This window comes from Paraburkholderia rhizosphaerae (assembly GCF_004366595.1).
GTDB lineage: Bacteria > Pseudomonadota > Gammaproteobacteria > Burkholderiales > Burkholderiaceae > Paraburkholderia > Paraburkholderia rhizosphaerae.
Genome location: NZ_SORE01000007.1, coordinates 230,686 through 288,356 on the forward strand (window position 1 = coordinate 230,686; position 57,671 = coordinate 288,356).

Below are 57,671 nucleotides of genomic sequence, written 5' to 3' on the forward strand. Positions count from 1 at the left end.
GCGGTGCCCGACTTCCAGTATCACCACCAGCCGTTCAACTACTTCGCGAACTACGCGCCGGGCACCGCGGCACGCACGCGGCATCTGCGCGATGCGGGCGTCGGCGACGACGCATCGACGAACCGGCTGATCGCCGATATCGACGCGGGCAAGCTGCCGCCGGTCGTGTTCTACAAGCCGCAAGGCAATCTGAACATGCACGCGGGCTACGCGGACGTCGAATCCGGCGACCGCCATATCGCGGCGGTGATCGACCATCTGCAGCGCGGGCCGCAATGGCGCAACACAGTGGTGATCGTAACGGTCGACGAAAACGGCGGCTGGTGGGACCCGGTCGCGCCGCCCAAAGGCGACCGCTGGGGTCCGGGTTCGCGCATTCCCGCGCTGGTCGTATCGCCGCTCGCGAAGAAGGGCTATGTCGACCACACGATCTACGACACGAACTCGATTCTGCGTTTCATCAGCCGCGTGCACGGGCTCGAGCCGCTGCCCGGCGTGGCCGCGCGCGACCGCGCATTCGCGCAAAACGGGCTTGCGCCGCTCGGCGATATGACCGGCACACTCGAGCTTGCCTGATTGACGCAAGGCCGCTGGCCGCGAGTGGCCGGCGGCTCGTGAATGAGCCGTGACCCACTAAGCCTCGACGACGCCCGGGCTGCGCTCGGTGCGCCGCTCGCGCATCCAGTCGTCGAGTTGCGCCGACGACAGCGGCCGCGCGATCCAGAATCCCTGCAACTCGTCGCAACCAATGCTTCTCAGCAGATTCGCCTCGCGTTCATTTTCGACGCCCTCCGCGACCACGCGCAAGCCGAGCATATGCCCCAGGCCCGCGATTGCCTCGACGATCGCGAGATCGGTCGGCTTGTCGAGCTTGTTATGCACGAAGGTGCGATCGATCTTCAGCCGGTCGAGCGGGAAGCGGTTCAGATAGCTGAGACTCGAATAACCGGTACCGAAGTCATCGAGCGAGATGCGCACCCCGAGCGCGCGAATCTCGCCGATCGTCGCGATGTTGTGCTGCGCGCCGTCCAGCAGCACCGATTCGGTTATCTCGAGTTCGAGGCGCTCCGGCGCGACGCCGTGTTTCGCGAGGCTGGCCTTCAGCGTATCGACGAGCGTGTCGTCGCGCAGTTGCACTGCCGACAGGTTGATCGACAGCGTGAGGCCGTCAAGCGGTCCATCGCGCCAGCTGGCCAGTTGCCGGCAAGCCTCGTCGATCACCCACGCGCCGATCGGCACGATCAGGCGCGTCTCTTCAGCGAGCGGAATGAACTGCGCGGGCGACATGCGGCCCAGTTCGGCGCTGTCCCAGCGCAGCAACGCCTCGACGGCGATCACGTCGCCGCTTTTCGTATCGATGCACGGCTGATACGCGAGCCACAACTCGTTGCGCTCGATCGCGGTACGCAGGCACGCCTCGAGCGCGAGCCGCATCCGGCTATGCTCGATCATGTCCGGCGAGAAGAACTTCGCGAGATTGCGCCCCGCTGCTTTCGCCTGATACATCGCGAGATCGGCGTTCTGCATCAGCGTATCGATATCGTGCCCGTCTTCCGGATACATCGCGATACCAACGCTGCACGATACCTGCATCGCAATGCCGTTCACATCGTGCGTCTCGCCGATCAGCGGAATCATCCGCTCTTCGATGGTCTGAGCGACGTCGGCCGCGCTCTGCGCGTGGTTCAGGATCACCGTGAACTCGTCGCCGCCCAGACGGCTCACGGTGTCGTCGTGCCGCACCGAGCGCACGAGGCGCGTGGCGACCGAGCGCAGCAGACCGTCGCCGATATGATGGCCAAGCGAATCGTTGATGTCCTTGAAGCGGTCGAGGTCGATAAACAGCACCGCGACTCGCCGGCCCGTGCGCTTCGCGGTATCGAGCGCGACCGCGAGACGTTTCTTGTAGAGCGCCCGGTTCGGCAGTTCGGTGAGAAAGTCGTGCTCGGCGAGAAACTGGATGCGCGCTTCGCTCTTCTTGCGATCGCTGATGTCGATCAACGTGCAGATGTAATGCGTGACCTGTCCCTCCGTGTCACGCACCACACTGACCATCAACCACGCCGGATAGTCGCCGCCCTGCCGGCGGCGCACCTGCGCTTCGCCGTTCCACGTGCTCGACCGCTCGACCCGGCGCGCCAGCATCGCAAAGCCGCCGTCGCCGGGCAGGCCGTCGACGATAAAGCCGGGCAGGCGGCCGACCACATCGTCGGACCGATAGCCGGTCGTTTTATAGAACGCCGCATTCGCAGTCAGCAGACGGCATGCGTCGTCGAGAATCAGGATCGACTCCGACGACGCCTCGAACACGCGCGCCCATAACTCGAGCCGCTGCTCCATCAGCTTGATCTGGTTGATCGGTGTGAACGCGGTCAGAATCGCGTCCTGGCCCTGGAAGCTCAGGCGCCGCGCGGACAGCATCGCCCATGTCGATTCGTCGGTCGCCTTCCAGTGCACCTCGAATTCGTCGACCGCCTCGCGATCGGACAGTTGCTGGAAAAAGCGCGCGCGCGTGCCTGAGTCGAGTCCGCGCGCCCATGGGTCGATCGCGCAGCCGTTCAGCCAGACCAGCGCGGGACGGTTCGCGTGCAGCACTTCGTGACCCGGCACCGCGGTCACGACCATCGGTACTGGCGTCGCCTCGACGAGCGCATGCTGCGCAGCCGACGCGCGCGCGGTCGCGGCCAGCTCCTTTTGCACGTCGCGCTCGCGATCGAGCTGCTCGAGCATCTCGTTGAAGCCGTTCACCAGCACGCCGATTTCATCCTGACTGTGCCAGCGCGCGCGTAACGAATGATCGCCGGTGCGGCGAACGGTATCCATCACACGCGCGAGCTGACGCAGCGGACGCGAGATCTGCTGCGCAACGGTGTACACCATCGTCAGAATGCCGAACAACAGGAACAGCGCGGTGCCCAGATGCAGCCACATGCGCGCGTATAGTGCGCGCACGCGCTGATGCAACAGATGATCGAGTTCGATGCCGGTCTGGTGCCACGTTTGGCCAACGTCGGCAATCACCCGCTGCTGCGCGGCATCCAGCGCGGCGAGCCGCGCCGCATCGGCGCCGCCGCTATTGACGATCGCGCGCGCCGTGCTCCGGTATTGCTCGACCGAACGGCTGATCTGTCCGATCGAGGGGCCGAGCGCGCTTTCGAGTTCGTGGTTCGCGGCGACCGCCTCCGCAAAGTCGGTGCGCAAGCCTTGCAGCACCGCATCGAGCTGACCCTCGCGTACCAGATAGCGCGTGCGCATCAGGTCGGCGCTCACCGGCTGCCGGTCGTCGTGCAGACCGCTGCCGATCTGGTTCATCGCGTCGAGCAGCGCCGGGTAGCGCAAGATCGACAGCGACATCGAATAGTAACTGTCGAGGTCCGGGTCGAGAATCAGGTTCGATTGATTGCCGATGCGCGTCACGAGTTCACGGGATGCGAGCAGCGCGTCGTTCACGTCGGCGGCGTTCGGCGTTTTGTCGCGCGACAGCATCGTCAGTGCATCGCGCACGCGCCGGTTCAGCGCATCGGTTTGCATCGCCGCGCCGAACTGCACTTGCGCATCGTCGAGCGCAACGACGGTATCGTGCAGCGCCTGTGCCGGCGGACGCGCGCCCGCCCCCACCGACGCAACCTTCACCAACGCGTCGCGCACGGTGCGCAAATAAGCGTTGCCAACGATCTCCTTGTTCGAGAAATCGATCGCGATGTATTTTTCGTGAATCAGAATGCCGCTGATATAAAGGACCGCGCTCAAATCCAGGAGATAGATCAGCAGCAGCTTCCGGCCGACGCGCAACCGCGCGAGCAAACGGAAGAAAAGATTGCGTTTCATCGAGTGCGGACCTTTGCGCCAATAAGAGTGGAAAACACCTTGCTGCTGCGCGTATTCCGCAGAAACGAAAGCCTAGGTGAATCTACTTATCAGCGCATCATAGGCGCACTTTCGGCGTGTTTTAGATATTCCCCAGCACGGTGCGCGTGCGCGCTAAACCGGCGCACGAGAAAACGTTTGCCGCAATAAGCTGGTGCTTCTCCGCTCATGGTGTGTCGATCGACGGAGCACGCTGCGCGTCGAGTTCCGCGAGGATCGCCGACGTATGTTCACCCACCGCGGGCACCGGTTTCATCACCGGTTCGACGCCCGAATCGAGCCACGTGCGAATCTTCGCGGCGAGATATTGACGCGATGCTCGGCGCCGCTCGGGACATTGAATACCCAGCGGTCGCCCAACGATGCAGGCATCAAGCGACAGACAACGTCGTTGACTGCGAATACGGGTGTATTCCCCTTATGCAAGATCCGGCACGTCCGTTGCGCCCTCATCGACTTCCTTTTTGATCCATTGGCTGAACGCGCGCATCGCGGCCGTCGCCGGCTTCGCTTTTTGCGAGGTCAGCCAGTAGCTGCCCGCATGCACGTCGATCTCGAACGGACGCACGAGGCGGCCCATCGCGAGATCGCGTTCGAACATCGACACCGGCACGAGCGCCACGCCCGCGCCTTGCATCGCGGCTTCCACCATCAGGCGCGATGAATCGAACACCGGCCCACGCACCGGACGCGGCGCCAGCCCCGCCGCGCCGAACCAGTTCGCCCAATCGTCGGCCCGGTACGAACGCAGTAGCGTTTCGTTCGCAAGATCGGCCGGCGCGTGCAGACGTTGCGCGATGTCCGGCGTGCACAGCACCGACAGCGGGGCGTCGAACAGCTTCAGTGCGCGCGAGCCCGGCCACGTGCCATCGCCGAAACGGATCGCGAAATCGAGGCCCTCGCCGGCCAGATCGACAAGATTGTTGTTCGTCATCAAACGGAGTTCGACGAACGGCTGTGCATCGCGAAACGACTTTAAGCGCGGCATCAGCCAGCCGACCGCAAAGGTCCCGACTGAACCCACCGTCAGCACCTCGTGCAAGTGACCGCCTTCGAACTGACGCAACACAGCTTCGATGCGATCAAACGCGTCGCTCAGCACCGGGCGCAGCGCAAGCCCTTCATCGGTAATTGCGAGGCCGCGCGGCAAGCGCTTGAAGAGCGTCGCGCCGAGCCGTTCTTCGAGCTGTCTGACCTGCTGGCTGACGGCCGCTTGCGTGACGTTCAGTTCAAGCGCGGCGCGCGTGAAGCTCAGATGCCGGGCCGATGATTCGAACGCTCGCAACGCGTTTAGCGGCAGGTAGGGTCGCATGATCGAGGTATAAGTTTTTCCTGGGCAACGGCCAATTTATCATCGTTTGCCAGCGCGCTGCGAAACCGCAATAGTGGCGGCACTTCAAGCAGGAGCAATAGTTTGCGGCGCATACGCGCGTCGAAGACCTGCCGTTGTGGGTTAGCTGAGGTTGCGGCTCACGTCTTCTGACCGCGAACACGGCGGCACCACATGCGGTTCGCTCAAAGCGTGACCCGTTCCTGTTCGACATCCAAAAACCTGATAGCTCGGGAGGGACTTCGACATGCAGTTCCGGCATTCAAAGACGCTGGCGGCGACAATCAGCATGCTCTACACGCTATGCATCGCGCCACTCGCCGCTCACGCACAAACCCCGGCGCGCGATCGCATCCAGCACGCAGTGGACGACGCGATACGCCCGATGATGGCGAAAGACCGGATTCCCGGCGTCGCGGTCGGCATCATCGTCGACGGCAAGCCCGCGGTGTACAACTTCGGTGTCGCGTCGACCCAAACACGCAAGCCGATCACGAACGACACGCTGTTCGAGCTCGGCTCGGTGACGAAAACCTTCACGGCAACGCTCGCCGCGTGGGCGCAAGTGAACGACCAGCTATCGCTGTCCGATAGCGTCGGCAAGCATTTGCCGTCGCTGCGCGGCAGTCCTTTCGGCAACGTGAGTCTGCTCAACCTCGGCACGCACACGCCCGGCGGACTTCCGTTGCAGGTACCCGACGAGATCACGACCGACGCGCAGTTGATGCGCTATTTCAAGGCCTGGCGTCCGGCCTATGCGCCCGGCACCCGGCGTACCTACAGCAATCCCGGCATCGGCACACTGGGGCTGATCACCGCAACGAGCATCGGGCAAGATTTCGATTCGCTGATCGACCAGCGCCTGTTTCCCGCGCTCGGCCTGAAAAGCAGCTTTATCGACATTCCGATGGACCGGGCGGCCGACTACGCGCAAGGCTATACAAAGAATGGCAAGCCGATTCGCATGGGCGGCGGCGTGCTCGCGTCCGAAGCGTACGGCGTCAAGTCGACGGCCGCCGATATGCTGCGCTTCGTCGAAGCCAACATGAAACTGATCACGCTTGAAGACCCGCGCCTGCAGCGCGCGATTACGGCTACGCACACCGGTTATTTCAGCGCGGGGCCGATGACGCAGGACCTGATCTGGGAGCAGTATCCGTATCCCGTCACATTGAAGTCTTTGCTTGAAGGCAACTCGCCGGCGATGGCGCTCGACGCGACGCCCGTCACGGCAATCGAGCCGCCGCTGCCGCCGTTAGACAACGTGTGGATCAACAAGACCGGGTCGACTAATGGCTTCGGCGCGTATGTCGCATTCGTTCCGGCCAGGCGCATCGGTATCGTGATTCTGGGCAACCGGAATTTCCCGATCGAAGACCGGGTCGCAGCGGCGTACCAGATTCTCTCGTCGCTCGACGGCGCGGCGCAATGAAAACGGCCCTCGCCATGATGATCTCGCGTTGTGCCGCCGCGTGTATCGTCGCAACCGCCGCGTGTGTGCCGCCCGCACATGCGGCCGGTCCAGCGTTTGCTGCGAAAGAGACTGTCGTTCTGCAAAGAGCAGCGGTGCCACAAACCGATCGGGAATTGGGAATGGGCATTGCCGAATTTCCACCGAACGCGGCCAAGCCGCGACACAAGGCGACGGGGCCCGAGCTCTGCTATGTGCTCGAGGGCGAAGTGTATGTGACGATCGAAGGACAGCAGACGCAGGTGTTTCATGCCGGCGACACGTTTCAGCTGCCCGCCAACGTCGTGCATCTGACGTCAGCGGGACCGTCCGGCGCGACAGTGCTCGCGGCGTGGGTTCACACGCCGGGTAAGGCGTTTAACGTGCCGGCACGATAGCCCTACACCTCTAGAACCCCCGGCGCTGACCGGACGACAACGACCAGTGATCCGGCTGTTCCTCGATGCGGATGCCAAGCGACTCGATCAACGAATCGAATGCCCCCGCGACAATCATTTGCAGCAGTTGACGCGAATTCATCATGCAACCGGGCTCAATCAGAATGCCCCGTTGCCCCCGGAAAATGATCACCGGTACGCGCGCCGCGACGCTGGTCGGCTGACCGCCGACGTCGACCGTTCTTCGGCCGGACAGGAACACATCGATATCCTCGCCGAGCACGTAAAAGCCCGACGCGACTGACACCCTTACTCTGGCGTCCCATCGCCGGTTCCGGGCCGGTAGATCCGGACCGGGGATCGCCGGGATGTATTGACCCAGCGCCGCCATGATCTGCGCGATTCGGTCGGCGACCTCGCGCCTGAAATTGGTCAACCGCAACTTCTGCCCGCCGCTCAATGCGAGCACGATATCGGAGAGCTCACCCGTCAGGTCGACGTCGCGGGTCACGCGGACGTTTTGCGGCGCATCCTGATGCGACGTGTGACGATGCAGCAGCAGACGAAGGCACAGGTTGTCGTACCGGCTCAACAGATAGCCGAGCCCCATCAGCAGACCGTTGGTGGATCCGCCGCCGACGACCGTTTCGGTGACGATCAGGTTGAGCGAACGGTGCGGCGCGCTCAGAAGCATCTGTTCGACCGTATGGACGAGCATCAGCACGTGCGAGGTCTTCTTGTCGAACTCCTTGAAAATATTGGAACTGCCGACGACGCGATGGTATTCCGAATGGATAGTCGCGAGTTGTCCGCTGGTCGGCTTCGGAATTCGCAGATGTGGAATCGGCCGTCCGCCGTAGCGGATCAATACCGCGCAAATCTGATCCGCGACATACGACCCGCCGCGTTCCAGACTGACGATCAGATCCGCGCCATCCGTTTCGGCTGCGAGCCGGCGGATCGCATCGCGATTCATTGAAATGAACGGGCTATAGACGAGCCCCTGCGTGCGGCGAAACTGCTTGTCCGAGCCTCGAATGACCGCTTGCGTGCGCAGCCGGCGATCCTTCGACGGGCTGTCCAGTTCCGATGACAGGTGCGAGAAGAACGCAGGCACGGACACGCGGCGGGTGTTATGACGCCCCGGCGAGTAAACCAGCCTTGGAACCGGCTTCATACTGACCAGCGACGGAGCATACGCGCGCATGCCGCTGACTGTCTTCAACGAATCATCGTAGGTGTGCGGAGAAATCGCTATTGCACGCACACCTGTGGAGAATCCCGGCGGCAGGCGGCCCAAACGTGACGCACAGGTCATCAGCGCATATGCGAACGTGCCGATCGCGCGCGGGTCCCGCGGATTCGGCAAAACGGCCGCTTCCGGTATCGCACGCAGTGCCTTCAGAAAACGCAGCAGCGCGCGCCACTCTTCGTCGCTGAGGTCGTCGAGCGTGCGGTGCCCGACCGAGGCCTGCATGCCGAGCAACCAGGTCTGCACATTCCGCGGCAAAGTCGCCACCAGTTTCGAGATCTTTTGTTCGCGTCCCATTCATCCCCCGGGCAGAGTGACATGCAACGCGGTCATCCGGCAGCCGTGTCAATCGTTGGCGTTCGATTACACCGTTGGCGTACCGAAGCGGTCAATCCCTGGAACCTGGTAACTGGACGCTTCCCGAGACTCCGATGATGTGAAGCCGCGGAACTGCAAAAAAACGGCCGGCTGCAATTGCGGCAGCCGGCCACCGACTTCACACTCATGCAATCACCGCACCAGCGCTATGAATTCGCCGCCTCCGGTGGCGACGCATCGTCACGCCGCCCGCCATCGAGCGGCTCGAGCGACAGCTTCAGGCCCGGCGGCTTTTCAGCCACCGCGGGCTGCGCGTCCTTCGCGGACGCCTGTGTCGTCGTGAACTTCACGTGTTGCGCATCCGCGTCGTACGTACACAGAATGTGCGAGCCTTCGCCGATATCGCCCTTCAGCATTTCCTTCGCCAATTCATTCTCGATCAACTGACGGATCTGCCGCCGCAACTCGCGCGCGCCGAACTCCGGCCGATACCCTTCGGTCGCGAGGAAATCGACAATCGAATCGTCGAACTCGAGATCGATATCCTGGCTTCTCGCGAGACGCTTCACCTGTTCGAGCTGCAGCCGCACGACATGCCGCGTCTCGTCGCGCGTCAATGCCTTGAACAGAATGATGTCGTCGATGCGGTTCAGAAACTCCGGCCTGAAATGCTGCCGCAATACGTTCATCACGCCGCTTTGCACGGTCGTCACCGCATCGCTAGTCAGGAAACCCGGGCCCGAGCGCACATGCCCGCCGATCACTTCCGAGCCGAGGTTGCTGGTCGCGATGATCAGCGTGTTGCTGAAGTCGACCACCCGCCCTTTGCCATCGGTCAGCCGACCGTCGTCGAACACCTGCAGCAGCACGTTGTACACGTCCGCGTGCGCCTTTTCGATCTCGTCGAACAGAATCACGCTATACGGACGGCGTCGCACGCGCTCGGTCAGCTGGCCGCCTTCATCGTGACCGATGTAACCCGGCGGCGAACCGATCAGCCGCGACACCGCGTGCCGTTCCATGTATTCGCTCATGTCGATGCGCAGCATCGCTTCTTCGTCGCCGAACACCGCTTCGGCGAGCGCCTTCGCAAGCTCGGTCTTGCCGACGCCCGTCGGGCCGAGGAACAGGAACACCGCGGTCGGCCGGTGACGCGCCTGCAAGCCCGTGCGCGCGCGGCGCACCGCATCGCTGACCGCCTGCACCGCCTGGTCCTGGCCGATCACGCGCTCATGCAAGCGTTCTTCCATATTCAGCAGACGCTCGCGCTCCTCGGTGGTCAGCTGCGCGACCGGAATGCCGGTCAGCTTCGCGACGATCTCGGCGATATTCAGCACCGTCACATGCGATGTGTTCGCGCCGAGACTGGTCTTCCACGCATCGGTCGCGTCGCTCAGCGCGCGCTGCTTGTCCGCAATCTCGCCGTCGAGCGCGTGCGCGCGCTCATACTGCTTGCGCGACGCCGCGTAGTCCTGTTCGCGATGCATTTGCGCGAGTTCGGCTTCGAGCTCGAGAATCGCCGCCGGGCGCGAGGTGGCCGACAGATGCACGCGCGCAGCGGCCTGGTCGATCAGATCGATGGCCTTGTCCGGCAAAAAGCGCCCGCTGATATAGCGATCCGACAGCTCCGCCGCGCCGACGATCGCATCGTCCTGAATCGTCACGCGGTGATGCGCTTCCAGCCGGTCGCGCAGGCCGCGCAGAATATTGATGGTCTGCACGACGCTCGGCTCGGGCACCAGCACCGGCTGGAAACGCCGCTCGAGCGCCGCATCCTTTTCGATGTACTTCTGGTACTCGGACAGCGTCGTCGCGCCAATCAGATTCAGTTCGCCGCGCGCCATCGCCGGCTTGAACACGTTCGCGATATCGAGGCCGCCCTCGCCGCCGCCTTGCCCCGCGCCGACAATCGTATGCACTTCGTCGACGAACAGCACCAGCGAGCCGAGGTTCGCGGTGATCTCGTCGAGCAGTTGCTTCACGCGCTCTTCGAATTCGCCGCGAAACTTCGCACCGGCCACCAGCGAGTTTACGTTCAGTTCGACCAGACGCTTGTCGCGCAGCGATTCGGGCACATCGCCATTCACCATGCGCTGCGCGAGCCCTTCGACGACCGCGGTTTTGCCGACGCCCGGCTCGCCGATCAGCACTGGGTTGTTCTTGCGGCGCCGTGCGAGCACTTCGACCAGCGTTTCGATTTCGCCTGAGCGGCCGATCACCGGGTCGAGCCGGCCATCGCGCGCGAGCGCGGTCAGATCGCGGCTGTACTTATCGAGTTGCGGCGTGTTCGACGGCGCGCTAACCGTTTCACGTTTCATGCTCGGGCTGAGTGCGGCGAGTGTCTGCTGACGCAATGCCTGCGTGTCGAGGCCGTACTTCACGAACAGATTGCTCGCGAAACTGTTGTTCACTTCGGCCAGACCGATCAGCAGATGCTCGGGGCCGACATAGCTGTGGCCGAGTTCGCGCGACGCGAGAAAAGCGCGCTCGAGTGCGCTTTTTAAACAAGGCGTGACGCCGATCTGGTTATCGGATGGCGGCTCGACGTCGGCACGCTTCGGTGCATTCGCGTCGATATACGCGCGCACGTCGGTCGACGATATGCCGAGGCTTTTCAGAATTGAAATGATGACTGCGTTGTCGGCCAGTTCGTAAAGCAGATGCTCGGTATCGACTTCGCGGCGGCCGAACTGCACCGCGCGCTCCGCGGCTCGCTGCAGCATTTCTTTTGCCAGATCGCTGAAATGCCGCTCGATATTGATCACGGCTTCGGCGCCTTCGACGCGCTGCGGCACCGGCCGTGCGTAATTGGCGCCGCCGGCGGCCGTGTTATCGCCCAGTTCGTCGATCTGATCGGGAATGCCGCTGCGAAACAGCGCTTCGAGCGGCGACAGTGTGCGCTGATGCCGGGTAAGCTGCTCGTAGTGGTAGTCGCATACATCGAGAATCCGCCTGCGCCCGCTTTGAAGCACCGCGAGCCGCACGCTCGCAGGCCTGACGCCGCAGATGTCACAGACTTGCCGTGCCATATGAACTCCCTGTGGAAGGATTCGCGTGAGAAAACGCATGCCTGCTGGAGGTACGCACCGGCGGCGGACGTGCCGGCTGTCGTTAAACACGCAATAAGCAGGCGTACCTGGCAGACACGTGGGCGGCAGGAGGCGGCTGGCGTCAAACACCGGCCTTACAGTGGTCCCTGGAGCCCGCGTCCGGCTTTGCCGATGCACATTCGATGCTACATGATCGGTGCACGATGCGCATTGAGGCGTCGTGCAGGCGCAGCAATCCCGGCTTGTGAGCCGATTCTTGAAACGGGAAGGACAGGTATGTTCGTTGTGTACTGGCTGGAAGACCCCGCAGCAGGACCTGAGACGGGACTCGAAGCGTGCAGCGGCAATGCGCCGCGTCGCGCCGCCGCGCGCTTCGAGCGTTTCGGCGACAGCGAGCTTACGCAGGCGCTTGCATTTGCTGAGGACTTACGAAAAAGACAGGCGGCGGGAGAAGATGTCAGCTTTGTGTCGCTATGCAGCGAGAATCCGCATTCGGTCGGACGGGCGGGCGTCGCGGACCCGCCGGCCGATTATGTGTGGACCAAGCGCCGCAGGTAGCCGGCTTGCATGAACGAGCCGCGCTGCCATGCCGGCGGGCATCGACGCAAACGCGGCATTCGAACGTCACATACCAGGCACGGCGGACAACGTTGAAAGTGTCAGTGGCTACTGCCCAGGTAAGCCTCCTTCACCAACGGATCGTTCTTCAATTGCGCGGCGGTGCCGTGCGTTGCGATCCTGCCGTTCTCGAGCACATAGCCGTAATCGGCCACATTCAGCGCGGCGGCCGCGAACTGCTCGACCAGCAGCATCGTCACGCCCTGCTCCTTCAACCGCTCGATGATGCGAAAGACTTCATCGACGAGAATCGGCGCGAGCCCCATCGACGGCTCGTCGAGCAGCACGATATCGGGATTCAGCATCACCGCGCGCGCCATCGCGAGCATCTGCTGCTCGCCGCCGGACAGCGTGCCGGCCAACTGGTTGCGCCGCTCCTTCAAGCGTGGAAACAGCTCGATCGCGCGCTCGAGGTCCGCGGCCACATCGCCGCGCGGCCGCGCCCACGTCAGACGCGCAAATGCGCCGAGCAGCAGATTGTCGTTGACCGACATCGTCGCGAACACGCGCCGTCCTTCCGGCGAATGCGCAAGCCCCAGCCGCGCGATGCGATGCGAGTCGAGCCCGTCGATGCGCTTCGCGGCGCCGTCGATACCCATCGTGATTTCGCCGTCGCTCGGGCGGATCATGCCGGAAATGGCGCGCATCGTGGTCGTCTTGCCGGCCCCGTTCGAGCCGATCAGCGTAACGACCGACGCCTTCGGCACATCGAGCGAGATGCCGTGCAGCACCCTGACCTGGCCGTACCCGGCATGCAGATTCCGGATTGATAACATCCTGTTGTCCTGTGTGTCCGTTGTTACGTGTGGTGCTTTTCGTGCGCGTAGTGCCGTCCGATACGCGCTGCCCTCTCAGGCCGCGATGCCGCCCAGATACGCTTCGATAACCTTCTCGTCCGACTGGATCTCGGCCGGTTTGCCTTCAGCGATCTTCTGCCCGAAATCGAGCACCGACACCGTATCGCAGACGTTCATCACCACATCCATGTGATGTTCGATCAGCACCACCGTGATGCCGTGATCGCGCACCTTGCGGATGATCGTCACCAGTTCCTTGATGTCCGGCGCGGTCAACCCCGCGGCCGGTTCGTCGAGCAGCAGCACCTTCGGATCGAGCGCCAGCGCACGCGCAATTTCAAGCAAACGCTGCTTGCCGTACGGCAGACTGCGCGCTTCCTCGCCGGCCGCGTTCTCGAGGCCGACAAAGCGCAGCATGCCGAATGCGCGCACCCGCGCCGCATGCTCTTCCGCGCGGTAGCGGGCGGACATCAGCCCGACATCCGCGAAATTCGACCTGAACGTGTGATGCAGTCCGACCAGCACATTCTCAAGCGCGGTCATTTCGCCGAATAGCTGCACGTTCTGGAACGTGCGCGCGATGCCGGACAACGCGATGCCCGAGGACGTACGACCGACGATCGATTGCCCTGCGTATTCGATCGCGCCCGCCGTCGGCACATAGATGCCAGTTAGCACATTCATCATCGTGCTCTTGCCGGAGCCGTTCGGTCCGATCAGTCCGTGAATCGTGCCGCGGCGTACTGACAGGTCGACATGGTTCAGCGCCTTCAGCCCGCTGAACTGCATCACGACGTCACGCACGTTAAGGATCGGCGTGTCATGTGCATCGTGGCCTTTGCCGTCACCGCCGTCCCGCACCGACACGATTGCATCCGCAACGATCTCCACCGGCTTGCCGGTATCGACCGTGACCGTGCGCACACGGCCGTGCATCAGGAACTTGCGCACGAAACCGACCACCCCGTCCTGCAGGTAGTACACGACCAGCAGGATCATCAAGCCGAAGATCGTCAGGCGCCAGTCGGTCAGCGTATTGATGCCGTATGAGAATGCCGCGAGCCCAATCGTGCCGGCCACCGGCACCGCCACCTTGCGCGGTGTGACCGTTTTGCGCGACAGCGCGTATCCGGCGCCCAACGCGACCAGTGCGGCCAGCGCGGTTGCGACGATGCGGAACGAGTCGATATCGTCTAGCAGCTTCGGCAGCATCACGATGATCGTCGAGCCGATCAGCGCACCCAGGCGCGTCTTGCGGCCGCCCATGATGATCGCGAGCAGGAACAGAATGGTCAGCTCGAAGTTGTACGTGTTCGGTGAAATGTACTGCTCCGAGTACGAATACAGGCAACCGGCGAGTCCCGCGAACCCGGCGCTGATCACGAACGCATAGACCTTGTAGCGATACACGGATACGCCCATGCAGTCCGACGCGACCGGGCTATCGCGCAGCGCTTCGAACGCGCGGCCCAGATGCGACTTCAGCACGCGATGCACGACCACCAGCGACACGACGAGCAGCGCGGCGACCAGCCAGTAATACTGGGTTTCGTTCATCGGCGCGCCGCCGCCGAACGACGGCTTCGGAATCTTGATGCCAAGCGGGCCGCTCGTCAGAAAGTCCATCTCGTTGATCAGGATCTGGATGATCGTGCCGAATGCCAGTGTCACCATCGCCAGATACGGGCCTGACACACGCAATGCCGGCAGCGCGAGCACCGCGCCGAACGCGGCGGTCACGACAATCGACAGCGGCGCGGTCAGATAGAACGGCATGCCGAGCTTCATGAACAGCACGCCGGCCGTGTACGCGCCGACGCCGAACAGCCCCGCATGGCCGAGCGACACCTGCCCGGTATAGCCGACCACGATGTCGAGACCGAACAGCAGGATCGCGTAGATCATGATGGTCTCGACCAGGTGGATGTAGTAAGGATTGCCCGACAGCACCGGGAATACCGCGAGCGCAACTAATCCAACCACGATAGCGATGGCGTTTTTCGACACTTTTTTCTTGTCCACGGCGGACCTCAAACCTTTTTGATCGCGGTTTTGCCGAACAGGCCCGCGGGTTTCATCGCGAGGACGATCAGTAGCAGCACGAGACCCGGCACGTCCTTGTAGCCGGTCGACAGATAAAAGCCGGTCGTGGTTTCGGCAATGCCGAGAATCACGCCGCCGACGATAATGCCCATCCCGCTCGACAGCCCGCCGATAATCGCAACCGCGAACGCCTTGAGGCCGAGCACCGCGCCCATCGTCGCGCCGGTTAGCGTAAGCGGCGCGATCAGCACGCCGGCAACGGCTGCTGTCAGCGACGACAGCGCATACGAAAACGTGATCACGAGACCGGTGTTGATGCCCATCAGCGACGCTGCGTCGCGATCGTTCGACGTGGCGACCACCGCTTTACCGAAGATCGTCTTGCGGTTGAAGAACTCGACCGCAAGCATCATCACGAACGCGCCGGCCACCACCAGCAATTCCATCGGCAGTACGTTCGCGCCCAATAGCTTGATCGGCGACTCCGGCAGCGGCGACGGAAAGCGCAGGTCGTCGCGGCCCCATACGTTTTCCGCAACGTTCTTGAAGATGATGCCGAGCGCGATGGTCGACATGATCCAGCCGAATTCCGATTTGATCCTGATCGCGGGCCGCACGCCGATCCGTTCGACAAATGCGCCCTGCGCAAGTCCGAACAGGCAAACGATCGGGATCATCACCCAGTAGTTGACGCCGAGCGTCACCAGCGTGAGACCGACCAGCGCGCCGAGCATCAGCGCGTCGCCCTGGCCGAAGTTCAGCGTGCCGGAGGTGGCGAAGGTCAGTTGATAGCCGAAGGCGATCACCGCGTAAATCATGCCGAGCGCGATGCCGCTATAAATAAGCTGAAGCAGGATGGTCATAGTCGATCCACTGCGAATTACCCGAGCAACAAACGACTGCGAAAAACGATGGCGGGCTGCACAACACAAAACCGCGCCCGCTTGCTGGCGGGCGCGGCTCGTCGATCAGGCAGCGCGTGTGTTAGTTCGACGCGGTCGTCGCCTGTTTTGCGCGCAGCTGTCCGCCGCCCTGTTTGTCCGCGTCGTATGCAAACACCACGCGGCCACCCTTCACTTCGCCGATCACCGGCACGTTCGGGCTGATCGCTTCGTGATCGTCATGCGTGAACGGCTTGTCGTACACCATCACGACGCCTTCGACCTTCGTGTTCAGGCCTTCGAGCGCGGCACGCACCTTCGTGCCGTCCGTGGTGCCGGCCTGCTTGATCGCCGCAGCGAGCAGGTAGATCGAGTCATAGCCCTGCGCAGCCGACACCGGCGAGTCGATGCGATTGTTCTTCGGCTTGAACTCCTTCAGGTAGGCATCGATAAACGCCTTGCGCTTCGCGGTGTTCGGCTCCTGAATGAAGGTCTGCGGCATGCGCGCGCCCTCGCCGTTCGCGCCGGCGTTGTCGATATAGTTCGCCATCGAAAGCGTCCAGCTGCCGATCAGCGGTACTTTCCAGCCGAGCTTGGCCATGCCGTTCGCGATCTGCGCGAGTTCGGGGCCGATGCCGTACGTGAGCACCGCTTCCGCGCCGGCTTCCTTCGCCTTCAGCAGCTGCGCGGTCATGTCGACGTCCTTGATGTTGAACTTCTCGACCGCGACCGGCTTGATGCCCTTCGACGCAAGCGCCTTCTCGAGATCTTCACGGCCGAGCTGGCCGTAGTTGGTCGAATCCGCCAGAATCGCGACCTTCTTGTAGCCGCGCTTCGTGACCGCTTCGTCGACGATCATCGGCGCCTGGATACGGTCGGCGGCGGAGTTGCGGAATACGTAGTTATCCGGTTGATCGGTGAACTGTTTGGTCACGACGCTGCCGGTCGCGACGTTATTGAAGACGGGGATCTTCGCTTCCTGGAAGAAGCGCTGCGATGCGAGCGCGACGCCGGTGTTGATGTAGCCGACCACCGCGACCACTTTTTCCTTGTTGATCAGCTCCTGTGCGATCTGCACGCCGCGCTCGTTCTTCGCTTCGTCGTCGCGCTCGACCAGCACGATCTGACGGCCGAGCACGCCGCCGGCCTGGTTGATCTCCGCCGCCGCGAGCCGCACGCCGTCGCGCATGCTCACGCCCATCGATGACGAGCCGCCGGTGAACGGGCCGTCGACGCCGATCTTGATCGGGTCGGCGGCATAACCGGCGGTGCTGAATACTGCAAGCGCGAGCGCGCCCGCAACGCTTGTCAAGCGAAGTCTCATCGTCGTCTCCGTAGCTTTATGCTGTGTTCTGGTGCAACGTCAGTCGGACGACTGCCGTCGCAATTGGCTGGAAGCCCGGCGTGCAGCGGGGTACCCCGTGTGGTTGACCGTCGCGTTATGCAAGCTTCATTCCGGTATGCAGTATAAAAATCGTAAGCTGTTCGTCACTATGCGGAGTTACCCGTAAGATGCGCGTTAGATACACCGATCGTTGCTCGCGCAACATTTTTGTGCGACGGGTCTGTTGTGCGACGGCGGAAATCCGACGGAGCCGAATGCGGCTCGAAGCGAACTCACGCGGCACCCGCCGCGCGAACAAAAACGCCGGCGCCGTGCATGTGACACGGCACCGGCGCGCTATGCAAATGAGGCCGGTATGACGCCGGCCGCGCTACGACCTTCAGACCGTCGCGGCAAGCAGCACGTCCAGACCGCCTCGCGAGTCGAGCGCGTGCAAATCGTCAAATCCACCGACATGCTTGTCTCCGACAAAAATTTGCGGCACGGTCCGGCGTCCGCTGCGTTCGATCATCTCCAGCACCTTCGCGCTATCGCCTTCGACGTTGATCTCGCTGAACACCGCGCCCTTGTGACTCAGCAGCGCTTTGGCAGCGAGACAATACGGACAGGTCGGTTTCGTGTAGACAGTGATGGCAGGCATCGTCTTCTCCTTCAATTCGGGTTTCGCATCACGCGCGCGGTGCGCGAATACGCACCGCCTCACGGCTTGCATCGGGTTACGAACGAAACTGCATTCAGGCTGCGACTGCCGGGAAGTCCACTTCCGGTTGCGCAAGGTTGTTCAGGAAATTCGTGAAAGTCAGTTGCGCCGCGACCGCGACGATCTCGACGATCTTGCTGTCCGTGATCCCTGCTTCGCGTGCCGCCGCGATATCCGCATCGCTCAGACGTCCGCGTTCGCTTGCCACCTTGCGCGCGAACACCGCGATTGCATTGCCTTCGCCATTACGCGCGGCACGAATCGCGTCGGCCGACAGGCCCGCCTTGCTGGCGAACAGCGAGTGCGCGGCGAGACAGTATTCACAGCTGCTGACTTGCGACACCGCAAGCGCGACTGTCTCGCGTTCGGCAGCGCTCAGTTCGCCCTTCGACAGTTGCTGTTGCGCTTGCAGATACGCGCCGAGCGCCGCCGGCGAGTTCGCGAGGATCTTGAACGTGTTCGGCAAGAAACCCATCGCTTTTTCGACCGCGTGCAACGACGTTTGCGCAGACGCGGGGGCTTGACCGATCGACAGGGATTGAAGGCGTGCCATGGTGTCTCTCCTTGAAACAATGAAATGTTGAAAATGCAACCAGTCGGGTTTGTTCTGTACGGCTTCCGTCATCTGACGGCGTGAGTGAACTTTAAGTGTTGACTCGCCGTCCGTTAATGGCCGCGCGAATCAACTAACTGCTCAATCGGCTCAACGGGCCGACTGCGAGTCAACGCAGCGTGCACAGGGAGGCAGCGGTCGCCGAATGAACGACGCACGCGAGGAAGGAACGGGAATTGCCGCGGTAGCAGCGGAGAAAAAAGCGGTTGGAACAGGCGAGGCACAAAGCGCGGATCGTTGTGCGGCTGCGCGGCTGTGCCGCGCCGGTTACTTCGCGTGAGCGTTACCGCCGGTTGCACGCCAACGCGCGGGCGTCACGCCGATATGCCGTTTGAAAACGCGCTGGAACGCGGCCTCGGACTGATAGCCGACCGACGCGCCAATCTCGGCAACCGACTCCAACGTTTCCAGCAGCGCGCGGCCCGCGATCGTCAAACGCACTTCGGTCAGCATGTCGGTGGCGGAACGGCCGATCGCGTCCTGGAACTGCCGCACGAAAGTCGCGCGGGACATGTGGCATAACGAAGCGAACTGATCGAGCGTCCACGGTTTACCGGGCTCTTCGAACATTGCAGATAGCGCCGGCTGCAGGCGCGGCTGCCCGGCGAGCGCGAGCAGGCCGCGCGGCGCGTCCGCGCCTTCGCTCGCAAAGCGCAGCGTCAGTGCGAAAAGCGCAGCGGACAGATAGTTGATCAAACACTCGCTGCCGGGGCTTTCGTCGAATGCCTCTTCACGCATCAGCGCAACGATGCGCGCGAGCCGCGAACCGGCCACGGTCGGCTGCTGCGTGCTTGAGCGAGCGTCGCCGTTCGCATTGGCGGCGTCCGGATGGTCGGCGTGGTCGGCATGGCCCGCGCGGCCGCCGGTATCGTTCGCGACATCCGCGATGCGAGTCGCGCCGGCAGCTTCGTCGCGCGCCGCGTCGAGCGCCGCGCTAGCGCCGTTGCCCAGGGACGCGCGATCCGTGACCCGCCCGGTGCTGACCACCAGCCGCGCCGGCAAATGATCGCGCAACAGCCGGTCCGGCATCGCGCCGACCAGAAAGCGTCCGCATAACAGATCCGCAGCCGGCCCCGAGCCGCCGTTTTCGACCACCGTCAGCGTGATATTGCGGCGCTTGACCGCAGGACCGGGCGCCACCCCGCTGCCGTCGTGAATGCGGTGCGCGGCACCGGTCGGAAACAGGATCACATCGCCGGCCGTCAGCCTGCGTGGCGGGCCGTTACCGTCCTCGAGCACCGCCTCGCCCGCCAGCAGCACGTGATACGGAATCTCGTGGACGCCCGCAGCGCCGACTTCGACCACCCATGGCGAACCGAAATGGCAGCGCTCGTCGATGCGCCCGTTCACCGGTGTCAGCGATAGAAAACGGCTTAGGAGATCCATCTGAGTCGATTGAGCAATTTGTTGATCCGGTTGCGAATTCGCATGCTGCGCTGACCGACGTACATTGATCCCATCCAATGCAGCCCGATTTTACTGGACGACGGCGCAGCGCAGGGTCAACGGCTTGCCGGCCATGCGCGCGATGCATTCAACGAATTGGAGCAATAGATGAAGACGATCAACATCGATGTCGCGGTGATCGGCGCAGGTAGCGCCGGTCTGCCGGCGTACCGCGCGGCGAAGGCGGCGGGCGCGTCGGCGCTGCTGATCGAAGGCGGTCCTTACGGCACGACCTGTGCGCGCGTCGGCTGTATGCCGTCGAAGCTGCTGATCGCAGCGGCCGAGGCCGCGCATGCGGCAGCGAGCACTGCGCCGTTCGGCGTGCATGTCGACGGCGCAATTCGTGTGGACGGCCGCGAAGTGATGGCGCGCGTGAAAAGCGAGCGGGACCGCTTTGTCGGCTTCGTGGTCGACAGCGTCGAAGGTATACCGGCCGCTGACCGGATCGTCGGCTATGCAAGGTTTATCGACAACAACCTGCTGCAGATCGACGACCACACCCGCGTGCAGGCACGCAGCTTCGTGATCGCAACCGGTTCATCGCCGTATGTGCCGGCGATGTATCGCGCACTCGGCGATCGTGCGATCGTCAATGACGACGTATTCAGCTGGGACGATCTGCCGCGTAAGGTCGCGGTGGTCGGCGCGGGCGTGATCGGGCTTGAACTCGGCCAGGCGCTGGCGCGACTGGGCGTGGACGTGACGGTGCTCGGCGCGCGCGGCCGCGTCGGTCCGTTGACCGATCCGGCAATTCGCGACTACGCGCAGAAGGTAGTCAGCGATGCGTTGCATTTCGAACCGCGCGCCGAAGTCGAAGCAGCGACGCGCGACGGCGACACCGTGCGTCTGCGCTATCGCGCGAGCGACGGCGCGCTGGTCGACGGTTCATACGACTATGTGCTCGTCACCGCGGGACGCCGGCCGAATATCGACAAACTCGCGCTCGGCAACACGACGCTCGAACTCGATCAAACCGGGATGCCAGTCTACGACCCGTTGACGCTGCAAGCGGGCAACCATCCGGTGTTTATCGCAGGCGATGCGAACGGCGTGCTGCCGCTGCTGCACGAAGCTGCCGACGAAGGCCGCGCGGCCGGCAACAACGCCGCGCGCTACCCGAACGTTGCGCCGCTCGTGCGCCGCGCGCCCATCTCAGTGCTGTTTTCGGACCCGGGCATCGCGATGGTTGGCGCGCGGCATGTGGACCTCGCGGCGGGCAGCTTCGTCGCCGGCGAGGTGAGCTTCGAAGATCAGGGCCGCAGCCGCGTAATGCTGCGCAACCGCGGACTGATGCACGTGTACGTCGACAAGGCAACGCGGCGCTTCGTCGGCGCCGAATGGATCGGGCCGGACGCCGAGCACATCGCGCATCTGCTCGCGTGGGCGCTGCAAATGAACCTGACCGTCGATGCGATGCTTGACATGCCGTTCTACCATCCGGTCGTCGAAGAAGGATTGCGGACCGCGTTGAGGGATGCGGTGGCACGACTGAAGGCCGCACAGTGAGCGTCAGCCGATCGACCGGACGCTAACGCTTCGCGCCCGAAAATCGGGGCCAAACGCATCGCGCTGCGCGGGAAGGATTCGCGCAGCGCGATGCGTCGACACGTGCACGCCATTTCGATAATTCTTGAAATATCGAAATGGATCGCGTATCCTGCTCGCATGGATACGAACCTCGTCGTACGCGCATTGGGCGCCCTTGCTCATGAATCGCGGCTCGCCATTTTCCGCGCGCTGGTTGTCGCCGGTCCGGACGGTATGCCCGCCGGCGAAATCGCGCAGCAGCTCGGGCTCGCCCCTTCAAGCCTGTCGTTTCATCTGAAGGACCTGTCCCATGCGGACCTGGTCACGCCACGACAGGAAGGCCGCTTTGTCATCTACACAGCCAATTTCGACGCGATGACCGGCCTGATCGCTTTTCTCACGGAAAACTGCTGTGCCGGCGAGAACTGCGCGGCAGGCGACCTTCCTTCCTGTTGCGGAGACACACCATGAAGCGCATGCACCTTCACGTATCGGTCGAAAATCTGGCCGATAGCATCCGGTTTTACAGCGCGATGTTCGGCAATGTCGAGCCCACGGTTATCAGGAGCGACTACTGCAAGTGGGAACTGACCGACCCGGCCGTCAACTTCGCAATCTCGCAGCGCGGCGGCGCGAAGCTGGGCATCGATCATGTCGGCATTCAGGTCGAGACCGAAGCGGAACTCGCGGAAATGAACGCGCGCTTTGCCGACGCACAGTTGCCGGTGCAAACGCAGACCGGCACGACATGCTGCTACGCGAAGTCCGACAAGGCCTGGACCGTCGACCCGCAAGGCGTCGCGTGGGAAACATTCCGCACGCTCGAAGCCGCGCCGATGTATGGGCAGTCGCTCGAGCCGTCGCCAACGTCGGCCGCATGCTGCACGCCGGTCGAGACCACCGTGAGTTTCCGGGGCCGCACATGAACGACAACACGTGGTCGGTCCTGATTCTTTGCACCGGCAACAGCGCGCGCAGCATCATGGCCGAAGCGCTGTTCAATGTGCTCGGCCAAGGCCGCTTCCGCGCATACAGCGCGGGCAGCCATCCTACGGGGACCATCAATCCGTTTGCGCTCGAGCGTTGCGAAGCGCTCGGCTACGGCACATCGCATTTGCGCAGCAAGAGCTGGGACGAATTCGCGGCGCCCGGTGCGCCATCGATGGATTTCGTGATCACCGTCTGCGATCAGGCCGCCGGCGAAGTCTGCCCGATCTGGCCGGGCCGGCCGATCACCGCGCATTGGGGCTTCGAGGACCCCGCTGCATTCGCAGGCACTGACGACGAAAAACGCAAAGTGTTCGACAAGGTGTTCCGGCAAATCATGAACCGCGTCAGCCAGTTCGCGAACTTGCCGCTGCACGTGCTCGACCACAACACGATTCAGCACGAAATGCGCGCGATCGGTGCACGGGCCCCGGAGGAATCGAATGAGCGGGGCTAACGCCACAACGCGTGTCGCGCGGCCGGCGATCGGCTTTTTCGAGCGCTATCTGACCGCCTGGGTCGTATTGTGCATCGTGATCGGCATCGGCGTCGGGCAGGCGCTTCCGCAGTTCTTCCAGGCAATCGGCCGGATGGAGTTCGCGCACGTGAACCTGCCGGTTGGCGTGTTGATCTGGGTGATGATCGTGCCGATGCTGATCAAGATCGACTTTTCGGCGATGGCGCAGGTCAGAAACCAATGGCGCGGCATCGGCGTCACGCTGTTCGTCAACTGGCTGGTCAAGCCATTTTCAATGGCGATGCTCGGCTGGATCTTCATCCGCCACGTGTTCGCTCGGTGGCTTCCGGCCGATCAGCTCGACAGCTATGTCGCCGGTCTGATTCTGCTGGCTGCAGCGCCTTGCACGGCGATGGTGTTCGTGTGGTCGCAACTCTGCAACGGCGACCCCTATTTCACGCTGTCGCAAGTCGCGCTGAACGACTCGATCATGGTCGTTGCGTTTGCGCCGTTGGTCGCGCTGCTGCTTGGCCTGTCGGCCATTACGGTGCCGTGGGACACGCTGATCCTGTCGGTCGTGCTGTACATTGTCGTGCCGGTCGCGATCGCGCAAGTCGCGAGGTGGCGCTTGCTGCGGCACGGCGATGCGCATTTCCGGCGAGTCGTCGCGCGCGCGGCGCCCTATTCGATCTGCGCACTGCTCGCGACACTCGTACTGCTGTTTGCGTTTCAGGGCCAGGCAATTGTCAGGGAGCCGCTTGTGATCGCGATGCTGGCCGTCCCGATCCTCGTCCAGGTGTTGGTCAATTCGGGGCTGGCGTATGGTCTTAACCGAAAACTCGGCGTCGCGCATTGCGTCGCCGGCCCGTCGAGCCTGATCGGCGCAAGCAACTTTTTCGAACTGGCCGTCGCCACCGCGATCAGTCTGTTCGGTTTTCATTCGGGCGCGGCACTCGCCACGGTCGTCGGCGTACTGATCGAAGTGCCTGTCATGTTATTGGTCGTCGGTATCGTAAATCGTTCGCAACGATGGTACGAAACCAGCCGAACGCCGCGCATATGAAGCGATGACAAAAGAACCAGCTAGCAGCAACACTGCGCTGTGGGCACTCGCGGCCGCGCAACTCGTCGCATGGGGTGCCATCTATTACGCGTTTTCGTTGTTCGTCGTGCCGATGGAAAGCTCGATGGGATGGAGCCGCACCGCGACAAACGCGGCGCTGTCAGTCGGTCTGCTTGTATCGGGGCTGGCCGCCTGGCCGGTCGGCGTCTGGATCGATCACGGTCACGGCCGGCAGGTGATGGTCTGCGGTTCCTTGCTCGCGACGGCGATGCTCGCGCTCTGGTCGCAGGCGCACAGCCTCGTCACGCTGTTTATCGTGTGGATCGGACTCGGCATCGCGATGGCGGCGACCCTGTACGATCCGTTATTCGCGATCATCACGCGCCGCTTCCCCGACAGCTTCCGCAAGAAAATTACGCTGATCACACTGGCCGGCGGCTTCGCGAGCACCGTGTTTATTCCGCTAACGCAGAGCCTCGTGCACGCGTTCGGCTGGCGCGACGCTTTGCTCGCGCTCGCGGCGATCAATCTTGTGGTCTGCCTGCCGTTCAATGCGTTCGCGCTCGGACGCGATGGACCCCGCACCGGCCATGCCGGCCATCCAGCCGCAAACCGGCGAATCCACGCGGCCGCCACGCAACGGGCATTGCGCACGCCGACCTTCTGGGCGCTGGCCGTTTGCTTTACCGCCTACTATTCGACCTTCGCGGCGCTGACGTTTCATCTCGTGCCGCTGATGACGGAACGCAACGTGTCGACGACCGTGGTCGTCGCGACCATGGCGGTGATCGGCCCCGCCCAGGTGCTTGCCCGCGTGCTGTGGTTCACGATCGGTCGCAACGTGCGGCCATCGACGATGGGCATCGTGATTACGACCGCGTTTCCGGCCTCGGTTGTGATTCTGATGCTCGCGGGCCAATCGTCCGCGCTGCTGATGCTGTTCGCGACCGTATACGGCGGCGCCAACGGCATGATGACCATCCTGCGCGGGACCATCGTGCAGGACGTGATGTGGACCGAAGGATACGGTGCGGTAAGTGGCCTGCTTTCGATGCCTTCGAATATCGCGAAAGGCATCGCGCCAATTTCGGCCGCCGCGATCTGGTCGATCGGGCACAACTATGTTCCGGTCGAATGGACCGTATTGCTCGTGTCGCTTGTGTCCGCTGCGGCGTTCGTTGTCGCGGTACGGTTCACAGGGGGGCGCGAGCATCAGTCCAGCGAAGCGGTAACAACACGCTGACACATCGCCATGCGCCTACGCCTGATCGTTGATTAGCGCTCCAGAGGTTTGCCCCTGCGCGGCCAGCAATCCGGCGAGTTCCGCGGTCGCGGCTCCGATTGCGCCTTGTATTGTGGTCGCCTCACCCTGCAGTGAGTTGATAGCAGGGTTAGGCATGCCACCGGGCCCGGTCTGGTGCGAGAGCGCCTTGATTTGCGACTCCACCGCTTTTAATTCCGCCTGCAGGCGCGCGATCAATTGCTGAAGCTCCTGGACCGCCGGGTTCGTCGATCCGGAACCGCCCGCTGCGTTGCTGCCGCCGCCCGCCTTCGTGTTGCTGGAACCGGATGCCGACGAAGTAGACGAAGTCGATGACGTACCCGACGTCGCCGTCTGCGAGCCGGATGACTCGTTCGCGGACGTGCTGCCCTTGCCGCTGCCTGCATCCTGATTCGCGGACGTTCCCTGCGCCGCATTCGAACTCGCGCTATTCGCCGGATGGTTCGTTGTTACGTCAGCAATGCCTCGCACGATCATCGTCGATCACCTGTAAGAATGAAGATGCCGGCATATCGGCAGGTCGCGAGGCATTCTTTAGCAGCTGCTTACTCGCGCGAGCAATCCGTCCGACAAAAACCGGTCGTGCGCACAAGCGAGACATCATGCGTAAATTTGCAGTGGCCGCTTCGCTTTGATGCATCGCGAATCGGCTTTCGATGCGTGCTGTCGCAGCCGGCGTAGACTGAGCACAGGCGCTCGAATGGCGCGTGCGCTCGTTACGTTCAATACGTGCCAGGCGCATGTCTTGCTTGATCGTCGGGGCCGCTCCAGACGAAGCGGCCTGGCGAACGATGCCAAGCGAAGCCGCCTGCGCCACACCTAAACGATCATGAAACTGCCGCTGACGCCGCAACGACCGTCGAACCGCGTATACCCGCCGGGCGTGCCCGGCCTGCTCGGCCTCACATCGACGATTACCGCGGTCGTCGTGGTGTGCGGTCTCTACTTCGGCCGCGAAGTGCTGATGCCGATTACGCTCGCGGTGCTGCTGAGCTTCCTGCTCGCTCCGCTCGTCAGCGTATTGAGGCGGCTGCGCTTCGGACAACTACCGTCGATTTTCGTCGCGGTGCTGGTCGCGTTGATCACGCTGATGGGCATCGGCACGCTGATCGCCGCGCAGATCGCGCAACTGGCCAACGCGCTGCCGCAATACCAGGAAGCGATCGAGTTGAAGATTGAGACGGTGCAGGAAAAAACCGTCGGTCGCGCCGATGCATTGCTTGCGCGCGCCGCCGGCGCGCTCGCGCGCGTCACGCCCGAGCGTCCGCCGAATCCGCCGCATGAGGCCGGCCGCACGACAAAGCCGTCAGCCAATACACCCTTGCCGGTCGAAGTGCACGAACCGATGCCTTCACCGCTGCAACTTGCGCAGCGGGTGTTTTCGCCGGTGGTCGGTCCGATCGAGACGATGCTGATCGTGCTGGTCGTGACGATCTTCATCCTGCTGCAACGCGAGGACTTGCGCGACCGGCTGATTCGCCTGTTCGGCTCGCGCGACCTGCACCGCACGACCACCGCGATCAACGATGCGGCCAACCGTCTGTCGCGTTACTTCGTCGCGCAACTGGGCGTCAACGTCGGCGCGGGATCGCTGATTGCGATCGGCCTCGCGATTATCGGCGTACCCGGCGCGCTGATGTTTGGCGTATTGACCGCGTTGCTGCGATTCGTGCCCTACATCGGCACGTGGATCGCCGCGCTGCTCGCGGTGATTCTCGCGGCGGCCATCCAGCCGCAGTGGTCGATGGCCGTGGCGACGATCATTCTGTTTGTCGTCGTCGATGTCGTCGCGGGGCAAGTGGTCGAGCCGCTGCTGTACGGACATAGCTCGGGGCTGTCGCCGCTCGCGGTGGTGGTCGCCGCGATCTTCTGGAGCTGGCTGTGGGGACCGGTGGGCCTCGTGCTATCGACACCGTTGACGCTATGTCTGGTCACGCTCGGCCGCTATGCGGAGCGCCTTAAATTCCTGACGGTACTGCTAGGCGATCAACCCGCTCTGACGCCGGCGCAGAACCTCTACCAGCGCCTGCTCGCCGACGATCCGCTCGAAGCGGTTGCACAGGCTGACCGTTTGCTCAAGGAAATGCCGCTCGTCCAGTACTACGACGACGTTGCGCGCGAAGGTCTGCGCCTCGCGCGCAACGATGCGCTGCGCGGCGTGTTCGCGCCCGATCAGCTTGCGCGGATGAACGAAACCCTGCTCGATATCGTCGAGAACCTCGAGCAAACGCCAGAGGTTCCGCCAGCTTCGCAGCCATCGCTGCAACCGCCGCAGCCCGGAGGCGAGGCGCCGGCGGTGCACGAAGTGGTGGCACAACAGGACGCGCCGTTGCTGCCCGGCATGCGTGTCGTATGCATTGCGGGACGCGGCGCGTTCGACGATGTCGCCAGCGCAATCGCCGCGCAATTGCTCAGCCGCCGCGGCCTGCCCGTGTCCGCCGCTCAATACGCGCAGCTCCGAAAAGGCAGCATCGATTCAGCCGGCATCGAAAACGCGCCGATTCTCTGCATCGTGACGCTTGACGCATCCGAGGCGTCACCGTATCTGCGCAATCTGGTGCGGCGCATTCGCGAGCGCGCGCCCGGCGCATCGCTGGTGGTGGGTATCGGCGGGTTGTCCGAGCGCGAAGGTGAAGGCACCCCAACCGGCACCGTGAATGTGAACAGCTTCGCGGATCTCGTCGAGCATTGCATGCACGCGGCGACAAACGCGGCGCCGTTGCCGCCCCGGCTTGCCGAACAGACAGGTTGAAAATGGCGTTCCGTCAAAGCCGCATTCACGGAAAGCAATTTGAATATTTCCTCGCCTGGCGGCACTACATTTTTTTAAATCTGGATGGGTTTTTCAAACCCGTTTTAATCATTCTTTTTTGCTGCGGCATCAGCCGCAGCATCGGCGGATTCACCGGACGCCGACGCATGGTTCGTTGTTAAGCCAGTGATTCGCAGCGCCCGAATAAAACGCGGGTCGTTTCGGGAATCAACTATCCATATAAATCAAGAATAAATTGTGAAACTGTTTCACGGATATTCTGTGCACGTTTCGAGAACGTAATATCCGGGCCGGGTCCAGGGTTTGCTTGATCGTGCATTTCCGCAAGCAACAAGTCAGACCGGGGAGACACGGATGAGCGCTCGCACTAACCTGCTCGAGAGCGACGACGAGTTGCAATGGCGGCCGATTGGCAAAGCGCTTGCCGACCATCGCCGCGTGCTGGTCGTCGACGACTACGCGGAAGCGGCCGACGCGCTGCAATTGCTGCTCAGCGCGAACGGCTTCGAATGCCGTGCGATGCACGAAGCATTCGACGTTTGCTCAATTGCCGCGCAATGGCAGCCGTTCGCGGTGGTACTCGACATAGCGATGCCGGGCCTCGACGGTCTCGAACTGGCGCGCCGGCTGCGTGCGACACTGTCGACGTCGCACATGCTGTTGATCGCGTGCACGGGTTACGCGTCGCAGCGCGATCGCGAGCGGGCCCGTGAAGCCGGGTTCGATGCGCATTGCGCAAAGCCGCTCACGCCGCAACGGCTGCTGGCATTACTGAAGAAAGCGGTGTCGATGTCCGCAGATGGGAGGACGGATGCGAATGAGGGTAAGCATTGAAGCGAGTGCGAACGCAAGCAATCGGGCACACAGCGTGCTAACGGTACCGGTGCATTCATTGCGCATCCACGCGCGTCACGCTTACAGGAGAAGCACGATGCAAAGAAGAAAATTCATTCTGACGAGCAGCGCCGTTCTTGCCGCCGGCGGCTTCGCGATGGCCGGTTGCACGACAACATCGCCGAGTGCGGCATCGAGCACCGCAGGCAATGCGGACAAGCGGCGCTCGATCGATCACGACGTCGACGCGACGCTGTCGCGTCTCTATTCGACGGTCAATGGTTCACGCGAACTCGTCGCGAAAGCGCGCGGCGTGCTCGTGTTCCCGTCGGTCGTGCAGGCCGGCTTCGTGGTCGGCGGCCAGTACGGCACCGGTTCATTGCGCGTCGGCGGCCGCACGGTCGGCTACTACAGCACGGCAGCGGGCTCGTTCGGCCTGCAAGCCGGCGCCCAGTCGAAAGCGATCATCTTCTGCTTCATGACGCAACAGTCGCTCGACGAATTCCGCAGCCGCGACGGATGGGCGGTGGGCGGCGACGCAACGGTTGCACTCGTGAAGATCGGCGCGAACGGCAATATCGATTCATCGACCGCGACCGCGCCAGTGCAGGCATTCGTGCTGACCAACGCGGGCCTGATGGCCGGCATATCGCTCGAAGGCACCAAGGTAACGAGACTCGACATCTGATTGGAACCTTCAGCAGCTATGCTGATGCCGCGGCGCAATTGTCTGTGTAAAAGGCGCCGCGCGTTCAGCGAAAGTTACACGAAGGCCGGGGCGATCGCAGAGGCGGTTAGCGGCAGTTGACAGTAGCCGGCAGTGGTTGGCGCCGGGCAGCACAAAGCATCCGTCCCATTGCGGCTCCCCGAAACAGCGCGAAACCGTACGCGCCGATGCGCGATCGTCGTGCGTGCGGCGCGTACCGCGCGCACTACTGGCCGCCAGTATGCGGCTGCGCAAGCGACATCAGGTGGCACGTCACTTGCGTTGTAGCGCCACGCGCTAGCCTCGGCCCGCGCAGCAGACTGCCGTAAGACATCCGAAGCATCGCATCACCGGCTGGTGTAAACCGCCACCGCCGCTTCAGTTCACGTTTCAGTTCACTTATCACCCAGCCCTACTCTTTCGCGCGGAGTCAATCTTGACGTTGAACGTTCTTCTCGTCGCCTCGGAGGCGATGCCACTCGCCAAATCCGGCGGGCTCGGCGATATGGTGAGCGGCTATGCGGCCGCCTTGCGCGATGCGGGTGTCGACGTCTCGATCCTGCTGCCCGCGTACCCGTGCGCGCTCGAGCGGGCGGCGGACGTAACGCCTGTGTGCCGGATCGGCGGCTTGCCGGGCGGCGACGCGCGATTGTTGCGTGCGCAATTACCCGATTCCGGCGTGCCTGTGCTGCTGTTGCAGATGGACCATCTGTTCCGGCGCGAGCATTTGTATACGGACGCACACGGCCGCGATTACCTCGACAACACGGTTCGCTTCGCGTCGCTTGCCGCGGCGGCGGCTCGCATCGCCCGCGGCGTGCGCGGCATCAAACGGCCCGACATCGTACATGCGCACGACTGGCACGCCGCGCTGACGCCGCTGATGATGAAGCTCGCAGGCGTGCCCGCGAAAAGCGTGTTCACGATTCATAATCTCGCGTTCCAGGGCAATTGCCCGCTCGCGCTCGGCAGCTGGCTTGGCGTGCCCGACGAGTTGCTCGCACCGGCACTCACGGACGAGCGCAGCATCGAGTTCTACAACGCATTGAGCCCGATGAAGGCCGGCATTGTGCATGCAGACCGCGTGACGACCGTCAGCGAAACCTATGCGCGCGAAATTCTCACGCCGCGCTTCGGACACCGGATGGAAGGCGTGCTGCAAGCGTGCTCGCACAAGCTGTCCGGCATTACGAACGGCATTGACGAGCATTCCTGGGACCCGGCAACCGACCCGCACCTCGCACGCGGCTACTCGGCCTTCGATGTGCGCGGCAAGCAGGCCTGCAAGCGCGATCTGCAGCAGCGCTTCGGCCTCACAGTCGATCCGTTTGCGCCGCTTGTCGCGATCGGCAGCCGTCTCACCACGCAGAAGCTCGCGGACGTAGTCGCCGCGGCGCTGCCGATGATGCTTGCGCGGCATCCGCGGCTGCAGGTCGCGATGCTCGGCAAGGGCGACCTGCATCTCGAGCAGGCGGCCCGCGCACTGGCCGCGGTGTGGCCGCAGCGAGTCGGCGTGCAGATCGGTTACGACGAAGCGAGCGCGCACAAGCTGCATGCTGGCGCGGACATGTTGCTGCATGGCAGCCGTTTCGAGCCCTGCGGGCTCACGCAGATGTATGCGATGCGCTATGGCACGATACCGATCGCGTCGCGGGTTGGCGGCCTCGCCGATACGATCGTCGACTACGCGCCGGCGCGTTCGCCTGAACTCGGCTTGCCGGAAGACGGTGCGACCGGCTTTCTGTTCGACGGCGAAACCACGGGCGACGTGATCGCGGCGTTGGAGCGTGCGCTCGAGGCGTTCATGCGACCGTCTTCGTGGCATGCACTGCAACGCAATGCGATGCAGACGAAGTCGGGCTGGGCGCAGCCGGCCGCCCGTTATCTGCAGCTTTATGCGGAGCTCACGGATGCCCGGCCGGCACGGCGCCGCGTGCCCGAAACGGGCGAAGCGGTGCAAGCGATGCAAGCCGCGCAACCAGCGGCAAATGCGGGGCAAGGCGTCGAAGTCGTCGCACAGCGACGTTCCGCGCTGCGCTCCACATCGGCGGCAGCGGCGCAAAGCAGCGCATGGACCGCCACCGCGGCCTCGCAAACTCAACCCGTGCTCGAGGACGCCGCGCGCCGCGCGTGACGCGCCTACCCGGTCAGCCGCTCTTCGAGCCGGTCGAACACATGCTGCGTGTCGCCCTGCGCATGCAGCGCGAACAGCAGCAGTGAACGACCCGTCACCTGATAAACATCGCCCGAGCCGAACTCAGGCAACTCGTCGCGCTCGGGTGCATTCGTGTCGATCAGGCAGCTCCATTCGTCGCTGCCCGGCACTTCGGGCAGCTTGAACTCGACCACGTCGTGATACGCGTTGACGACCACCAGCAGCGTCGCATCCGAGGCTGGCCGGCGAATACCGCTCGCCTGCGCGCGACCGTCGATCACCAGCCCGAAACAGCGCATCGCCGGATCGCTCCACTGCTCGCTAGTCAGTTCGACGCCAGCGGGGCTCAGCCATTTCACGTCCTTCACTTCGAGCTCTTCGTCGGCTTCACCATTCAGCTTCAATACCCGCGTCTCGCCGGTCAGAAAGCGACCGCGCCGCAGCACCGGCAACGCGTGACGCAGCGCGGTCAGCTTGCGCACGAATGCGATCAGCGCGTGACCGCGTTCGTCGATGCTCTCCCAGTCGACCCAACTGATCTCGTTGTCCTGGCAATACGCATTGTTGTTGCCCTGCTGCGTGCGGCCGAACTCGTCGCCGGCGAGCATCATCGGCGTGCCTTGCGAGAACAGTAGAGTGGCCAGCATGTTGCGCTTTTGCCGTTCGCGCAGCGCGATCACTTCGGCGTCGTCGGTCGGTCCTTCGACGCCGCAGTTCCACGAACGGTTATCGCCGTGGCCATCGTTGTTGTTCTCGCCGTTCGCTTCGTTGTGACGCTCGTTATACGAGACCAGGTCTTGCAGCGTGAAGCCGTCGTGCGCGGTGACGAAGTTGACGCTTGCCCATGGCCGCCTGCCGCGCCGGTTGAAGAAATCGCCCGATGCAGTCAGCCGCGCCGCGAGGTGTGCCGCACAACCCTCGTCGCCCTTCCAGAACGCGCGCACGGTATCGCGGAAGCGGTCGTTCCATTCGGCCCAGCCCGGCGGGAAGCCGCCGACCTGATAGCCGCCGGGGCCCAGATCCCACGGCTCGGCAATCAGCTTCGCACTCGCGAGCACCGGGTCTTGCCGGCAACTGTCGAGGAAGCCGCCGCCTTCGTCAAAGCCGTACGGTTCGCGGCCCAGAATGGTCGCCAGATCGAAACGGAAGCCGTCGACGTTCATCTCGGTCATCCAGTAGCGCAAGCTGTCGGTCACCATTTGCAGCACGCGCGGATGCGCGAGGTTCAGCGTATTGCCTGTGCCCGTGTCGTTGATGTAGTAGCGGTTCTGCTCCGGCATCAGGCGGTAGTACGACGCGTTGTCGATGCCGCGAAACGACAGCGTCGGTCCGCGTTCGTTGCCTTCGGCGGTATGGTTGTACACGACGTCGAGAATCACTTCGAGCCCGACGTCGTGCAGCCGGTCCACCATTTCCTTGAACTCGGCGACCATGCCCGGACCGCGCGCGAAGTAACGCGGATCGGCCGCGAAAAAGCCGATCGTGCTGTAGCCCCAGTAGTTCGTCAGGCCTTTGTCGAGCAGGTAGCTGTCATTGACGAACGCGTGGATCGGCATCAGTTCGATCGTCGTCACGCCGAGGCGCCGGATATGATCGATCACCGCCTTCTGCGCGAAGCCGTCGAACGTGCCGCGCATTTTCACCGGCACGCCCGGATGCTGTTTCGTATAGCCACGCACGTGCGTCTCATAGACGATCGTACGGTCCCACGGCACGCGAATGCGCGCCGGGTGTGCCCAGTTGAAAGTCTGATCGACGACCTGGCACTTCGGCATGTAGGCCGCGCTGTCGCGCTTGTCGAACGTGAGATCGGGGTTATCCCCCTTCGCGTTGAGCGTGTAACCGAACAGCGATGGATGCCAGCGCAACGATCCGACGTGCGCCTTCGCATACGGATCGAGTAGCAGTTTGTTCGGATTGAAGCGGTGCCCCGCTTCGGGCTCGTAAGGTCCATGCACGCGATAACCGTAGACAGTGCCCGCGGGCAAATCGGCGACATGCACGTGCCACACTTCATCGGTGTATTCGGGCAATTCGATGCGCTCGACTTCGCGCTTTCCCCGCGTGTCGAACAGACACAGTTCCACTTTGGTCGCGTGGGCGGAAAAGAGCGCGAAGTTCACGCCCTTGCCATCCCATGTGGCGCCGAGCGGAAACGGGAGGCCTTCGGAAATGCGTCGGTCGTATGGCATGGAAAGCCTTCGTAAGCGAAATGCGGTTGAAGTACGCGCGCGACAGTGGCGCGCCGGACCGGGCGTGCGCAGCAAGCCGCATGCCCGCCATTGATCCCGCATCGCTGCAGGCACGCAGCGTTTCGCAAACGACGGACGCGAACGGATGAAAAAGACCTCGCCAGCGGACGCTTTGAGCGCATTCGGACAGTCAATCTTTGCCACTCATCGTTGTTACCCGGACTTACAAAGAAAGATAGATTTTGCGCGCCTGCCGTACGCATTTCAGCGGTTCGCGTGCGTCAGGTATGGCATATGCCATCCATCCGACGTAGCCACGCATTTCACGCGAGCGTCATGCAACTGCCGCACAAGCCCCTGCAGCAAGCGTGAGCGCGAGCCCGTGCGAGCGCACGGCCAAGCCGGCGCGAACCGATGGCACGCGTCGTGCGTGCAACACCGATATTTTCGCCCTTCGAATCGCCGCATCGCGCGATGCACTCGATAGTAGACCGATGATGGATGCCACTGCACTTTCGGACACCCGCCTTCCCACTATTCTGCTCATCGATGACGAACAGGATTTGCTTGCCGCGTGGGCCCTTCTACTCGAACTGGAAGGATTTCACGTGGTCACCTCGATGGAGCCGCGCGAAGGCATCGAACTCGCGCATCGCCTGCATCCGGCCCTTGTGATTACCGATCTGATGATGCCGGACATGAACGGTATCGAAGTCTGCCTCGCGATCAAGGCCGACCCGTCGCTCGACGATGTGCCGGTGATTCTGTGGAGCGCGTCGCCGGATATCCCTCCGAATGTGCTGTGCGAATGCACGCTGCACAAACCGGTCCCGCGCGAGACGCTACTCGCAAGCGTGGAGGGGCTGCTACGCTCGGCGCTCGGTGCGAGGCAGAAGACATCGCTGCGGCGATAACGACGGCGCGCGCATCATACGAAGCGGCTCCCGTTTCGCACGATTCATCCTGCATCGGGAGACTCCGTGCGCGGCACGCTCCGCACGTGGTTCAGATATTCGCCTGTCCCCATGTAGGCCCGTATCTGCTCTTCAGGCACCTCCAGATACAACGCCAGGCTATCGGGCAACATGCCCTCACCGCCCCATCGGCGAATCTCCGCCTGTTGCCACTCGGTCAATGGCAGCGGCCGCGCCGACGGTCCCTGATGCGATGCATCGTCCGGCTGCGCGGTGGCCTGCTGGTCGGGTTGTGACGCCGCGGACGGTGCGGTCCACCGCGCCGTGGCGGGAGCAGGTACCGCTTGCCCGTATTCGTCCGAATGCATGTACGCGTCGATCTCCGCTTGCGGTCTGTCCATGATCGTCGACAGGTTGCCCGAGGATATCAAGCGGCCCCAATTCCGGACGAACGATCTCGCGGCCTCCGACAGCGGCGCATGAGGTTCGGCACCGCCTTGCACTCGTTCTGCAACGCGAACCGCGTCCCAATCCTGCCTGACGCGCTGGAATTCGGAGCGAATCGTTCTCACCCGCGTGGCACTCAACCCGTGTCTTTTCGCGAGATCCGACACGGTTGCTGCCGGTAAATGCACGAAATCGTCGAAGAGGTGAATGCGCGTGGTGTTCAACTGCGGGCGCACATCGCGCTGGAGGTGATGCGCCAAGGCCACTCGACGGACCGTAGCGTGGGCGACGTTGCAGCGTACCGCCACCGAGTAGTAAGACATCGACCGATGCTCGGTGAGCATTTGCACGATCCGCTGCTCCTTTCCGGTCGACGTGCTCTCGCGTGAAGTCCGGGGCGCACGGCGCTCGAGGCCATGCGCTACGGCGAATCGCTCCACCGTGTGCTCGTTGACGCCCGAGCTTTTGGAAACCGCGTAGTAAGACATCGACGGATTGTCGGCGAGCGTTCGAACGACGCGTTCCACCGTTGCCGGCGCCATCCTCACACCAGGTAATCGGGCCACGCGGGACCCACGGGTCGATGCGTACGCTTCGCTTCGAGTCGATGGACCCGCCTGCGTGTTGTCCGGTCGTGCTGGCGACTCGGTGTGGCCGCTTGCGTTCCATTCGCCGCTTGCGCTACGCGTCACGATGCTGCCAAGGCGGGACGGATCCGTCGGCGCGGCAAGGCGCACGCCCCCGCTTTGCTGATCCGGCGCGACGCCATACGCTTTGTCGTCATGCAAAATAAACGTTTGCGACCCGGCTAATTCTCTGAATACGCCGCGGGTTTCGGTCGACATGTATTCACCCGGCACCTGCGGTAACGCGTAGATTTCCGGCCACGCCGGCGGCCGCGATGCCGTAGATGCGGCAAGCACGGTGGCTGTCGGTCGCACGCTGGTCCGCCCGGCAGGCAGACCCGTGCCACCCGATGTGCCCGCGCCGGCCTCCTCGTGCTGAGCACGTTGTGCGGTTTCGGCATGCGCCACCGCCCGCTCGACGGGAGCCTGCGCAATGTCGAACCCCTGTGGCGAGGCAGGCGGAGAGGAATGCGTGGTTCGGAAGGGCACAGTGTTCTCCTTACTTCCGGGTGCAGCCGGAGATCGGGTCATTGCGATACGTTGAAAAGCGCAGCATCGCGCGGTACTGGCCGCGCAAAAATGCGTGTTCGCTCGCGCTTCATCCCGGTCACGCGCCGGATACCAGAGCGATATTTCACGCGTCTTTCCGCAGCATGGGGTCTTGTTAGCCGGGCCGCTCCAGCAGAAACGCTTCGACCATCACGCGTGGCTTGCCGATATACATGGCGATCGTGGCCGGCGACGCGCCCCGGCTGCTCAATTCCATCACTTGCCTTTGTTGCGTGCCCGTCATCGGCCCTTGATGGCCCGACGGCCCGGCTTGCGGCTCCGCTTGGCGACCGGCACCCGATAAGTCCTGGTGCGCAGGCGCCGGCAACCCGGCAAGCAATTGCGTCGATCGACGCGGCGGCGGCCGGCCCGTTCGCGCCTGACCCGCTAGCCGTAGGTGCCTCGCGAGCGCCGCGTCAGGCAACGTCATGATGGTCGCGACATTGCTCTTTGAGAGCCTGTCTCGCCACTGCCTCATAAACGCCGCCCCCGCATCCCTGACGCTGACCGGCATGCGCGAAGTGTAGAGTCCATCGGCGATATCGGCCTTGATCGTGTTGTGCCATTCTGAAGCCGCACGATTAGTGTTCGCGCGCTTTGTGGGAGCAGCGAGCGGTAGTGGATGCACTGCCCGTGCGCTGGCGCCAAGGAATGCGTCGATGGTTTCGACTGGCGCTCGCATGATCTTCGCGAGGCTGGCGGATGACAGCGTGGGGCTCCATTTCCGTACGTACTGCCGCTCGTTCGCGCTGAGCGGATCTACGATCACAGTGGGTCGGATTTGCAGTGTGGCCTGCTTGACTTCATACCACGCGTGTATCGCGGCCTGCACGGTCGACTGGATTCCGGCGGTCTGCTCGCGGGTCACGCCAAGCGCATTGGCTACCTCGTCGGCACGGTAGCCGGGGAATTGCAGCATATATTCCGCAAGCCGGTCTGCCGGTGTAAGTGTCGTATTCGATGCGTCCGCGGCACTCGCCGGTTGCACTATCGCGTCGGCATTGCTTCCAGCGGGTCGCCGCCGCGCATCGTTATCGATCTGCCATTCACCCGCGGCGTTGCGCGAAATACGTGGGCCGGTCTTCGTGTCACCGCGTGGCTTCACAAGCCACCAGTTCCCACTATCCGGATCGTGCCAGACCATAAAGGCCTGATCCTGATGGAAGACGATCTTCTGTCCGCTATCCGATGCGACGAACACACCATGCTCATCGGTCGACACGTATTCGCGCGGTTGCCCCGTGAGTGCGTAGGCACGCGGCCATGCCGACGCGTCCGCTGAAACGGCGGCGCCCGGTGCCGCAGGAGCACGCCCGCGCGCTGGTAGCGGAGCGTTCGCGTTTTCGCGCGACGTGGGTGCGACGCGTTGCTGTGTTCGATCGGCCGCATCGGCTCCTGGTCGCGGCGGCCGCTCGTCGTGCACCTCCGGCGGACGACCCCTCGAAGAGATGGGTACTCTCGGTAAGACCATGCTGCGGTTCCTCGCCGGTAAAGACGCGTGCGCATCGATACCTGTCATGCTACGAAAACCACAGTACGCCCATGCAATATCCGCGCGCTACGCACGTCTAACCCTGCGCCGACCACGACGCGGAACACAGACATACATTGCGCATTGCGTCACACCGCGGCCGGATCGGAACGATGCACCGCGATCCCTTCCATCGGATCGAGTTCGACGCACCACGGCGCACGCGCGATCATCCTGCGCGTATCGTCGTAGCCGGCCGTCCAGCGCCGTTCGATGCCGATCGCCGAAAAGTCGATGTCCTTGTGCAGGTCATGGCCACACGAACGCGGCGCATCCAGTTCGATCACCTGCATCGTGGTGCCGCAGCCCCAGTCGAGCAACTGCTTCACCGCATCGCTATCGCGCTGCTCTGTCGTCATGTGCTTGCCCAGTTCGCGAATCACGTGACGCAGGTTGTGAATCTGCTTCTGTCGTTCGAGATGACTTTCCGCGCGGCTCGAATACTGGATGTCGCGCTGACGTGTCATCGCTTCGCGAATCGACAGCGGTTCCGGCCCATGCACGGGCCACAACTGCACGGTGAAGATCACCGAATCGCGGCGCGGCCGGTCGTCGAGCACCGCTTCGAGCGGCGTATTCGAATAGATGCCGCCATCCCAGAACGCTTCGCCGCCGATGCGCACCGATGGAAAACCCGGCGGAAACGCGGCGGACGCCATCACATGATCGACCGCGAGCGGCGCGTCGCGATTCGTGAAGTAATGCATATGCCCGCTGCTCACGCCGACCGTGCCGACCGTCAGGCGCATCTGCCGCGCGTTCAGGCAATCGAAATCGACCAGCGACGCGAGCGTTTCGCGCAGCGGCTCGGTGTGATAGAACGCGGCGCGCTCGGGGCCGACCGCGCCATAGAGGCCGAACCATGCATCGGCGCGCGGTGTGAAGAATGACGGGATGCCGTGCGTGACGATCGACGCATCGCGCAGCCATTCGATAAAGCTCGCGGGCAAGCCGCACATAAGCGGCGCCAGCGCGTTCATCGCGGTCATGCAGCCGTCGTTCCATGTGACGCGGTTCCAGAATTCACGCAGTCGCACGAGCCGTTTTTCCGGCGGATTGCCGGCAATAATCGCGCCATTGATCGCACCGATTGACGTGCCGATGACCCAGTCGGGCTCGATGCCCGCGTCATGCAACGCGTGAAACACGCCGGCCTGGTAGGCGCCCAGCGCACCGCCGCCTTGCAGCACCAGCACGACCTGTCCCCGGATGTCGCCGCGCAGCCCGCTGCCGGATGACGGCTGTTTCGCCTGTGCGTGCGGCGTGTGCGCACCGCCCCCCTCTGCATGCTCTGCCATCGTGCTTCTCCGTTGACGAAACGAAGCCCGCCGGGGTTGCAGCCGGACGCGGCACGGCAGAACCGGTGGGCGGTCTCACACGATAGCGTACCTTCGTGTCACGCGCAGCGGCACGGCGCGCGGCGAGGCGGGTGGCCGCATCGCGCCGGCGCCCGCGTCGGCGTTGATGTCAGTGTCAGCGCGAGAAGAACTGATAGGTGAAGAACAGAATCGCGACGGCGGCAGCCGTGTACGCGCATCCTTTCAGCAGCGCGATCCACGGCGCGCCGCCATGGCGGCGTGTGAACCGCGCGTGCGCCGGGTTCAGCGAATCTTCCGCCAGCGACGTAGTGAAGCGCACCGTTTCATCGATCATTTGCATCGTTCTTTCCTCCTTCGGGCTGTCGCTGTTTTCGTCAGGCACGGCGGCCACCGTCTACTTCGAGATACGCAGAATCTGTGACGCCAGTTGCGAATAACACGGCTTGATGTCATTCGCGGTCGCCGCATAACAATAAACGCCAACCGGCTGCTTCGGGTTGTAGCAGCGCGACGGGCCATCCGCGACATTCGCGATGCATTTGAGGATGTCCTCGCCCTTCTCGCCGTCCGCGCCTTTGCCCACCGTCAGCAGCGATCCGTAGCCGAGCGCGAACACATAGATACCTTCCGAACGCGCCTGCGCGGCCATCGCTTCGAGCAGGTTGCGCGATGCGCGATTGATGTTCTGGTAACGCACCTTGTAGCTCGCGCCATTCATCGCCTGTGTAACGACGCGCGGCGAGTTCGTGACAATCGGGAATGTCACGCTCGGCTCGGACGCTGCATGCGCGTTGTAATTCGCGGGCAAGTGGTCGACAGTCGCCGCGGTCTTGTCGTAGCAGGTACCTGACATCGCCTGGCTCGTCTGCACGCCGAGCTGATACAGTCCGCCCGGGTTATCGGTCTGGCCCGAGCCGGTCGGCGGATCGTCGGACGATACGACGGTGCCGGTATTCGTCGTGCAACTCGATTTCGTCATCGGAAAGGTGGATGAGAAGCTGTTCGGCGCGCCGTCCGAAAAGAATACGATCACACGCAGGCTCGATGGCTGCGTGATCACGTGGTTCAGTTGCCAGCGCGCATTCCACATCGCCTCTTCCGAATTCGTGTTGCCGTTGAACGAGTAACCGTTGATCTTCGTGGTCATTGTCGCGCGATCGAAGCCGCGTGCATTGGCATTCTTGAACGGCACGTCAACGACGGTGCCGGTTGCGAAATGCATCAGCGCGACGCGATCGTTCGTGATGTCGAAGCTGTTCAGAAAATCGATCGAACTGGCGCGCACCGCTTTTTGCACAGTCGAGTTGTTCATCGAGGTCGTCGTATCGACGACGAACGCCATATCCAGATCGCGTCGAATCGATTCGGACGAGGTCGCAACCGACAGCGACTTGTAACCGATCAACTGCATGAACGTGGTCGGCACCCGCGCCTGCGCGGCAATATCGATCGTCACCGTGCCGTTGTTGAACACAACCGAAGGCGTCTGCAGCGTTGCCGTCGAATTGAGGAAGCCGCTCGGATAATTCGCCGCGAAAAACGCGGTGGCCGCCTGCTGCGCGTTCGCCTTCTGTTGATCAGGCGTGTTGCCGCGCGTGACCGACTGGCCCGCGGCGATCGCGGCGCCGTCGGCCGCCGCGTCCAGCTTGGCCTTCACCATATAACCGAGACCGGCGTCGAGCGCGAGACCGAGGCACATAAGCATCGTCGTGAGCGACAACACCACGACGATGCTGACCGCGCCTTGCTGGCGCTTTTTCGAAGTTGTTCTCACGGCATCCCCCCGCATCGCTCTTTATCCGGAGCGTATTCAACAATCAGAAAACCGTCATCGCATACAGATCCGGCGACAGCGCCGGCGTATTCAGTATCGAACTCAGGTTCATCCCGCCGATCAGCGGCGGCTGTACGTAAAACGCCTCGACTGCGTATGCAATCTGTCCGTTCGATAGTTGCCCCTGCAACAATGCAACCTGCGGCGAATTCTTGCCGGGGCTCGGCAGCCCCGCGCAACTGCCCGTGCCGTCGGTCGACCATGACGTACCGCCGCTGCTGCCGCAGTTCCACAGCTTGCTCGACGCGGCCGCGTCGTTGCCGCCGTTCCAGCGGTACTGCGCGACCACGACGCCAGTGCAATTGTTGCCGTTTGCATCGCAATTGTTGTTGCCGATAATCTGCGTGATGTAGATCATCCCGTTCGCGCTCATATTGAGCGGCGGCGTCGTCATCGTCAGCGACGACATGATCGTTTGCATCGGGAACGTCAGCGACGCGCGCGATGCGAGGTTCGCGCCTTCCCGGCTGACGTTGATCAGAATCATCTGCGCCTGCATGTTGCGCGCGAAGTCGACCACCGGCAGCGCGATCGCGACGAGAATGGGCAGCAGCAGCGCCATTTCGATCGCCGCGGTGCCGCGTTGGCGACGCGTCGTGGCGCGAGCGCCCCGGCGTTTGCGTTCACGGTTCGGTCGTGGGTTCATCGGGTGGCTCATCGCATCAACCTCCTGAGAAACCTTCATTGCGCATCGTCGCTGCAACGCTGAACGTGTACAGCCCGTTCGCGAAGAACGGCCGAGCCAGCGGCGTCAACAGCGGCCACGAGCAATTCACCTGCAGCACGATGATGTCGCCCGGATTGCCGAACATCGTGTTCGAGTAGCTGCCTTGCGCCGCGTAGTTGTTGCTCTTGCCGTTCACCGTGATCGTGTAGCTCGGCGACACCATGTCGTACAGACCCATCGAGCTGTTTCTGATTTCCTGGATCACCGCGAGATAGCGCTGCCGGTTCGATGCGTTCGGGTCGAGATTGCTCTGGCCGGTGACCGCGTAGCGCGCGCCCTCGCGCACCGCGTATTGCATCGTCAGGTTCACCCACAGCGAGATGCACAGGTCCAGTCCGACAAACAGCAGCAGGAACAGCAATGGTGCGATCAGCGCGAATTCGACCGCGGCCGCGCCGCGCTGCCGGCAACGCGCGACGATGGTTCGTGGCGTTCGTTGCGTTCCCGGGCGGTGGTGTCGTCCGTGTTTGTGTCGCATCGGCAAGCGCATGTTCATGTTCGCTCCTTGTCGCTTCGCGTTCGTGCGCGCCACAATCCGCGTTAGCCGCCGATACGCTGGACGGCCGGCGCGAGCATCCGCATCGTCTGGATGGCGGCCGGGCCGATCAGCACGATCAGCAGCGTCGGGAAAATAAAGAAGATCAGCGGAAACAGCAGCTTCAGCGCGATCTTCGCGGCCTTCTCCTCCGCACGCAGGCGGCGCTTCGTGCGCAGGTTGTCGGTGTACACGCGCAGGGACTCGCCGATGCTCGTGCCGAAGCGGTCCGCCTGGATCAGCATCGTGCTCAAGGTGTCGATGTCCTCGACGCCGGTGCGCAGCGCGAGGTTGCGCAGCGCCTTGTCGCGGCCCGAGCCCGCGCGCAGTTCGAGCAGCACCAGTTCGAATTCGTCGCGCAGCGCCTTGCTGCGCGTGCCGATTTCTTCCGTGACGCGCGCGAGCGCCGCGTCAAAGCCAAGACCCGCTTCGACGCAGACGGTCATCAGATCGACCGCGTCGGGCAGGTCTTCGAACAGCATCAGTTTGCGCCGCTCGATCAGGCGCGCGAGCACGCCGTTGGGCAGATAGAACCCGAACGCCGATGCGCCGAGCACGGTTGCCAGCACAAACGCAGGCGGCGCGCCGTGCAGCTTCGCCGACAGCGACAGCAGCGCGATCGCGGGCAGCGCCAACGCCAGCATCGTCTTCGCGCCAAAGTAGATCGCGGGCGCCGATTCGCTGCGCAGCCCCGCATTCAGAAAACGCACGCGCAGCAGCGAGTCGTTCCAGTTTTCCTTCGGCAACGAGAACTTCGCGACACGCGACGACACCCGTGCGAATTTCTCGACCCACTTGCCGTCATCCGCTTGCAGGCCCGGTTGCAGACCCGCTTGCGGATCGATGTCGCCCGCCGGCACGCCGATCTGGCCGATGCGCCGCTTCAGCGGATCGGGCCGCAGCAGGCTCATCCCTTTGAGGACCGCGCTGAAGACGATCACGAACACCAGCACAAGCACCACGATCTGGTCGACTCTCATAAGCTTCCGGTTGCCCCGCCCCCGTTCAATCGTTGTCGTTGTTGCGCGAATCTCATACGTGGATCCGCACGATCTTGCGTGACCAGAAAATGCCTGACAGCATGAACACGAGGGCCGTCGACGCGAGCTTCATGCCGGCCACGTCGGTCCAGAAAATGCGCATCAGCCCCGGGTTGATCAGCATGATCACGCCGCCGAGCGCGAACGGCAGCAGGCACAGAATCCATGCGGACAGCCGCCCTTCGGCCGACAGCACGCGCACCTTGCCGAGCAGTTTCAGGCGCTCGCGAATGATCATGCTGATGTTGTTCAGAATCTCCGCGAGATTGCCGCCCGCTTCGCGCTGGATCAACACCGCAATCACGAAGTAGCGCAGGTCGTCGAGCGGCACGCGCGACACCATGTTTTGCAGCGCGTCGCTCATCGATGCGCCGAAGTTGATCTCATCGAAGGCGAGCTTGAACTCGCCGCCAAGCGGCTGCGGCATTTCATCGCCGACCATGCCGAGCGCACTCGGAAACGAATGGCCGGCGAGCATCGCGCGCGCGACGAGGTCGGCGGCTTCCGGTAGCTGCTGTTCGAGCAGCTTCATGCGCTTCGCACGCTTGCTCCGCACGACCCACCACGGCATCGGCGCGCACAACGCGGTGAGCACGAGCGCAATGAACAGCGGCTGATGCATCACCAGCGCGACGCCGAACGCACCGCCCGCACACGCGCCGACATAGACGAAAAAGCGCTTGATGGTCCAGTCGAGCCCCGCTTGCAGCAGCACGCGCTGCAACGCCTGCGCGCGTGGCAGACGCATCAGCAGACGCGCGGTGAACGACGCATCGTCGAGGCCGCCGTTCTTCAGGATCGATCCCGGACCGGCGTTCGCGTCCGCCGGAGTCGCGAGCGCGCGCACCCGCGCGTTCACGCGCTTGACCTGCGCGCCGTGCTTGCCGTGCCACCACAGGTACAAGCCTTCGATCGCCAGCACCGTCGCGATGAACAGCAGCACGACGAAGCCGATAAACGACGTATTCATGACCCGCTCCTTTGTGTCGCTTTCCTGACGTCTATCCGCCGCGGTTACACTTCGAAGCGCCGCGCCGGATCGAACACGCTATCCGGCAACGACAGACCGAAGGCGGCCAGCCGCTCGCAGAACTTCGGCCGCACACCGGTCGCGCAGAAATAGCCGCGCACGCTGCCGTCCTGATCGACGCCGGTGCGCTTGAACGTGAAAATCTCCTGCGTATTGATCACTTCGCCTTCCATGCCGGTGATCTCCTGAATGCTCATCAGCTTGCGGCGTCCGTCAGTCAGGCGCGACGCCTGCACGACAACCGACACCGCGGACGCGATCTGCTGGCGCATCGCCTTCACCGGCATCGCAATGCCGCCCATCGACACCATGTTTTCAAGGCGCGTCAGCGCGTCGCGCGGCGTATTCGCGTGCAGCGTCGCCATCGATCCTTCGTGCCCGGTGTTCATCGCGTGCAGCATGTCGAGCGCCTCGCCGCCGCGCACTTCGCCAAGCACAATGCGGTCCGGCCGCATCCGCAGCGCGTTGCGCACCAGCGCGCGCTGCGAGATTTCGCCCTTGCCTTCGATATTCGGCGGACGCGTTTCAAGGCGCAGCACGTGTTCCTGACGCAGTTGCAGTTCGGCGGCGTCCTCGATCGTCACGATGCGTTCATCGCCTGGAATAAAGCCCGACAGCAGGTTTAGCAGCGTCGTCTTGCCGCTGCCGGTGCCGCCCGAAATCAGCACGTTCAGCTTCGATTTGATCAGCGCTTCGAGCAGTTGCGCCATCGCCGGCGTAAAGCTGCGGTTGTTCAGCATGTCGTCGACGGTCAGTGGGTTCACCGCAAAACGGCGAATCGATACCAGCGGCCCGTCGATCGCCGACGGCGGAATGATCGCGTTCACGCGCGAACCGTCGGGCAACCGCGCATCGACCATCGGCGTCGATTCGTCGATACGCCGCCCGACGCGCGACACGATCCGCTCGATCACCTTCATCAGATGCGCGTCGTCGTAGAACGTGATGTCGGTCAGCTCGAGCTTGCCGCGCCGCTCGACGTACACATGCTGCGACGTGTTCACCAGAATGTCCGAGATGGTCGGGTCGTTCAGCAGCGGTTCGAGCGGACCGAGGCCGAGCATTTCGTCCTGCACGTCCTGCACGAGGCGCTTGCGCTCGGCCTCGTTCATCGGCACTTTGTCTTCGTCGACGATCCGCTCGACGAGTTGCGCGAGCTCGCGCTTCACCTGCTCCGGCGATAGCCGCTGCAGCTTGTCCAGCTCGACGCGCTCGATGATCGTCTGGTGGATGCTCATCTTCAGCTGCTGGTACGCCTGGCGCGCCGCCCTGGTTTCCTGCGATGCCGGCGAGGCCGTGCCCGCGGCCGGCGTATCCGCGACGAGGTCGCTTTGCATCAGAAGTTGTTCGCGCAGTGACATGCTGGTCTCCGGCTCGGTGGTCCGCTTCGTTTGTTAGTGACGGTTAGTGGCTCGGCTTCAGTTGCTGCCGCGTGTCGGGCTTCGCCGCGAAGAGCCGCGCGAACATCCGCTTTTCCGGCGCGCTGTCGAGCGGGCACAGCAGCGTCGCGAGCGCGTCGATGCTTTTCGTCAGCGCGCCGTTCCTCGCAACGCTGTGCAGCGGCACGCCCTGGTTCACCGCATGACCGGCGCTTGTCGCATCATGCGGCAGCAGATGCGCGGGCTTCGTGCCCAGCGTGCGCTCGATCGCGTCGAGCCCGACCTGCGCGCGCTTGTCGTAGTGGTTGACGATCAGCCGCGTCTTGCTCGACGCGTAGCCGAGCTGACCGAACAGATCGAGCAGCCGGCGCGTGGCATGCAGATGCGGCACGCTCTGCTGCAGCACCACGCCAACCGCATCGCTTTGATCGAGTACATGAATGGATAGCGGATTGATGCTCTGGCCAACGTCGCACAGCACGATGTCGTATTGGTCGCGCACCAGCGCGAGCACGCGCTGCAGATGCGACGCGCGCAGTTCCGCCGCCTTGACCGGATCGCCCGCGCCCGCGAGCACATCGAGATTCGGATGCACGCGCGCGACGCACGCTTCGAAAAATGCCGCGTCGAGCCGGTCGATCTGCGTCGCGAGGTCGTACAGCGTCGCGGGCGGCGCCTTGTCCGACAGCAGCAGATTCGCGTCGGCGAATTGCTGGTTCAGGTCGATCAGCAGCACGCGCTTGTCGCGCGACGCCGCGAGTGCATAGCCGACATTGGCGGTAAGCAGCGTCGTGCCGCAACCGCCCTTGCCGGCGGCGAACGCGAGCACGCGTCCGGCGCGCCGCGTGTGCGCGTTCTTCTTGCTCGCGACATGTGCGAGCTCGCGCGCGAACGCGGTCGCATCGAGCGGCCAGGACAGCACATGCCGCACGCCCGCGCGCATCGCCGCCTTCAGCATGTCGGTCGACACCTCGGCGGTCACCAGCATGCAGCTGAGATTCGGTGCCTGTGCGCTCGCTTCCTCGATCGCCGCGAGATCCGCGGCCGCAAGAGCGCTGTCTTCGATGATCAGCAGATCCGCCTTCCTGATCAGCGACGCATGTTTCGCGAGCGCCCGCGCGGCGCCCGTTTCATTTCGAAGCGTATGAGCGACGCCGCTATCGCGCAGCATCGCGGTGATCTGAGCCGCGCATGCGTCGCTCGCCGAAACCAGAAGAATATCGATCATGTTGGCTCTCCCTCGCCACCTGTGCCGGCCGGTCCGCGCGGGCCGGCGCGCGGATTAGTTGCCGGCCCCGACGCCGATTGTGAAGACGTTGGTCGGCGGCGTCGGCGCGGTGAACGACTTGACGTACGCGGTCTGCGCGGCATCGGCGGCGCGGCCGTCGACGCCCGCGACCGGGTTCGTGTTGTCCGATGCGTCCGGGTTCAGCGTCTGCATTTGACGGATCTGCGTGACCGCGTAGCCGAAGTTGCGGTCCCACGCCGGCGTCGACGTCATGCATGCGCCGAGCGTCGTGCATGCGCCGAAGCTGAGTGCGATGCGCAGCAGGATCTGGAATGTGTTCATGCTGGTCTCCATCAGGGTGGTTCAGCTCGTCAGTGCAGCGAGGCCGGCGGCGTGTCGGGTTGCGCAGCGAGCGGTGTGCTGTCCACGCGCGCGGTCGAGACCGGCTGCGTGCGAGGTTCATCGGGCGCGGCGGTCCGCGCCATTTGCGTTGCGACTGCGGCGCTGGGCTCGGGTGGCTGCGGCGGGCTCGAGACCGACAGCGCGGCGGCGTCGGACGACGGGCTGGGGCGTGGTGCCGGCGTACCGGGTGCGGCAGGCATTGCGGGCGTGACCGGCGCGAGCGGCGGCGTAACCGGGGCCTTGCGCGTGTTCAGGTTCGAAGCGTCCGCTTGCGCACTGCCAGCGGGACCTGCCACCGGCTGCTGACCCAACGCATCCGCTGCTCCGGTGGCCGGCTGCGGAGCGGCCTGCGCGGGCGTCCCATGGCTGGCCGGCACGCTACCTGACGGTTCAGGCGCGACGGCGGGCGCACCCGATGCCGGGGCGGCCGGCGCCGCAGGCTGGCGGCCTTCCATATTGCCGGTTGCATAAACATCTCCTTCGTTGACGTGCGTGAAAGTGTCCGTGGGCATCGGATACGCCCTCGGCAGCGGTTTAGCGAGGCGCGGCGTGACGACGAACACGAGCTCGGTCTTGTCTTCCTGGAAATTCGTGCTGCGGAACAGCGCACCGAGCACCGGCACTTCGCCGACGCCGGGCAGCGCCTTGATCGTGCCCGTCACATTGCTCTTGATCAGTCCGCCGATCGCGAAGCTCTGGCCGTCGTACACCTGGATGGTCGTGGTCGCGCGGCGCGTCGTGATGAGCGGCAGGATCGCCGTGCTGTTGACGCCGCCCGCGGTCACCGCGACACCGGTCGGCGACAGCTCCGACACTTCCGGCGCGACCTTCAGGTTGATGCGGCCGTTCTCGAGCACGGTCGGTGTGAACGTGAGGCCGACACCGAACAGCTCTTCCTGCAGCGTGATGGTCGTGCCGCCGCCGCCATTGCTTTGCGGCACTGGAATAAACACCTTGCCGCCCGCGAGGAAGCTCGCCTCCTGTCCGCTGATCGCCATCAGGTTCGGCTCCGCGAGAATCTTCACGAGCTGGTCGGTCTTCTGCGCGTCGATCGCGAGATTGAGCGGCAGGTTGTTCGCTTTCGATGCGGCCGCGATGCCCAGGCCGCCCGACAGGAATTGCGCGAGCAGACCGAAACTCCAGGAGCCGATGCTGCCTTGCAGATTCACTTGCGCGCCGAGCTGGTCGATCAGCGTCTTCGATACTTCGGCGACTTTCACTTCGAGCATCACCTGTTGCGGCGACGCGATCTGCAACATGTTGATCACGCGCTGCGACTTGTCTGCACCGCCGTTGAGTCCGCCCGCCGCGCCGCCGGCGCCGAACGCGACCGGCATGACGCCGGCGATCGGCAGCGGGCCCGCGCCGGCCGATGCTGCGGCTGCGTGTCCACCAGGCGCCGGCAGCGCGGAATTCGGGCGTGATGTGAATGCATGCGCGAGATCGATGATGCGCGTCGCTACCGTCGCGTCGCTGACGGAGCCGGTCAGCACCAGCGCGTCGCCGGCGGCCATCACCTGCACGCCGCGCTCGTTCGGCATCAGCCGATGAATGGTCTGCTGCAGCCCGGCCGGATCGGCGCCCACGACCACGTCGATCACACTGCATGAGCCGCTCTTGCCTTGCACGATCATATTGGTCGTGCCGATGTCGGAGCCGAGCAGATAGAGCGTCTCCGGCGACACCAGCATCGTCTGCACGATCGCCGGGTTGCCGACCGTGCGCTGCCGGACGGGCTCGCCCAGATTGACGAGCGTCGATTTGCCGAGTGGTACGTTCACCGTGCTCTGGTCGGTGACCGTCCCCGTGCAGTTCGGTCCCTTGCCGCCGCTCACCATCGACAGGCCGCCGGCTCCGCCAGCAGCGCCGCGCGCGGCGCGAGCCGGTGTGTTCGCGGCGACCGTCACCGGTATCTGCGGCAGCGGCACGTCGGCGGCCGCCACCGTTGCCGGAATGGTTGGCGCCTGGATCACGGCCGCCGGCATTGTCCTGCCAATCGGCCCGGTAGCCGCGGACCGGTCGCCGATACTCTCCGCCTGCGCGGTCGGGAGCACCCACAGGAACGCGCCGATCGTTCCCAACATGACGGTCAGCGCAAAGCGTCCTGCCGTCGATCCTTGCATCCTCGCTTCACGTGCTGGCGAGCCATGCGCCAGACGAGCCGATTTCGCGTTCATGTCCTTCCCCCGTTCACGTGCTGCCTTTACCGCTTATATGAGTTGCTGGGTATTGCGTACTGCGTGCTTGTTGTTGCGGGTCCGTTGTTCGTTGTTCGTTGTTCGTTGCTTGTTGTTTGTAGCCTAGAAACACTCTTTCGCCGTCTCGCCGCCGACGATCACCCGCACGCAGTTCGCGGGCTCGCGCGCCACCACCTTGCGGATCGGGCGCGGTGCCGGTGCGGGTGCGGAGGCCGGTTCGGGCGCCGCGACATCGAGCAGCGTCGAGCGCGTCGCGCCGGCGGTCGTCGTGGCCTTCGGGTCGACCTGGTTGCGCAGCACCAGCGACAACGTGCCGATGCTGCGGGCAAGATCGATCTTCTCTGCCTGGTCCGGCGTGACTTCGAGCGTCACCGCATCGACCACTTTCGGCTTGGTCTCGTCGCGCGCCACTTCCTGCGCGATCGCGAGCACCAGAATCTTTTCGAGCACGATCTTCGAGATGTGCTGATCGCGCGAACCGCTCGCCATGCCCGGTTCTTTCTCCGTGTTGACGATGATGTCGACATAGTTGCCCGGCAACGCGAAGCCCGCGACGCCGATCACGTCGTTCACGCGCACCGTGATTGCACGCTTGCCTTCGTTGATCACCGCCGACAGACCGCCGACCGTTCCCACCGGCGACAGCTTCGCCTCGAGCACCGGTTCGCCGTGCAGCGTGCTTTCCTTCAGCACGCGGCCGTCGAGCTTCTGTGGGTCGCTGAACGTGCCCGGCGGCACGCTGGTCGATGGCCAGTCGACCACTTTCAGCACGTCCGGCGTCAGGCGCTGGCCGAGGCTGATATCGGCCGTCGCGACGACCACTTTGGCAGCCGATGAGGTCGTCTGCGAGATCATCCAGCGCGAGCCGAAGACCACCGCCGCCAGGCCCGCCGCCGTCGCGAGCAGCAGCATGAATATCGCGCGTGAGTTGTTCATGTCGGGTCTCCTACTCTGTTCCGTTACTCGATTCTTGATATCGATCGTTGCGTTCGGCGGACTACGCGGTTGCGAATCGCCGGATCACGTCGCCCGCGTGATTCGGCCGCACCGGCAACATCTCCGGTACTCCGGTGTTGGCGAAATAGCTGTTCCATGCACGCTGCAGCGTGTCGGGTGTCGCGATTGGCGGCTCTTCGCGGTACGTTGCGTGCGCAACCACGAGGCTCAGCAGATCGCGCGGATAACATGCGAGCAGCGCGCGGCGGGCATGTTGGTGTAACCGGTGAACCAGGAAATCGAACGCGTCGTCGTCGCAGCGCACGCCGAATTCGCCGCACAGGTTCGTGAACAGCACGCGGTACTCGTGTTGCGGCAGCGGGCCGACGTAGAGCTTGCAGCCCAGACGCCGCAGGAATGCATCGTCGCCGAGCTGTTCGGGCGTGAGGTTGCTGGAGAACGCGAGGCGTACGTCGAACGGCAGCTGGAAACGCGCGCCGTTATGCAGAGACAGCGTTTCGATGCCGCGTCCAAGCGGCGCGATCCAGCGGTTCAGCAGGTCTTGCGGCGCTACGCGCTGGCGGCCCAGGTCGTCGACAATATAGAGGCCGTTGTTCGCCTTCACGTGGCCGGGCGCCTGATAGAAGCCGGTGCCCGCGTCGTAGCAGAGCTCGAGCATGTCGAGCGTCAGTTCGCCGCCCGCCATCACGACCGGGCGTTCGCAGCGCTGCCAGCGGCGGTCCGCGGGTGTCGTCAACGACGTGACCCTGGGGCGCGCAAACGCATCGGCTGCGCTGTCATCGTTCGGCGCGGCCGCGCACGGCGCATGCACGAGCGGATCGAACACCTGCACGATCGAGCGATCGATCAGCAACGCGTACGGCACGTCGATCGTGCCCGGCATCAGCCGCGCGAGCGCTTGGGCCAGATGCGTCTTACCGCCTCCCGGCGGACCGTACAGCAGGATCGGCCGGCCCGAGTTCATCGCGCCGCCGACTTCGTCGACCATCGATTCGGTCAGCGTCAGCCCCGCCAGCGCCGCGCGCGCGAACGAACGCGAGATACGCATCAGGTTGACCGACTGCCGGCCGACGGCCTGCACATAGGCATCGAGTGTCACCGGCGCAGGGCCGACATACGCGCATCTCGCGAGATAGCCGATCGCGCGTACGCGGCCCTCTTCGGTCAACTGGTACTGCACGTCGAAGTCGGCCGCTCCCCGGTGTGTGACTTCGAGTTGGCGCTCGCGAATCATGAAACCTGTGATTTCGTCGAGCACCGGTATCGCCAGCTTCAGGCGCTCCACCAGATGCGCGAGGCTGATCTTGCCTTCGACCGCGGCGGCCTTCGCGGTCAGCTCGGCGAGAAACGGCAGGTCGAGTCCGGTCTGGCTCACCGTCTGCGGGGCACGGCCCACCCCCGCCGACTGTGATGCATGGCCGCGTGACCCGATATCGTGCGTATCGATATCGCGCAGCCCAACCTCGCCCGGTCCATGAGCGTTGTTCATCTGACTTCCCCCGTATCTGGTCAGCTTTGGTATCGCTTCTAGTCCGCTTCTTGCCCGCTTCTTGCCCGTAATCTGGCCGATCTGTGTCCGGCCTTCCCGCCTGCCTGCTTTACTGCGTGCTTCTTTGCCTGCTTGTTTGCCGGTGCTGCATGCTTGTGCCGCATGCTTGTACCGCCGGCTTGTACTGCGTGTTGTCCGCGCGTCCCCCGATACGCGGATCCCCTGCCCTCGCGGAGCCTGTGTCTGTCTGCGCAGACCTGGCTCTCAGTACGTGTTCTGTGCCTCGCGTTACCGCACGCTCAACACGATCGTGCCCAGCGCGCCGATCGCGATCGCGACGCCGAACGGCAGCCTGCCGACGGACACCGCTCGCATCACCTCGCCTTGCTGCACTGCTTGCCGCCACCCGCCTGTTACCGATACCAGCATCGAATACGTGTTCGACAGACCGTCTTTCATGCGTCTCTTCAGCAGCATCACGGTTACCGCCCAGACGCCGCCGACCATGCAGGCGATCATCGAAGTCTCGATTGCGCCGGTGATACCGAGCCACGCGCCGACTGCCGCCATCAACTTCACATCGCCGGCGCCGAGCGCGCGCACCATGTATCCCGGCAGGAAGATCAAGCCGCCAAACAGCCATCCGGCGGACCAGATAGCAAGGCCATCGACTGCTCCGTGCAGCATCCATTGAGCCGGCAGTGCGGCGACTAACGCCGTCGCGACCAGCCAGTTCGGAATGCGGCGCGTACGCAGGTCGCATGCGGCGGCGGTGATCACCAGCAACAGGACACAGGGTCCGAGCGGAAAGGGAACGGCGGTCATCGAAGTCTCCGGTGTGCGGTGCGCTGTAAAACTCGCGACGCGTGGCCTGAAGCGAGCGACCTTTGCGGCGCTTGTGAACCCTGCCGGCCCGGCTCTGCCCCGCCGCGTTGCTTGCGCGGCAGAGCGGGCTTGGCGGGAGCCGCGTCGATCAGGTGCCGGTGTTCTTCGAAGCCGTCTCCAGCGCTTTGGAGATCGTGTCGAAAATCGTGTTGATGCTCGTGCCGGCAAGCGTCGCGCCGCCGATAATCATCACCGAGATCAACCCCACCAGCAGGCCATACTCGATTGCCGCTGCACCTTCTTCGTCACGCAGAAATTGTTGAATAGCGTTCTTCATGCTAACCCCCGTAGAGTGAAGTTGAACCACCGTAAAAAGCCTCCGCGCCTGGATACGCATCGGCAAACTGCCCGCCCAACGTGGACCGGCAAAATCGGCTTCGCCGCCCTGGTTGCTGTGTCCTGTGGTCGCGAATGGTTCGTATGCCATACGAACCATTCGCTCCACTCTTCTTCCGACGTCGCCCCCCATTTGGCCCCGCCGCCTCCACGTTTCGCGGTAGTCCCCGACCGCGAAACGCAAAGTCCTCGAGTTGCTGTCCGATGTCCTGCTCTGACCTTCGATATATCGACCGGTGTTTCCGGACCGCAACGAATCCGCTGTGGCCGAGCTATCGCAATGGGTATGCCATCAGCGCGCAAACCCTTGTCGCGCCGTGTTTCGTGCGTTGGCGAACATCTGCGCAAACGCCTTTCAGGTTGCCGACGTTGCGGGGCCGATACATTTTTTGAAAGGCGTGCGGCGTGCGAAACATGAGAGGAAATACCAGGCGGCGCCGGTAAAAAAGTCTTTGAAGCGTCGGCAAACCCGCAGTGCATATGGGTTCACGGTTAAAACTACCGGCCGCTGGAAAGCCCGATTTGTGCCGCGCGTAGCGTGGCAAATAATGTCGCAACATTGAGACAAGACGCTGCAAGCGCGTATGAAACGCTCACCGAATTGAATCCCGGTTGATACGCGCCAGTGCGCAAGCCTTGCCTGGCGCGGCACCGCGTCTTTCGTCGATGAATCACCGGTGATTCACTCGACCGCACAGGCCATTTCCGCATCCTGATTTGTGCTTATACAAACGGCTTGACCTTTCATTTATTTTTACTTCACGTACCGTATTCATGCGACGATAGGACGATAGCTTTGTCGCTACTAACGGCGACGGATGTGCAGGAACGCAAAGGAATGTCCCGTCGGGCGGACCACTGCGGCACGGCGCAAAGCGGCGCGGTTCAAACGCAAAACGCAGCGCGTGCAACGCACGATCAGGTTCGCGAAGACGGACCGGACCATAACGACCGCTGTCGAAATCGAAGGATCACTGGCCGCGTGCTACCGCGCGTGGCCAACGTCCAACCGGGGGTACCATGCATTCCACCTCAACGTCGGGCGCTACCGAGCGCACCGTGCTTTGCGTGTCATCGGCACCGGATGAGCCTCTCGCCGAATTCCTCACGGCTGCCGGCTGGCATGTCGTCCATGCGAAAACGCCTGCAGCCGCCGAGCGTCTGCTCGATCGCGGCGAAATCAAGGTCGGCCTCGTCGATCTGCCTGAAGACTGCACCGGGCAATATCTGTCCGCGCTCGAGTCCTGCATGCAGCACAGCGAGACGAACTGGGTCGCGCAGATCGCGCCGGGCCGCACCGACGACGAACCGACCAGCCGCTTTATCCTCGACTACTGCTTTGACTTCGTCACGAAGCCGTGCCTGAACGACCGGCTGGTGTTCGCGCTTGGCCACGCGCATGGGCTCTCCAGCCTGCGGCGCACCAGCGTGAAGCCGAAGCCGTCGCTTGGCCGGCACGGCATGGTCGGCCATAGCGAGCAAATGCAGCGGCTCTACCGGCGCCTCGACAAGTGCGCGCAAACCGACGCGCCGGTGTTTATCGCCGGCGAGTCGGGCACCGGCAAGGAGCTCACCGCGCGCGCGGTGCACGACTGTTCGGAGCGCGCGAAGCAGTCGTTCGTCGCGATCAACTGCGCGGCGATTCCGCCGACGTTGTTGCAAGCGGAGCTGTTTGGCCACGAACGCGGCGCATTCACCGGTGCATTGCAGAAGAAAATCGGCCGCATCGAACACGCGGACGGCGGCACGCTCTTTCTCGATGAAATCGGCGACATGCCGCACGAATGTCAGGCGGTGCTGCTGCGCTTCCTGCAGGAAGGCACGATCGAACGCCTCGGCGGCAATGCGCTGATCAAGGTCGACGTGCGCGTGATCTCCGCGACCCACGTCGACCTCGAAACGGCAGTCAGCGACGGGCGTTTTCGCGCGGATTTGTACCACCGGCTGTGCGTGTTGCGTCTGGACGAGCCGCCGCTGCGCGAGCGCGGCACCGATATTCGCCTGCTCGCCGACTACGCGCTCAGCATGTACCGGCAGGACGGCACGCACAAAATTCGCGGCTTTTCGAGCGGCGCCGTGGTCGCGATGTCGAATTACGGCTGGCCGGGCAATGTGCGCGAGCTGATCAACTGCGTGCGGCGCGCGGTCGTGATGGCCGAAGGACGGTTCATTACCGAAGCGGACCTTGGCTTGCCTGTCGCGAACAACGCGCGGCCGAAGACGCTTGCGGAGATTCGCATGCAGGCGGAAATCGAAGGGATCGAGGACGCGCTGCGGCGGCATGGGCACAATCTGTCGTCCGCGGCGGCCGAGCTCGGCGTGTCGCGCGCGACGCTGTACCGGCTGATGAACGCGAACCGGATCCAAACCGATATCACATCGATCCGGCAGGGACGCCGACAGGGGTCCGGCGGCGGCGATCAGGACCCGGACGAGCCTGCCGCGGACCAACCCGCTTCAGACGACCACGCTGCGAACCATCAGGATCGGCACCGGCGCCGGCAAGCTGCCGTCGAGGTCTAGAGTCCAGGTTCGGCCGCCATCCAGCGCCGGACCAGACGCTGGTTCGCACAACCGCCACGCTCGTGCGCGCTGCAGGCACCGCTGCATACAGTGCGCGGCCGTTGTTATGCTTGACCGTGTCACCGGCACGGAAGCGAACTTGGCCCATCCTGACTCCAATCTTTCCGGGCACCCCACGCGGCCCGCGCGATACCGCCCGGCGCCCGTCGCGGTCGGCGCAAGTCCCTGCGACGAACTCGCGATCTGCGGCGCGCAATGCTCGCCGCACGACCGCCGTTCGCACCACAAGCGGCTTGCGCTCGCGGCCACCGTGCTCGGTTCGAGCCTCGCGTTTATCGACGGCTCGGCGGTCAATGTTGCGCTGGCCGCGCTGCAGGCCGAACTGCACGCGAGCGTCGCGGCAATCCAATGGGTCGTCGATGCGTATCTGCTGACGCTGTCATCGCTGGTGCTGGTCGGCGGCGCGCTGGGCGACCGCTATGGCCGGCGCCGGATATTCATCTGCGGAATCGCAATCTTCACGCTCGCATCGGCGGCGTGCGGGCTCGCGCCGAACCCGGCAACGCTGATCGCCGCACGTGCGATACAAGGCATCGGCGCCGCGTTGCTGGTGCCGAGTAGTCTCGCGATCATCGGCGCGGTGTTCGACGACGCCGAGCGTGGCCGTGCGATCGGCATCTGGGCCGGGTTTGCGTCGATCACGTCGGCGTTGGGGCCGGTCGTGGGCGGTTGGCTGGTCGACGCGTGGTCATGGCGCGCGATTTTCTTCCTGAATCTGCCGATTGCGGCGGCGACCGTCGTGCTGGCGCTGGTCGCGGTGCCCAATAGCCATCAGCCAGACGCGCCGCGGCGCATGGATTGGGGCGGCGCGGTGGCTGCCGCAATCGGTCTCGGCGCGCTGACATACGGGCTCACGCTGGCGACGACGCGCGGCTTCGTCACACCCGCCGTGCTTGCGTCGGTGGCGGGCGGCGGAATCGCGCTGATCGGGTTTGTGATGATCGAAGCCGCCAGCCCGCACCCGATGATGCCGCTCGACGTGTTTCAATCTCGCGACTTTTCCGGCGCCAATCTCGTTACGCTGCTGCTGTATTTCGGTGTCGGCGGCGCGTTGTTCTTCCTGCCGTTCACGCTGATTCGCGCGCACGGCTTCACCGCCACGCAAGCTGGCGCCGCGCTGCTGCCTATTCCGTTGATCATCGGCGGGCTGTCGCGCTTCGTCGGCGGTAAACTCGCGGACCGTTTCGGGCCGCGCGCGCTGCTGACCACAGGGTCGATCGTCACTGCGGCAGGTTTTGCGCTATTTGCGCTGGTCCCGCTTATCACCGGCGACGCGTCGTACTGGAGCGCGTTCTTTCCGGCACTCGTCGTGGTCGGTGTCGGGATGACGCTTAGCGTGACGCCGCTTACGACGACCGTGATGACGTCGGTGGAAAACGAGCGCATCGGCGTCGCGTCGGGTGTCAACAATGCGGTGGCGCGCGTCGCGAGCCTGATTGCGATCGCTGCGCTTGGCATCGTTTTCACATGGACGCATGAGGCAGCGTTGTCGGCGCAACTCGACGCGCTGCATATTCCGCATCAGGCGGACCCGGTGCTGCGCGCGGTCGCGCCCGCCGCGGCGCCGCTGGCGGGGCT

The 57,671-nt window shown here is 63.7% G+C and carries 47 protein-coding genes (2 of these 47 only partly in view); 17 read left to right on the forward strand and 30 right to left on the reverse strand.

Annotated features, from left to right (window positions below):
* A protein-coding gene (locus BX592_RS11780) for an acid phosphatase (RefSeq protein WP_134191945.1) crosses the window boundary here: on the forward strand, nt 1-576 show its final stretch. 1,125 nt of this gene lie to the left of the window's left edge; only the last 576 of its 1,701 coding nucleotides appear in the window; its start codon lies off the left edge, out of view; its stop codon occupies nt 574-576.
* 57 nt (nt 577-633) lie between these two features.
* Here the strand turns inward: BX592_RS11780 and BX592_RS11785 are convergent, their stop codons facing one another.
* Both BX592_RS11785 and BX592_RS11790 read right to left on the reverse strand, forming a co-directional pair.
* Nucleotides 634-3,828 (reverse strand): EAL domain-containing protein, encoded by a 3,195-nt coding sequence (locus tag BX592_RS11785; RefSeq protein WP_134191946.1) that lies wholly within the window; start codon nt 3,826-3,828, stop codon nt 634-636.
* Nucleotides 3,829-4,285: 457 nt separating this feature from the next.
* On the reverse strand, nt 4,286-5,179 hold the full coding sequence (locus tag BX592_RS11790) for a LysR family transcriptional regulator (RefSeq protein ID WP_134191947.1): 894 nt from the start codon (nt 5,177-5,179) through the stop codon (nt 4,286-4,288).
* 265 nt (nt 5,180-5,444) lie between these two features.
* Between BX592_RS11790 and ampC the strand changes: the two genes are divergently transcribed.
* Both ampC and BX592_RS11800 read left to right on the forward strand, forming a co-directional pair.
* The gene (gene ampC / locus BX592_RS11795; RefSeq protein ID WP_134191948.1) at nt 5,445-6,629 is read left to right on the forward strand and encodes a class C beta-lactamase; all 1,185 of its coding nucleotides are present in this window, start codon (nt 5,445-5,447) and stop codon (nt 6,627-6,629) included.
* Nucleotides 6,626-7,045, forward strand: a complete 420-nt coding sequence (locus BX592_RS11800) for a cupin domain-containing protein (RefSeq protein ID WP_243849478.1) — start codon at nt 6,626-6,628, stop codon at nt 7,043-7,045. Before ampC ends, BX592_RS11800 begins: the two co-directional genes overlap by 4 nt.
* Before the next feature lie 10 nt (nt 7,046-7,055).
* Here BX592_RS11800 and BX592_RS11805 read toward each other — a convergent pair whose 3' ends face one another.
* Nucleotides 7,056-8,594, reverse strand: a complete 1,539-nt coding sequence (locus BX592_RS11805; RefSeq protein WP_134191949.1) for a hypothetical protein — start codon at nt 8,592-8,594, stop codon at nt 7,056-7,058.
* A gap of 227 nt (nt 8,595-8,821) precedes the next feature.
* The gene (locus BX592_RS11810; protein WP_134191950.1) at nt 8,822-11,644 is read right to left on the reverse strand and encodes an ATP-dependent Clp protease ATP-binding subunit; all 2,823 of its coding nucleotides are present in this window, start codon (nt 11,642-11,644) and stop codon (nt 8,822-8,824) included.
* Between the two features lie 297 nt (nt 11,645-11,941).
* Here BX592_RS11810 and BX592_RS11815 point away from each other — a divergent pair, with 297 nt between their 5' ends.
* Nucleotides 11,942-12,223: a hypothetical protein gene (locus BX592_RS11815; RefSeq protein ID WP_134191951.1), complete on the forward strand. Its 282-nt coding sequence runs from the start codon at nt 11,942-11,944 to the stop codon at nt 12,221-12,223.
* Nucleotides 12,224-12,324: 101 nt separating this feature from the next.
* Here BX592_RS11815 and BX592_RS11820 read toward each other — a convergent pair whose 3' ends face one another.
* The 7 genes from BX592_RS11820 to BX592_RS34380 all read right to left on the reverse strand — a co-directional run bounded on the left by BX592_RS11820 (nt 12,325) and on the right by BX592_RS34380 (nt 20,048).
* Nucleotides 12,325-13,059 (reverse strand): ABC transporter ATP-binding protein, encoded by a 735-nt coding sequence (locus BX592_RS11820; RefSeq protein WP_134191952.1) that lies wholly within the window; start codon nt 13,057-13,059, stop codon nt 12,325-12,327.
* Nucleotides 13,060-13,134: 75 nt separating this feature from the next.
* Nucleotides 13,135-15,102: a branched-chain amino acid ABC transporter ATP-binding protein/permease gene (locus tag BX592_RS11825; protein ID WP_208327889.1), complete on the reverse strand. Its 1,968-nt coding sequence runs from the start codon at nt 15,100-15,102 to the stop codon at nt 13,135-13,137.
* A gap of 8 nt (nt 15,103-15,110) precedes the next feature.
* Nucleotides 15,111-15,986: a branched-chain amino acid ABC transporter permease gene (locus tag BX592_RS11830; protein WP_134191953.1), complete on the reverse strand. Its 876-nt coding sequence runs from the start codon at nt 15,984-15,986 to the stop codon at nt 15,111-15,113.
* Between the two features lie 121 nt (nt 15,987-16,107).
* Entirely contained in the window at nt 16,108-17,328 is a 1,221-nt protein-coding gene (locus tag BX592_RS11835) for an ABC transporter substrate-binding protein (RefSeq protein WP_134191954.1), read from the reverse strand.
* A 400-nt stretch (nt 17,329-17,728) separates the two neighbouring features.
* Entirely contained in the window at nt 17,729-17,989 is a 261-nt protein-coding gene (gene grxC / locus BX592_RS11840) for a glutaredoxin 3 (RefSeq protein ID WP_134191955.1), read from the reverse strand.
* Between the two features lie 94 nt (nt 17,990-18,083).
* Entirely contained in the window at nt 18,084-18,602 is a 519-nt protein-coding gene (locus BX592_RS11845; protein WP_134191956.1) for a carboxymuconolactone decarboxylase family protein, read from the reverse strand.
* A gap of 327 nt (nt 18,603-18,929) precedes the next feature.
* Entirely contained in the window at nt 18,930-20,048 is a 1,119-nt protein-coding gene (locus BX592_RS34380) for an AraC family transcriptional regulator (RefSeq protein ID WP_243849479.1), read from the reverse strand.
* Nucleotides 20,049-20,216: 168 nt separating this feature from the next.
* On the opposite strand from BX592_RS34380, the gene BX592_RS11860 reads away from it, so the two are divergent.
* From BX592_RS11860 to BX592_RS11885, 6 genes are all read left to right on the forward strand, one after another.
* Nucleotides 20,217-21,614: a dihydrolipoyl dehydrogenase gene (locus BX592_RS11860; RefSeq protein ID WP_134191957.1), complete on the forward strand. Its 1,398-nt coding sequence runs from the start codon at nt 20,217-20,219 to the stop codon at nt 21,612-21,614.
* A 159-nt stretch (nt 21,615-21,773) separates the two neighbouring features.
* Nucleotides 21,774-22,106, forward strand: a complete 333-nt coding sequence (locus tag BX592_RS11865; RefSeq protein ID WP_134191958.1) for an ArsR/SmtB family transcription factor — start codon at nt 21,774-21,776, stop codon at nt 22,104-22,106.
* Nucleotides 22,103-22,561, forward strand: a complete 459-nt coding sequence (locus BX592_RS11870) for an ArsI/CadI family heavy metal resistance metalloenzyme (RefSeq protein WP_134191959.1) — start codon at nt 22,103-22,105, stop codon at nt 22,559-22,561. The genes BX592_RS11865 and BX592_RS11870 overlap by 4 nt, the downstream gene beginning before the upstream one ends.
* Nucleotides 22,558-23,079 carry an arsenate reductase ArsC gene (locus BX592_RS11875; RefSeq protein ID WP_134191960.1) on the forward strand — a complete coding sequence of 174 codons (522 nt, stop codon included), beginning with the start codon at nt 22,558-22,560 and terminating at the stop codon, nt 23,077-23,079. The genes BX592_RS11870 and BX592_RS11875 overlap by 4 nt, the downstream gene beginning before the upstream one ends.
* Nucleotides 23,066-24,142 (forward strand): ACR3 family arsenite efflux transporter, encoded by a 1,077-nt coding sequence (gene arsB, locus BX592_RS11880; RefSeq protein ID WP_134191961.1) that lies wholly within the window; start codon nt 23,066-23,068, stop codon nt 24,140-24,142. Before BX592_RS11875 ends, arsB begins: the two co-directional genes overlap by 14 nt.
* 4 nt (nt 24,143-24,146) lie before the next feature.
* On the forward strand, nt 24,147-25,385 hold the full coding sequence (locus tag BX592_RS11885) for an MFS transporter (protein ID WP_134191962.1): 1,239 nt from the start codon (nt 24,147-24,149) through the stop codon (nt 25,383-25,385).
* 15 nt (nt 25,386-25,400) lie between these two features.
* On the opposite strand, the gene BX592_RS11890 is transcribed toward BX592_RS11885, so the two are convergent.
* The gene (locus BX592_RS11890) at nt 25,401-25,895 is read right to left on the reverse strand and encodes a hypothetical protein (RefSeq protein ID WP_134191963.1); all 495 of its coding nucleotides are present in this window, start codon (nt 25,893-25,895) and stop codon (nt 25,401-25,403) included.
* Nucleotides 25,896-26,253: 358 nt separating this feature from the next.
* Here BX592_RS11890 and BX592_RS11895 point away from each other — a divergent pair, with 358 nt between their 5' ends.
* The 4 genes from BX592_RS11895 to glgA all read left to right on the forward strand — a co-directional run bounded on the left by BX592_RS11895 (nt 26,254) and on the right by glgA (nt 31,871).
* Nucleotides 26,254-28,176 (forward strand): AI-2E family transporter, encoded by a 1,923-nt coding sequence (locus BX592_RS11895; protein ID WP_134191964.1) that lies wholly within the window; start codon nt 26,254-26,256, stop codon nt 28,174-28,176.
* Nucleotides 28,177-28,551: 375 nt separating this feature from the next.
* Nucleotides 28,552-29,031: a response regulator gene (locus tag BX592_RS11900; protein ID WP_134191965.1), complete on the forward strand. Its 480-nt coding sequence runs from the start codon at nt 28,552-28,554 to the stop codon at nt 29,029-29,031.
* Between the two features lie 97 nt (nt 29,032-29,128).
* A complete protein-coding gene (locus BX592_RS11905; RefSeq protein ID WP_134191966.1) occupies nt 29,129-29,719 on the forward strand; it encodes a BPSL1445 family SYLF domain-containing lipoprotein in 591 nt (196 codons plus the stop codon).
* 454 nt (nt 29,720-30,173) lie between these two features.
* Nucleotides 30,174-31,871, forward strand: coding sequence for a glycogen synthase GlgA (gene glgA / locus BX592_RS11910; RefSeq protein WP_134191967.1), 1,698 nt, complete (start codon nt 30,174-30,176; stop codon nt 31,869-31,871).
* Nucleotides 31,872-31,876: 5 nt separating this feature from the next.
* Here the strand turns inward: glgA and glgX are convergent, their stop codons facing one another.
* Nucleotides 31,877-34,084: a glycogen debranching protein GlgX gene (gene glgX, locus BX592_RS11915; protein WP_134191968.1), complete on the reverse strand. Its 2,208-nt coding sequence runs from the start codon at nt 34,082-34,084 to the stop codon at nt 31,877-31,879.
* A gap of 494 nt (nt 34,085-34,578) precedes the next feature.
* On the opposite strand from glgX, the gene BX592_RS11920 reads away from it, so the two are divergent.
* Nucleotides 34,579-34,998 (forward strand): response regulator, encoded by a 420-nt coding sequence (locus BX592_RS11920; protein WP_243849481.1) that lies wholly within the window; start codon nt 34,579-34,581, stop codon nt 34,996-34,998.
* Nucleotides 34,999-35,042: 44 nt separating this feature from the next.
* Here the strand turns inward: BX592_RS11920 and BX592_RS11925 are convergent, their stop codons facing one another.
* The 17 genes from BX592_RS11925 to BX592_RS12005 form a co-directional block, all read right to left on the reverse strand.
* Complete coding sequence (locus tag BX592_RS11925) at nt 35,043-35,987, reverse strand: hypothetical protein (protein ID WP_134191969.1); 945 nt, start codon at nt 35,985-35,987, stop codon at nt 35,043-35,045.
* 748 nt (nt 35,988-36,735) lie between these two features.
* Nucleotides 36,736-37,842, reverse strand: coding sequence for a hypothetical protein (locus tag BX592_RS11930; protein ID WP_134191970.1), 1,107 nt, complete (start codon nt 37,840-37,842; stop codon nt 36,736-36,738).
* A 398-nt stretch (nt 37,843-38,240) separates the two neighbouring features.
* The gene (locus BX592_RS11935; RefSeq protein ID WP_134191971.1) at nt 38,241-39,449 is read right to left on the reverse strand and encodes a patatin-like phospholipase family protein; all 1,209 of its coding nucleotides are present in this window, start codon (nt 39,447-39,449) and stop codon (nt 38,241-38,243) included.
* 175 nt (nt 39,450-39,624) lie between these two features.
* Nucleotides 39,625-39,810, reverse strand: a complete 186-nt coding sequence (locus tag BX592_RS11940; RefSeq protein ID WP_134191972.1) for a hypothetical protein — start codon at nt 39,808-39,810, stop codon at nt 39,625-39,627.
* Nucleotides 39,811-39,864: 54 nt separating this feature from the next.
* Nucleotides 39,865-41,244, reverse strand: a complete 1,380-nt coding sequence (locus tag BX592_RS11945; RefSeq protein ID WP_243849482.1) for a vWA domain-containing protein — start codon at nt 41,242-41,244, stop codon at nt 39,865-39,867.
* Between the two features lie 43 nt (nt 41,245-41,287).
* Nucleotides 41,288-41,950, reverse strand: coding sequence for a TadE/TadG family type IV pilus assembly protein (locus BX592_RS11950; RefSeq protein ID WP_134191974.1), 663 nt, complete (start codon nt 41,948-41,950; stop codon nt 41,288-41,290).
* A gap of 16 nt (nt 41,951-41,966) precedes the next feature.
* A complete protein-coding gene (locus BX592_RS11955; RefSeq protein WP_243849484.1) occupies nt 41,967-42,527 on the reverse strand; it encodes a TadE/TadG family type IV pilus assembly protein in 561 nt (186 codons plus the stop codon).
* A gap of 44 nt (nt 42,528-42,571) precedes the next feature.
* On the reverse strand, nt 42,572-43,546 hold the full coding sequence (locus tag BX592_RS11960; protein ID WP_134191975.1) for a type II secretion system F family protein: 975 nt from the start codon (nt 43,544-43,546) through the stop codon (nt 42,572-42,574).
* A gap of 52 nt (nt 43,547-43,598) precedes the next feature.
* The gene (locus BX592_RS11965) at nt 43,599-44,576 is read right to left on the reverse strand and encodes a type II secretion system F family protein (protein WP_134191976.1); all 978 of its coding nucleotides are present in this window, start codon (nt 44,574-44,576) and stop codon (nt 43,599-43,601) included.
* Nucleotides 44,577-44,620: 44 nt separating this feature from the next.
* A complete protein-coding gene (locus BX592_RS11970; RefSeq protein WP_134191977.1) occupies nt 44,621-45,997 on the reverse strand; it encodes a TadA family conjugal transfer-associated ATPase in 1,377 nt (458 codons plus the stop codon).
* Nucleotides 45,998-46,040: 43 nt separating this feature from the next.
* Nucleotides 46,041-47,243 (reverse strand): CpaE/TadZ family protein, encoded by a 1,203-nt coding sequence (locus BX592_RS11975; RefSeq protein WP_134191978.1) that lies wholly within the window; start codon nt 47,241-47,243, stop codon nt 46,041-46,043.
* Nucleotides 47,244-47,297: 54 nt separating this feature from the next.
* A complete protein-coding gene (locus tag BX592_RS11980; protein WP_134191979.1) occupies nt 47,298-47,585 on the reverse strand; it encodes a hypothetical protein in 288 nt (95 codons plus the stop codon).
* Between the two features lie 29 nt (nt 47,586-47,614).
* On the reverse strand, nt 47,615-49,630 hold the full coding sequence (locus tag BX592_RS11985) for a type II and III secretion system protein family protein (RefSeq protein WP_481859740.1): 2,016 nt from the start codon (nt 49,628-49,630) through the stop codon (nt 47,615-47,617).
* 315 nt (nt 49,631-49,945) lie between these two features.
* Nucleotides 49,946-50,779 carry a Flp pilus assembly protein CpaB gene (gene cpaB, locus BX592_RS11990; protein ID WP_134191980.1) on the reverse strand — a complete coding sequence of 278 codons (834 nt, stop codon included), beginning with the start codon at nt 50,777-50,779 and terminating at the stop codon, nt 49,946-49,948.
* Nucleotides 50,780-50,840: 61 nt separating this feature from the next.
* Entirely contained in the window at nt 50,841-52,289 is a 1,449-nt protein-coding gene (locus BX592_RS11995) for an ATP-binding protein (RefSeq protein ID WP_208327890.1), read from the reverse strand.
* Nucleotides 52,290-52,577: 288 nt separating this feature from the next.
* Entirely contained in the window at nt 52,578-53,114 is a 537-nt protein-coding gene (locus BX592_RS12000; RefSeq protein WP_134191981.1) for an A24 family peptidase, read from the reverse strand.
* A gap of 148 nt (nt 53,115-53,262) precedes the next feature.
* Nucleotides 53,263-53,451 (reverse strand): Flp family type IVb pilin, encoded by a 189-nt coding sequence (locus BX592_RS12005; protein ID WP_134192022.1) that lies wholly within the window; start codon nt 53,449-53,451, stop codon nt 53,263-53,265.
* A gap of 1,079 nt (nt 53,452-54,530) precedes the next feature.
* On the opposite strand from BX592_RS12005, the gene BX592_RS12010 reads away from it, so the two are divergent.
* Together BX592_RS12010 and BX592_RS12015 are read left to right on the forward strand one after the other, a co-directional pair.
* Entirely contained in the window at nt 54,531-56,033 is a 1,503-nt protein-coding gene (locus BX592_RS12010; RefSeq protein WP_134191982.1) for a sigma-54-dependent transcriptional regulator, read from the forward strand.
* A gap of 139 nt (nt 56,034-56,172) precedes the next feature.
* On the forward strand, nt 56,173-57,671 hold the 5' portion of the coding sequence (locus tag BX592_RS12015) for an MFS transporter (RefSeq protein WP_377681629.1). The gene runs 142 nt beyond the window's last position; the window shows 1,499 of its 1,641 coding nt (coding positions 1-1,499); the start codon lies at nt 56,173-56,175; its stop codon lies beyond the right edge, outside the window.

Coding starts and splice junctions, on each gene's coding strand:
- BX592_RS11785 (WP_134191946.1), bottom strand. CDS start 3,828: ATGAAACGCAATCTTTTCTTCCGTTTGCTCGCGCGGTTGCGCGTCGGC.
- BX592_RS11790 (WP_134191947.1), bottom strand. CDS start 5,179: ATGCGACCCTACCTGCCGCTAAACGCGTTGCGAGCGTTCGAATCATCG.
- ampC (WP_134191948.1), top strand. CDS start 5,445: ATGCAGTTCCGGCATTCAAAGACGCTGGCGGCGACAATCAGCATGCTC.
- BX592_RS11800 (WP_243849478.1), top strand. CDS start 6,626: ATGAAAACGGCCCTCGCCATGATGATCTCGCGTTGTGCCGCCGCGTGT.
- BX592_RS11805 (WP_134191949.1), bottom strand. CDS start 8,594: ATGGGACGCGAACAAAAGATCTCGAAACTGGTGGCGACTTTGCCGCGG.
- BX592_RS11810 (WP_134191950.1), bottom strand. CDS start 11,644: ATGGCACGGCAAGTCTGTGACATCTGCGGCGTCAGGCCTGCGAGCGTG.
- BX592_RS11815 (WP_134191951.1), top strand. CDS start 11,942: ATGTTCGTTGTGTACTGGCTGGAAGACCCCGCAGCAGGACCTGAGACG.
- BX592_RS11820 (WP_134191952.1), bottom strand. CDS start 13,059: ATGTTATCAATCCGGAATCTGCATGCCGGGTACGGCCAGGTCAGGGTG.
- BX592_RS11830 (WP_134191953.1), bottom strand. CDS start 15,986: ATGACCATCCTGCTTCAGCTTATTTATAGCGGCATCGCGCTCGGCATG.
- BX592_RS11835 (WP_134191954.1), bottom strand. CDS start 17,328: ATGAGACTTCGCTTGACAAGCGTTGCGGGCGCGCTCGCGCTTGCAGTA.
- grxC (WP_134191955.1), bottom strand. CDS start 17,989: ATGCCTGCCATCACTGTCTACACGAAACCGACCTGTCCGTATTGTCTC.
- BX592_RS11845 (WP_134191956.1), bottom strand. CDS start 18,602: ATGGCACGCCTTCAATCCCTGTCGATCGGTCAAGCCCCCGCGTCTGCG.
- BX592_RS34380 (WP_243849479.1), bottom strand. CDS start 20,048: ATGGATCTCCTAAGCCGTTTTCTATCGCTGACACCGGTGAACGGGCGC.
- BX592_RS11860 (WP_134191957.1), top strand. CDS start 20,217: ATGAAGACGATCAACATCGATGTCGCGGTGATCGGCGCAGGTAGCGCC.
- BX592_RS11865 (WP_134191958.1), top strand. CDS start 21,774: ATGGATACGAACCTCGTCGTACGCGCATTGGGCGCCCTTGCTCATGAA.
- BX592_RS11870 (WP_134191959.1), top strand. CDS start 22,103: ATGAAGCGCATGCACCTTCACGTATCGGTCGAAAATCTGGCCGATAGC.
- BX592_RS11875 (WP_134191960.1), top strand. CDS start 22,558: ATGAACGACAACACGTGGTCGGTCCTGATTCTTTGCACCGGCAACAGC.
- arsB (WP_134191961.1), top strand. CDS start 23,066: ATGAGCGGGGCTAACGCCACAACGCGTGTCGCGCGGCCGGCGATCGGC.
- BX592_RS11885 (WP_134191962.1), top strand. CDS start 24,147: ATGACAAAAGAACCAGCTAGCAGCAACACTGCGCTGTGGGCACTCGCG.
- BX592_RS11895 (WP_134191964.1), top strand. CDS start 26,254: ATGAAACTGCCGCTGACGCCGCAACGACCGTCGAACCGCGTATACCCG.
- BX592_RS11900 (WP_134191965.1), top strand. CDS start 28,552: ATGAGCGCTCGCACTAACCTGCTCGAGAGCGACGACGAGTTGCAATGG.
- BX592_RS11905 (WP_134191966.1), top strand. CDS start 29,129: ATGCAAAGAAGAAAATTCATTCTGACGAGCAGCGCCGTTCTTGCCGCC.
- glgX (WP_134191968.1), bottom strand. CDS start 34,084: ATGCCATACGACCGACGCATTTCCGAAGGCCTCCCGTTTCCGCTCGGC.
- BX592_RS11920 (WP_243849481.1), top strand. CDS start 34,579: ATGATGGATGCCACTGCACTTTCGGACACCCGCCTTCCCACTATTCTG.
- BX592_RS11925 (WP_134191969.1), bottom strand. CDS start 35,987: ATGGCGCCGGCAACGGTGGAACGCGTCGTTCGAACGCTCGCCGACAAT.
- BX592_RS11935 (WP_134191971.1), bottom strand. CDS start 39,449: ATGGCAGAGCATGCAGAGGGGGGCGGTGCGCACACGCCGCACGCACAG.
- BX592_RS11940 (WP_134191972.1), bottom strand. CDS start 39,810: ATGCAAATGATCGATGAAACGGTGCGCTTCACTACGTCGCTGGCGGAA.
- BX592_RS11950 (WP_134191974.1), bottom strand. CDS start 41,950: ATGAACCCACGACCGAACCGTGAACGCAAACGCCGGGGCGCTCGCGCC.
- BX592_RS11955 (WP_243849484.1), bottom strand. CDS start 42,527: ATGAACATGCGCTTGCCGATGCGACACAAACACGGACGACACCACCGC.
- BX592_RS11960 (WP_134191975.1), bottom strand. CDS start 43,546: ATGAGAGTCGACCAGATCGTGGTGCTTGTGCTGGTGTTCGTGATCGTC.
- BX592_RS11965 (WP_134191976.1), bottom strand. CDS start 44,576: ATGAATACGTCGTTTATCGGCTTCGTCGTGCTGCTGTTCATCGCGACG.
- BX592_RS11970 (WP_134191977.1), bottom strand. CDS start 45,997: ATGTCACTGCGCGAACAACTTCTGATGCAAAGCGACCTCGTCGCGGAT.
- BX592_RS11975 (WP_134191978.1), bottom strand. CDS start 47,243: ATGATCGATATTCTTCTGGTTTCGGCGAGCGACGCATGCGCGGCTCAG.
- BX592_RS11980 (WP_134191979.1), bottom strand. CDS start 47,585: ATGAACACATTCCAGATCCTGCTGCGCATCGCACTCAGCTTCGGCGCA.
- BX592_RS11985 (WP_481859740.1), bottom strand. CDS start 49,630: ATGCCGGCGGCCGTGATCCAGGCGCCAACCATTCCGGCAACGGTGGCG.
- cpaB (WP_134191980.1), bottom strand. CDS start 50,779: ATGAACAACTCACGCGCGATATTCATGCTGCTGCTCGCGACGGCGGCG.
- BX592_RS11995 (WP_208327890.1), bottom strand. CDS start 52,289: ATGAACAACGCTCATGGACCGGGCGAGGTTGGGCTGCGCGATATCGAT.
- BX592_RS12000 (WP_134191981.1), bottom strand. CDS start 53,114: ATGACCGCCGTTCCCTTTCCGCTCGGACCCTGTGTCCTGTTGCTGGTG.
- BX592_RS12005 (WP_134192022.1), bottom strand. CDS start 53,451: ATGAAGAACGCTATTCAACAATTTCTGCGTGACGAAGAAGGTGCAGCG.
- BX592_RS12010 (WP_134191982.1), top strand. CDS start 54,531: ATGCATTCCACCTCAACGTCGGGCGCTACCGAGCGCACCGTGCTTTGC.